General features: G+C 59.6%; 44 protein-coding genes, 1 tRNA gene and 2 pseudogenes. 39 read left to right on the top strand and 8 right to left on the bottom strand.

The features are described 5' to 3' along the window. The 5 genes and pseudogenes from GXB81_RS15170 to GXB81_RS15150 all read left to right on the top strand — a co-directional run. Window positions 1-798: pseudogene (locus GXB81_RS15170) on the top strand (DNA-3-methyladenine glycosylase); the annotation flags it as partial. A gap of 128 nt (window positions 799-926) precedes the next feature. Continuing rightward, complete coding sequence (locus GXB81_RS15165; RefSeq protein WP_167045024.1) at window positions 927-1,898, top strand: acetyl-CoA carboxylase carboxyltransferase subunit alpha; 972 nt, start codon at window positions 927-929, stop codon at window positions 1,896-1,898. Between the two features lie 68 nt (window positions 1,899-1,966). Then, on the top strand, window positions 1,967-3,493 hold the full coding sequence (gene tilS / locus GXB81_RS15160) for a tRNA lysidine(34) synthetase TilS (RefSeq protein WP_205989654.1): 1,527 nt from the start codon (window positions 1,967-1,969) through the stop codon (window positions 3,491-3,493). 432 nt (window positions 3,494-3,925) lie between these two features. Further along, entirely contained in the window at window positions 3,926-5,176 is a 1,251-nt protein-coding gene (locus GXB81_RS15155; protein ID WP_167045030.1) for an aspartate kinase, read from the top strand. Between the two features lie 178 nt (window positions 5,177-5,354). Beyond that, window positions 5,355-5,448: transfer RNA gene (locus tag GXB81_RS15150), tRNA-Ser, on the top strand. A gap of 432 nt (window positions 5,449-5,880) precedes the next feature. On the opposite strand, the gene GXB81_RS15145 is transcribed toward GXB81_RS15150, so the two are convergent. Beyond that, entirely contained in the window at window positions 5,881-6,792 is a 912-nt protein-coding gene (locus tag GXB81_RS15145; protein ID WP_205989653.1) for a LysR family transcriptional regulator, read from the bottom strand. Between the two features lie 203 nt (window positions 6,793-6,995). Here GXB81_RS15145 and GXB81_RS15140 point away from each other — a divergent pair, with 203 nt between their 5' ends. The 3 genes from GXB81_RS15140 (at window position 6,996) to GXB81_RS15130 (ending at window position 9,753) form a co-directional block, all read left to right on the top strand. Further along, window positions 6,996-8,351 (top strand): acyclic terpene utilization AtuA family protein, encoded by a 1,356-nt coding sequence (locus GXB81_RS15140; protein ID WP_205989652.1) that lies wholly within the window; start codon window positions 6,996-6,998, stop codon window positions 8,349-8,351. Window positions 8,352-8,355: 4 nt separating this feature from the next. Further along, window positions 8,356-8,676 carry a hypothetical protein gene (locus tag GXB81_RS15135; protein ID WP_205989651.1) on the top strand — a complete coding sequence of 107 codons (321 nt, stop codon included), beginning with the start codon at window positions 8,356-8,358 and terminating at the stop codon, window positions 8,674-8,676. A 189-nt stretch (window positions 8,677-8,865) separates the two neighbouring features. Further along, window positions 8,866-9,753: a LysR family transcriptional regulator gene (locus tag GXB81_RS15130; RefSeq protein WP_205989650.1), complete on the top strand. Its 888-nt coding sequence runs from the start codon at window positions 8,866-8,868 to the stop codon at window positions 9,751-9,753. A 171-nt stretch (window positions 9,754-9,924) separates the two neighbouring features. Here GXB81_RS15130 and GXB81_RS15125 read toward each other — a convergent pair whose 3' ends face one another. Beyond that, a complete protein-coding gene (locus tag GXB81_RS15125) occupies window positions 9,925-11,067 on the bottom strand; it encodes a porin (RefSeq protein ID WP_205989649.1) in 1,143 nt (380 codons plus the stop codon). Window positions 11,068-11,400: 333 nt separating this feature from the next. Beyond that, entirely contained in the window at window positions 11,401-12,642 is a 1,242-nt protein-coding gene (locus GXB81_RS15120) for an MFS transporter (RefSeq protein WP_205989648.1), read from the bottom strand. A 329-nt stretch (window positions 12,643-12,971) separates the two neighbouring features. On the opposite strand from GXB81_RS15120, the gene GXB81_RS15115 reads away from it, so the two are divergent. After that, the gene (locus GXB81_RS15115; protein WP_205989657.1) at window positions 12,972-14,420 is read left to right on the top strand and encodes a M81 family metallopeptidase; all 1,449 of its coding nucleotides are present in this window, start codon (window positions 12,972-12,974) and stop codon (window positions 14,418-14,420) included. A 214-nt stretch (window positions 14,421-14,634) separates the two neighbouring features. Here GXB81_RS15115 and GXB81_RS15110 read toward each other — a convergent pair whose 3' ends face one another. After that, window positions 14,635-15,522, bottom strand: a complete 888-nt coding sequence (locus GXB81_RS15110; protein WP_205989647.1) for a LysR substrate-binding domain-containing protein — start codon at window positions 15,520-15,522, stop codon at window positions 14,635-14,637. Between the two features lie 469 nt (window positions 15,523-15,991). On the opposite strand from GXB81_RS15110, the gene GXB81_RS15105 reads away from it, so the two are divergent. From GXB81_RS15105 to GXB81_RS15090, 4 genes are all read left to right on the top strand, one after another. Further along, on the top strand, window positions 15,992-17,296 hold the full coding sequence (locus GXB81_RS15105) for a D-amino acid dehydrogenase (RefSeq protein ID WP_205989646.1): 1,305 nt from the start codon (window positions 15,992-15,994) through the stop codon (window positions 17,294-17,296). A gap of 68 nt (window positions 17,297-17,364) precedes the next feature. After that, window positions 17,365-18,363 (top strand): threonine/serine dehydratase, encoded by a 999-nt coding sequence (locus GXB81_RS15100; RefSeq protein WP_205989645.1) that lies wholly within the window; start codon window positions 17,365-17,367, stop codon window positions 18,361-18,363. A gap of 39 nt (window positions 18,364-18,402) precedes the next feature. After that, window positions 18,403-18,876, top strand: coding sequence for a RidA family protein (locus GXB81_RS15095; protein WP_205989644.1), 474 nt, complete (start codon window positions 18,403-18,405; stop codon window positions 18,874-18,876). A gap of 111 nt (window positions 18,877-18,987) precedes the next feature. Then, window positions 18,988-19,920, top strand: coding sequence for an HTH-type transcriptional regulator ArgP (locus GXB81_RS15090; protein ID WP_205989643.1), 933 nt, complete (start codon window positions 18,988-18,990; stop codon window positions 19,918-19,920). Here the strand turns inward: GXB81_RS15090 and GXB81_RS15085 are convergent. Both GXB81_RS15085 and GXB81_RS15080 read right to left on the bottom strand, forming a co-directional pair. After that, window positions 19,826-21,196: a hypothetical protein gene (locus tag GXB81_RS15085; RefSeq protein ID WP_205989642.1), complete on the bottom strand. Its 1,371-nt coding sequence runs from the start codon at window positions 21,194-21,196 to the stop codon at window positions 19,826-19,828. The two genes, GXB81_RS15090 and GXB81_RS15085, sit on opposite strands and share 95 nt — an antisense overlap. Beyond that, on the bottom strand, window positions 21,189-22,133 hold the full coding sequence (locus GXB81_RS15080) for a fatty acid desaturase (RefSeq protein ID WP_205989641.1): 945 nt from the start codon (window positions 22,131-22,133) through the stop codon (window positions 21,189-21,191). Before GXB81_RS15080 ends, GXB81_RS15085 begins: the two co-directional genes overlap by 8 nt. Before the next feature lie 211 nt (window positions 22,134-22,344). On the opposite strand from GXB81_RS15080, the gene GXB81_RS15075 reads away from it, so the two are divergent. The 20 genes from GXB81_RS15075 to GXB81_RS14980 all read left to right on the top strand — a co-directional run bounded on the left by GXB81_RS15075 (window position 22,345) and on the right by GXB81_RS14980 (window position 41,960). Further along, window positions 22,345-22,758 carry an ACT domain-containing protein gene (locus tag GXB81_RS15075; RefSeq protein ID WP_205989640.1) on the top strand — a complete coding sequence of 138 codons (414 nt, stop codon included), beginning with the start codon at window positions 22,345-22,347 and terminating at the stop codon, window positions 22,756-22,758. An 836-nt stretch (window positions 22,759-23,594) separates the two neighbouring features. Further along, complete coding sequence (locus GXB81_RS15070) at window positions 23,595-23,834, top strand: AlpA family transcriptional regulator (protein ID WP_205989639.1); 240 nt, start codon at window positions 23,595-23,597, stop codon at window positions 23,832-23,834. Next, the gene (locus tag GXB81_RS15065; RefSeq protein WP_205989638.1) at window positions 23,824-24,111 is read left to right on the top strand and encodes a hypothetical protein; all 288 of its coding nucleotides are present in this window, start codon (window positions 23,824-23,826) and stop codon (window positions 24,109-24,111) included. The genes GXB81_RS15070 and GXB81_RS15065 overlap by 11 nt, the downstream gene beginning before the upstream one ends. A gap of 363 nt (window positions 24,112-24,474) precedes the next feature. Continuing rightward, on the top strand, window positions 24,475-25,050 hold the full coding sequence (locus GXB81_RS15060; protein ID WP_205989637.1) for a hypothetical protein: 576 nt from the start codon (window positions 24,475-24,477) through the stop codon (window positions 25,048-25,050). Continuing rightward, window positions 25,050-25,727 (top strand): lytic transglycosylase domain-containing protein, encoded by a 678-nt coding sequence (locus tag GXB81_RS15055; RefSeq protein WP_205989636.1) that lies wholly within the window; start codon window positions 25,050-25,052, stop codon window positions 25,725-25,727. Before GXB81_RS15060 ends, GXB81_RS15055 begins: the two co-directional genes overlap by 1 nt. Window positions 25,728-25,782: 55 nt before the next feature. Next, window positions 25,783-26,124, top strand: coding sequence for a TrbC/VirB2 family protein (locus GXB81_RS15050; protein ID WP_205989656.1), 342 nt, complete (start codon window positions 25,783-25,785; stop codon window positions 26,122-26,124). A 17-nt stretch (window positions 26,125-26,141) separates the two neighbouring features. Further along, complete coding sequence (locus tag GXB81_RS15045) at window positions 26,142-26,462, top strand: VirB3 family type IV secretion system protein (RefSeq protein WP_205989635.1); 321 nt, start codon at window positions 26,142-26,144, stop codon at window positions 26,460-26,462. A gap of 1 nt (window position 26,463) precedes the next feature. After that, a complete protein-coding gene (locus GXB81_RS15040) occupies window positions 26,464-28,932 on the top strand; it encodes a VirB4 family type IV secretion/conjugal transfer ATPase (RefSeq protein ID WP_205989634.1) in 2,469 nt (822 codons plus the stop codon). Next, a complete protein-coding gene (locus GXB81_RS15035) occupies window positions 28,929-30,098 on the top strand; it encodes a type IV secretion system protein (protein WP_205989633.1) in 1,170 nt (389 codons plus the stop codon). Before GXB81_RS15040 ends, GXB81_RS15035 begins: the two co-directional genes overlap by 4 nt. Before the next feature lie 13 nt (window positions 30,099-30,111). After that, window positions 30,112-30,807 carry a P-type DNA transfer protein VirB5 gene (gene virB5 / locus GXB81_RS15030; protein WP_205989632.1) on the top strand — a complete coding sequence of 232 codons (696 nt, stop codon included), beginning with the start codon at window positions 30,112-30,114 and terminating at the stop codon, window positions 30,805-30,807. A gap of 210 nt (window positions 30,808-31,017) precedes the next feature. Further along, entirely contained in the window at window positions 31,018-31,728 is a 711-nt protein-coding gene (locus GXB81_RS15025) for a type IV secretion system protein (RefSeq protein WP_205989631.1), read from the top strand. Beyond that, window positions 31,725-32,549 carry a P-type conjugative transfer protein VirB9 gene (gene virB9 / locus GXB81_RS15020; RefSeq protein ID WP_205989630.1) on the top strand — a complete coding sequence of 275 codons (825 nt, stop codon included), beginning with the start codon at window positions 31,725-31,727 and terminating at the stop codon, window positions 32,547-32,549. The genes GXB81_RS15025 and virB9 overlap by 4 nt, the downstream gene beginning before the upstream one ends. Further along, window positions 32,542-33,747 (top strand): type IV secretion system protein VirB10, encoded by a 1,206-nt coding sequence (gene virB10, locus GXB81_RS15015; protein ID WP_205989629.1) that lies wholly within the window; start codon window positions 32,542-32,544, stop codon window positions 33,745-33,747. Before virB9 ends, virB10 begins: the two co-directional genes overlap by 8 nt. Next, window positions 33,744-34,862, top strand: a complete 1,119-nt coding sequence (virB11, locus tag GXB81_RS15010) for a P-type DNA transfer ATPase VirB11 (protein WP_205989628.1) — start codon at window positions 33,744-33,746, stop codon at window positions 34,860-34,862. The genes virB10 and virB11 overlap by 4 nt, the downstream gene beginning before the upstream one ends. An 8-nt stretch (window positions 34,863-34,870) precedes the next feature. Continuing rightward, the gene (locus GXB81_RS15005) at window positions 34,871-35,245 is read left to right on the top strand and encodes a hypothetical protein (RefSeq protein ID WP_205989627.1); all 375 of its coding nucleotides are present in this window, start codon (window positions 34,871-34,873) and stop codon (window positions 35,243-35,245) included. Further along, window positions 35,242-36,960 (top strand): type IV secretory system conjugative DNA transfer family protein, encoded by a 1,719-nt coding sequence (locus tag GXB81_RS15000; RefSeq protein ID WP_205989655.1) that lies wholly within the window; start codon window positions 35,242-35,244, stop codon window positions 36,958-36,960. Before GXB81_RS15005 ends, GXB81_RS15000 begins: the two co-directional genes overlap by 4 nt. Next, window positions 36,957-38,819 (top strand): PriCT-2 domain-containing protein, encoded by a 1,863-nt coding sequence (locus GXB81_RS14995; protein WP_205989626.1) that lies wholly within the window; start codon window positions 36,957-36,959, stop codon window positions 38,817-38,819. The genes GXB81_RS15000 and GXB81_RS14995 overlap by 4 nt, the downstream gene beginning before the upstream one ends. 57 nt (window positions 38,820-38,876) lie before the next feature. Further along, entirely contained in the window at window positions 38,877-40,403 is a 1,527-nt protein-coding gene (locus tag GXB81_RS14990; protein WP_205989625.1) for an LPD7 domain-containing protein, read from the top strand. Window positions 40,404-40,411: 8 nt separating this feature from the next. After that, entirely contained in the window at window positions 40,412-40,948 is a 537-nt protein-coding gene (locus GXB81_RS14985) for a plasmid stabilization protein (RefSeq protein ID WP_205989624.1), read from the top strand. A gap of 1 nt (window position 40,949) precedes the next feature. Further along, entirely contained in the window at window positions 40,950-41,960 is a 1,011-nt protein-coding gene (locus GXB81_RS14980) for a relaxase/mobilization nuclease domain-containing protein (RefSeq protein WP_205989623.1), read from the top strand. Window positions 41,961-42,031: 71 nt separating this feature from the next. On the opposite strand, the gene GXB81_RS14975 is transcribed toward GXB81_RS14980, so the two are convergent. Further along, complete coding sequence (locus GXB81_RS14975; protein WP_205989622.1) at window positions 42,032-42,460, bottom strand: hypothetical protein; 429 nt, start codon at window positions 42,458-42,460, stop codon at window positions 42,032-42,034. 439 nt (window positions 42,461-42,899) lie between these two features. Between GXB81_RS14975 and GXB81_RS14970 the strand changes: the two genes are divergently transcribed. The 6 genes from GXB81_RS14970 to GXB81_RS14945 all read left to right on the top strand — a co-directional run bounded on the left by GXB81_RS14970 (window position 42,900) and on the right by GXB81_RS14945 (window position 50,088). Beyond that, on the top strand, window positions 42,900-43,832 hold the full coding sequence (locus GXB81_RS14970; RefSeq protein ID WP_205989621.1) for a hypothetical protein: 933 nt from the start codon (window positions 42,900-42,902) through the stop codon (window positions 43,830-43,832). Between the two features lie 226 nt (window positions 43,833-44,058). Continuing rightward, entirely contained in the window at window positions 44,059-45,744 is a 1,686-nt protein-coding gene (locus GXB81_RS14965) for a hypothetical protein (RefSeq protein WP_205989620.1), read from the top strand. After that, window positions 45,741-47,456, top strand: coding sequence for a hypothetical protein (locus GXB81_RS14960; RefSeq protein WP_205989619.1), 1,716 nt, complete (start codon window positions 45,741-45,743; stop codon window positions 47,454-47,456). The genes GXB81_RS14965 and GXB81_RS14960 overlap by 4 nt, the downstream gene beginning before the upstream one ends. Before the next feature lie 798 nt (window positions 47,457-48,254). After that, window positions 48,255-48,719: a hypothetical protein gene (locus GXB81_RS14955; protein WP_205989618.1), complete on the top strand. Its 465-nt coding sequence runs from the start codon at window positions 48,255-48,257 to the stop codon at window positions 48,717-48,719. A gap of 9 nt (window positions 48,720-48,728) precedes the next feature. After that, window positions 48,729-49,421, top strand: coding sequence for a P-loop NTPase (locus GXB81_RS14950; protein WP_205989617.1), 693 nt, complete (start codon window positions 48,729-48,731; stop codon window positions 49,419-49,421). Continuing rightward, window positions 49,414-50,088, top strand: a complete 675-nt coding sequence (locus GXB81_RS14945) for a hypothetical protein (RefSeq protein ID WP_205989616.1) — start codon at window positions 49,414-49,416, stop codon at window positions 50,086-50,088. The genes GXB81_RS14950 and GXB81_RS14945 overlap by 8 nt, the downstream gene beginning before the upstream one ends. A gap of 43 nt (window positions 50,089-50,131) precedes the next feature. Here the strand turns inward: GXB81_RS14945 and GXB81_RS14940 are convergent. Beyond that, window positions 50,132-51,069: pseudogene (locus tag GXB81_RS14940) on the bottom strand (chromosome partitioning protein ParB); the annotation flags it as partial.

The following is a 51,069-nucleotide window of genomic DNA, read 5'->3' as shown; positions in this document are numbered from 1 at the left end:
GTTCGACGGCGCGAGCCCGCATGCCTCGATGTAGCACGAGTAGCCGAGGCCGCGCCGCTTGCCGTTCTTTTCCGAGGCCTGGCGGCGCGCGGCGAAGCCCTTCACGTCCGCGAGTTCGAGCGCGCGCTCGCGAGCGAAGTCGCGGTGCCGGTGCAGATCGGCGGTCTCGCGCCCGAAGTCACGCGCCCTGCGTATTGGGACAAGGCATGCGCGGACCTCGTCAAGCGCGATCGCATTCTCAAGAAGCTGATTCCGAAGTTCGGCCCCGTGCATCTGTTGAGCCGCGGCGATCCGTTCGTCACGCTCGCGCGCTCGGTGGTCGGCCAGCAGATTTCGGTTGCGGCCGCACAGGCCGTGTGGGCGAGAGTCGAAGCCGCGTGTCCGAAGCTCGTGCCGCAGCAGTTCCTCAAGCTCGGTCCCGAAAAGCTGACCGCGTGCGGTCTGTCCAAGCGCAAGGCCGAGTACGTGCTCGATCTCGCGCAGCATTTCGTGTCGGGCGCGTTGCACGTCGGCAAATGGACCTCGATGGACGACGAAGCGGTGATCGCCGAACTCACGCAGATTCGCGGTATCGGCCGCTGGACCGCGGAGATGTTCCTGATCTTCAACCTGTCGCGTCCCGACGTGCTGCCGCTCGACGACCTCGGCCTGATCCGCGCGATCAGCGTCAACTATTTCAGCGGCGAACCGGTCACGCGCAGCGAGGCGCGCGAGGTTGCCGCGAACTGGGAGCCGTGGCGCACTGTCGCGACCTGGTATATGTGGCGTAGTCTCGATCCGTTGCCGGTCGACTACTGAGAGAACAGGAAACGAGGCCGCGTTTCAAAGACTATCGCGCAGGCGATATCGATAGTTGCGAAAAGGCTTTGACATCGGCGCGCGCGGTTAGAATACGCGCTGCCCGGCAAGTCCAAGGATTACAACCAATGAAGACCACGTTTCTGGATTTCGAACAGCCGATCGCTGAACTCGAAGCGAAGATCGAAGAATTGCGCTTCGTGCAGGACGACTCGGCCGTCGATATTTCGGAAGAGATCGAGCGGCTGTCCAAGAAGAGCCAGCAGCTCACCAAAGATCTGTACGCGAACCTCACACCGTGGCAGGTTTCGCAAATCGCCCGTCATCCGCAGCGCCCGTACACGTTCGACTACGTGAGCGAGCTGTTCACCGACTTCCATGAACTGCATGGCGACCGCAGCTTCGCGGATGACCTCTCGATCGTCGGCGGCCTTGCGCGTTTCAACGGCCACGCCTGCATGGTGATTGGTCATCAGAAGGGCCGCGACACCAAGGAGCGCGCGCTGCGCAACTTCGGCATGCCGCGTCCGGAAGGCTATCGCAAGGCCGAGCGCCTGATGCGCCTCGCCGAGAAATTCGGCCTGCCGATCTTTACGTTCATCGACACGCCGGGCGCGTATCCCGGCATCGGCGCGGAAGAGCGCGGCCAGTCCGAAGCGATCGGCCGCAATCTGTACGTGATGGCCGAACTGAAGACGCCGCTGATCGCGACGATCATCGGCGAAGGCGGCTCGGGCGGCGCGCTCGCGATCGCGGTGGCCGACAGCGTGCTGATGCTGCAGTTCTCGACCTACTCGGTGATTTCGCCGGAAGGCTGCGCGTCGATCCTGTGGAAGAGTGCCGCCAAGGCGCCGGAAGCGGCGGAAGCGCTGGGCCTGACCGCGCATCGTCTGAAGGCGCTGGGGCTGATCGACAAGATCGTCAACGAGCCGCTCGGCGGCGCGCATCGCGATCCGAAGGGCATGGCCGCGATGCTGCGCCGTGCGCTTGCCGATTCGCTGCGCCAGTTCCAGGGCATGAGCACCCACGACCTGCGCGAACGCCGTTTCGAACGGCTGATGGCGTACGGCAAATTCAAGGAAACGACGCCGGGCGCCTAAGCCCGCGCGCGTTGGCCTGCTTCTTTCGTCAACCTTTTTCGTCCACCGGCGCTTCCCGCGCTCACGACGTGACCACTACCGCCGACTCATCCGCCGAGCGCCTCGTGATCGAGGCGCTCGGCGCGGCGCTGTCCGCGCTTGATGGGCGTGAGGTGTCCCATGCAGCGGACGTATCCCATGGCCGCGCGCGCATCGCCGTCGCATTCAGCGGCGGCGTCGATTCGAGCGTGCTGCTCGATGCGGCAGTGCGCGTCGCGGGTGCGTCGCGGGTGGTCGCATTGCATGTGCATCACGGATTGAGCCCTCGCGCCGATGCATGGCTTGCGCACTGCGAGACGTTTGCGCACGAACGCGGTGTCGAATTCGAAGCACAGCGTGTCGAGGTATCGCGCACGCGGGGCGTGAGCATCGAAGCCGCCGCGCGCGATGCGCGTTATCGCGCGCTCGATGCGATGTGCGCGGCGCGTGGCATTCGCACGCTATGGCTCGCACAGCATGCCGATGACCAGGCCGAGACCGTGTTGCTGCAGTTGCTGCGCGGTGCGGGGCTGGCGGGACTGGCGGCGATGGCGCCGGAGTTTCTGCCGTCGAACGCCGTGGCGACGCGCGTGCGGCCGTTGCTGCATCTGCTGCGCGCGCAGATCGAGCGCTACGCAAGCGCGCGCGGGCTGCGCTGGATCGACGACGAATCGAATGCCGACACGCGTTATGCGCGCAATGCGTTGCGCCATGAAGTGACGCCGGCGCTCGCGGTCCACTTTCCCGGCTTTCGTGACGCGCTGGCCCGCACGGCCGCGCACGCGGCTTCGGCGCAGCGTCTGCTCGATACGCTCGCGCGCATCGACATGGAAACGGCTTCGCGCGACGAGGGACGCGCGCTTGCACAGCACGCGCTGCTCGCACTCGACGACGAGCGCGCGCTGAACCTGCTGCGCTACTGGATGCGCACGCTCGGTTTCGTCGCGGCATCGAGCGCGCGGCTTGCCGATGCGCTGCGTCAGTTGCGCGAAGCCGGCGCGAGCGAGGACGGGCATCGTCTGCGTGTCGATCATGCGGGGCATGCGTTGCGCAGCTATCGCGGGGTCGTCTACTGGGAAGCGGGCGACAGCAGCGAGCCCGCCGACGAAACCGCGCTCGTCGAGCGCGAGGTCAGCGAACTCGTGTGGCAGGGGCAGGAAGTCTGGTATTTGCCGCAGTGGCGCGGCACCTTCGTGTTCGCCTTGCTGGATGCCACCGCCGATGACGTCACCGCCAACGCCAACGCTTCGAACAACTCAGCCTCGAATAAGCACGTCGAATCCGCGGACATCGTTTCCATCGCCGTGCTTCAGCGCGCTTCGCTCAGCGCGCGGGCGCGCTGCGGCGGCGAGCGTATGCGCATGGGTTCGCCCGCGGCACCCAGCCGAACGCTGAAGAACCTGTTCCAGGAGCGCGGCATTCCGGCATGGAAGCGCGACGTGCCGCTGCTTTATGTCGGCGATGAACTGCTGTTCGTGCCGCACATCGGCGTGAATCGCGCGATCTTGGGCGAAGCTGTGTCTGCGGACGAGGCGCGCGTGCGGATCATCTGGCGCGAAGACCTGCTGATTGCCTGAGCGGTTGGACGATCGCGCGATGGGTGCACGTTGGGTTCGCGAGGGGGCTGCGATTCACGCACGCAAAAGACGAAGTGGTGAAATAGGGCGTAAATCCACGCAAAACAGGCTCCTGCAAGCCCGATTCGACGCATTTGAACGGTCCTCGTGGCTTGTCTTTTTGCGCCTAATCAGGTACTTTAGCTTGTTTGCCCGACCCGATTTCGCCGTCGCTTTTGTCGCTGTCACCGGTTTGCGAGCGTGATCCGTCGTTGCCGTCCAGTTCCGACCCGCCATTAGCGATCTCATTCCCGGGCAAATCCGCGCGTGCTGCACGCGCGCTGCATCTACGCCGCCATACACTTGCCGCCGTTCACGAGACGTCGCCCCTGTGCTTTCTGTGCGGTCGTCTCCAGCGCGCCAGCGCGGTTTCTCTTCCAGTTCAGAACGACAATGGCACTCATCGTACATAAATACGGCGGCACCTCGATGGGCTCGGTCGAGCGCATCAAGAACGTCGCCAGGCGCGTCGCGAAATGGCACAAGGCCGGCCACAAGATGGTCGTCGTGCCGTCGGCAATGTCCGGCGAAACCAACCGCTTGCTCGGCCTCGCGAAAGAAATCACGACTCAGGCGAGCCCGCGCGAACTCGACATGATCGCCGCCACGGGCGAGCAGGTCAGCTCGGGTCTGCTCGCGATCGCGCTGCAGGAAGCCGGCGTCGACGCGGTCAGCTATGCAGGCTGGCAGGTGCCGGTCAAGACCGATAGCGCGTTCACGAAGGCGCGCATCAGCGAAATCGACGGCGAGCGCGTGCTGCGCGACCTCGAAGCGGGCAAGGTGGTGGTGATCACCGGCTTCCAGGGTATCGATCCCGAAGGCAATATCACGACGCTCGGCCGCGGCGGCTCGGACACCTCGGCGGTCGCGGTGGCGGCCGCGCTGAAGGCCGACGAGTGCCTGATTTATACCGACGTCGACGGCGTGTACACGACCGACCCGCGCGTGGTCGAAGAAGCGCGCCGGCTCGATCGCGTGACGTTCGAAGAAATGCTGGAAATGGCCAGCCTGGGTTCGAAGGTGCTGCAGATCCGCTCGGTGGAATTCGCCGGCAAATATCAGGTGAAGACGCGCGTGCTGTCGAGCCTGACCGATCCGCTGATGCCGCTCGGCGACGAAATGAAGTCGGGCACCCTGATTACTTTTGAAGAAGACGAGACCATGGAAAAAGCAGTCATCTCGGGCATCGCGTTCCAGCGCGACGAAGCTCGTATCGCCGTGATGGGGGTGCCGGACAAGCCGGGCATCGCGTATCAGATTCTCGGCCCGGTGGCGGACGCGAATATCGACGTCGACATGATCATCCAGAACCAGAGCGTCGACGGCAAGACGGCGTTCACGTTCACGGTCGGCCGCGGCGACTACCAGCGCGCGATCGACATTCTCAGCAACCAGGTGAAGGCGCATGTGCAGGCCGAGCAGGTGCTGGGCGACCCGAAGGTGTCGAAGGTGTCGGTGGTCGGCGTGGGGATGCGCTCGCACGTCGGCATCGCGAGCAAGATGTTCCGCACGCTGTCGGAAGAGGGCATCAACATCCAGATGATCTCGACGTCCGAAATCAAGATTTCGGTGCTGATCGACGAAAAGTATATGGAGCTCGCGGTGCGCGCGCTGCATAAGGCGTTCGAACTGGATCAGGCGTAAATTGCGGAAATAGCGGGGCGCGGAAGCGCCCCGTTTGTTTTGTGCCGCCGATGTGAACAGATTATGTCGCTCATCTCGCTGCTGGCACAAAAAATGTTCTCCAGACATTGACCTTATCGGCACGGCCCGCTATTATCTTGGCTTCGTCGCACTGACTCCCTGTGCGACAGAAAGTTTGGGAGACGTGGCCGAGAGGTCGAAGGCACTCCCCTGCTAAGGGAGCATCTGGGCCAAAACCTGGATCGAGGGTTCGAATCCCTCCGTCTCCGCCAGAAATGGCGGTGGAACCCCGCAGAGTCAAGGCTCTGCGGGGTTTTGTTTTTCTGCGACCCACAAAACGACCATCAAATGATCGCCGGATTCCGGTGGACCTTCTCGGCATCTCCGGCGCCGACTGCGTTGGATTCGAAATTCGTTTCCATCTTCCTATACGCTATTCATCGACGCTACCCAGCCTGTCGGTCGGCGGGGATCGCACGCGTCGACGAAGTCATTGCCGAAGGTCTCCGACGCGTGCTGGAGTTCGTGTCTCCTACTGGATTCCCGAGCTCCACCAACACGCAATGAAAACATCGCGCTCAAGAGTGAAACGATGTCCGAAAATCGCATAACCAAGGAGGTTTCCTGTAACCATACGAAAGTGTAATTTGTCCTCCTTTTTACTTCATTCGCGACTTCGTATGCGGTCAATGGGCCTCACTCAGTCAATGCGAGCAATCCACGTCTTTCGTCACTAACCTTTGGTGCATCGCCTCTACAAACCGTTCAGTCAGAGGCGGTAGTGTTCTTCCGCGTTTCTTTACGATGGCAAGCGGCCTAATAAAGCCAGCATCGTCGATGTGCCTAATCACAAGACTGGGCTCTGTTCGCACCTCTCGCGAGTTCTCCGGCAAAATCGTCACACCCAGTCCCGCGCGTACCATCGCTACGGCGGTTGTCATGTAGGTAGGCTCGGATGCGACCTCCGTCACATTGCGCAACGTTCCAAGCGCCGCGTCAACCACCGCGCGAACGCCAGTACCGGGCGCCATAAGGACGAGTGGGGATTGAACGAGTTGCTTAAGATCTACGAGGCGCTTCTTCGCTAGTGGATGCGATTTGGGCAAAACGGCAACTAGCCTGTCGACCCCGGTGTACAGCGTCTCCAACGACGGGTCGAGGATTTCTCCACCCGTGAGGCCGATGTCGACTTCTTCGCTTTGCACAAGAGCGTTCACCATCCCAGCTACAACGTCCCGAATCAAGAATTCTGCACGAGGGACATCCCGCCTCGTCTCTAAAATCAACTCTGGCAGAACGCTTGCCGCAAATGTCGGAAGGCAGGCGATGCGTATGGTGCCGCTCTTGCCATCCCCAAGCGCGCGCGCGTCCCGAAGTACGTTCTCCATTTCGCGCAATGACCTGTGCAATAGCGGCAACAGTTCGCGCCCTGCAGGCGTCAGGGCGACATTGCGGCTGTTGCGGTCTAGCAGGCGCGTATAGATCGCCTCTTCGAGTCGCCGTATCTGAACTGTCAAGGCTGGCTGTGAAAGGTGCAGGCGCTTTGCGGCACGCGTGAAGTTGCCTTCCTCGACCACAGCTACAAGCGCGCGGATGTCCCGGAGGTTTACGTCCATGGATTAAATTACAATTTGTTATTGATTCAATAAAATCATTTCAATTGTGTAATTGCTTCTCTTAACTTACGCTGGTGGACATCAAAAAGCAAGGCGCAGCAGTGTTGCTTCATTGAGTTCTATCGGCCAGCGATCCCGGTTCATTTAGCCGGCGATCTTCCGGACATCTGTCATTTTCAACAACGCTTCGAGGTACTCTTGCCGTGGTAACGACTTCCTCTCACAGACGCGTGCGAATAGGCGCGGGCGCGGGCTACTCTGGTGATCGCATCGAACCCGCGGTCGAGCTTGCGACTCATGGCGCACTCGACTATCTCGTGTACGAGTGCTTGGCGGAGCGTACGATTGCCCTCGCACAGCAGGCGCGTCGGAATGACCCTGAGCTTGGCTACGACCCCCTACTTGAAGCGCGCATGAGGTCGGTACTGCCGACAGCAGTCGCCAATGGCGTGCGTATCGTTAGCAACATGGGTGCAGCAAACCCGCGCGCAGCTGCTCGCAAGACGGCTGCGATTGCACGCTCGCTCGGCATTGAGGGTTTGAGAATCGCAGCCGTCACCGGTGACGACGTTCTTGATGCGGTACTGGAATCCGGGCTGTGCTTCGAGGAAACGGGCGACGAAGTGAAGGCATACGCGGACCGGATTGTCTCCGCGAACGCCTATCTCGGCGCAGCCCCCATTGTTCGCGCTCTGGCTGCACGGGCGGACATTGTGTTGACGGGTCGCGTGGCCGACCCGTCACTCTTCGTGGCGCCGCTGATCCATGAATTCGGCTGGAGCATGGACGATTGGGATACGCTTGGACAGGCCACTGCTGTTGGCCACCTTCTTGAGTGCGCCGGCCAAGTGACGGGTGGCTATTTTGCTGATCCGGGCTACAAAGACGTCAGCGGTCTCGCAACTCTTGGCTTTCCCATTGGGGAAGTCAGCGACGACGGTACGGTTGTCATTACGAAGATACCTCAGTCCGGCGGCTGTGTTACCGAGGCAACGTGCAAGGAGCAACTGCTCTACGAGATCCATGATCCAAGCCGATATTTCCAGCCCGACGTTGTCGCTGATTTCTCGCAAATCAACATCACGAAGGAAGCCCACGACCGCGTACGTATTTCGGGCGGACGCGGATCCCCTGCCACAGATACTCTGAAGGTCTCTGTTGCGTATGTTGACGGCTATATAGGCGAGGGGCAGATCTCCTACGGTGGCCCCGGTGCGGTAGCGCGTGCACGCCTTGCGCTCGAGATCGTTCGCGAGCGTCTTGCGCTCACGGGTGTTTCCACTAGCGAGTTGCGCTTTGATCTCATCGGCATCAACGCTCTATATGGCGAATCAATAAGTAGTTCGTATAACGAGCCTTTCGAGGTGCGAGTACGCGTTGCCGGACGAGTGTCGAACGCTAGAGATGCAGCGCGCATTGGCAACGAAGTCGAGACGCTCTACACCAATGGTCCCGCTGGCGGCGGCGGGGTGAGCAAGGCAACACGCGAAGTAATTGCTGTGCAGTCCGTGTTGTTGCCCCGTGAATATCTGTCTCCTACTTTTGAATTTGTGGAGTAATTCAGTGAAGCTTCGTGAACTTGCCCATGGCCGCACAGGCGATAAAGGAAACACGTTGAATGTGTCAGTCATCTGTTATGACTCGACGCACTACGCTCATCTTCGCGATCAGTTAACGCCCGAGCGCGTAAAAGCACATCTCGGGGACGTTGTGAAAGGTGATGTCCAGCGCTATGAATTGCCGCTTCTCGGTGCATTAAATTTTGTCCTTCGTCATGCACTAGGGGGCGGCGTCACGCGCTCGCTCGCGCTCGATGCACACGGGAAATCCATGAGTTCTGCGTTGCTCAATATCGAGATCGATGATCCCTGCATCGGTCGCTGAAGTGCAAGGTTAAAGTACTCGACGCTCTGCCGAAGAGTTCGGGAGACCTCGTTCCCGACGATTTCTCTCGTTCGTATAGAACCCTTCTTTTCGTCTGATAGCGACGCGGTATGAACGAGTCGGCATTCTCCACTCCCAAGGAGCCAGAAGCTTGCCTGCGAGCTAATCATCTTCGTTGTTGGTATCAATATGCGTCTCCGCCATATCGAGATCTTTCATGCAATCATGCAGGCCGGTTCGCTTTCCGGAGCGGCTGACCTTCTGAGCATTTCACAACCCGCAGCTAGCAAAATACTTGCGCAGGCCGAGCATAGTCTTGGCATAGCTCTCTTCAAGCGTTTGCCGGGCGGTCTCAAGCCGACTCCCGAAGCGATCCTGCTCTTCCAAGAAACGAAGAGCCTGTACTCGAGCCTTGAAAGGGTAAGGAATCTTGCTCGCAATCTCTTGTCTCATCCGGGGGGGCTATTGCGTATAGGCTGTATCCCCAGCCTTGGCTTAGGCCCTGTTCCGCAGGCCGTCGCCGACTTTGCACGCCTCTGTCCGGGCGTTTCTATCAGTCTGCGCACGGAGAACAACGAAACTCTTTCGGCGCTGCTCCTAGCTCAGGAGATCGACGTCGCGGTCGCTTTTGAGCCAACTGCAAGGGCGGGAATTGCCATCGAGGAGCTCGGCAAGGCGCGAGCCGTATTCGTAGGACCTATAGGCGCGGGTTACGAAAACCGTCAGGAACCAGTCCATCTCGTCGACTTGGACTTTAGCAAGTGGATAGGTTTGGATTCTACTGATCCACTGGGATTAAAAATAAACTCCACGCTCGCGAGTCTGGACATGCGCAATTGCGCACCCATGATTGAAGTCAAGACCTACTACGTTGCGAAGGCGCTCGTGGATAGCGGAATGGGCTTCACAATAATTGACGAATTTACCGCCAAGGCTGCCGGGGGAAGTAGCCCCGTGGTCCAACTCCAGCCGGAGATGTCGATCGGCGTGTATGTTATGACTTCGTCGAGCAATCCTGGAACGCAAGCCCTTAAGGTACTAACGCAGCAACTCGCAAAGCGGATGCAAAATCCATAGATCAGTGAATCGCAAGTGACGAGCTGCATCATCTCTCGCTCCATCAAACAGAGCTTCGTAACGCTTTCTCTGTAGCGCTCAGGCCGTTGGAATAGCGCCAACGGTAGTTGCGTGAGCGGCCACCTGGCCGGCACTTGTTCGAAGTGAACTGCAGCGCCGGCCTTTGTTTCGTTAGAACTTGTGCCTGATGCCAACCACGAACCCAGTCTGGTCATAGCCCGGAGCAGCGGTTCCGTATCCGGTGACCCCGAGGTTGGAACCATTCTTGTTGCGCGCGAAGGCCGCGTTTGCATACAGGTCGGTCCGCTTCGAGAGGAAATAGTCGGCGGACAAAACGGCCATCCATGGATCGGCATTGGTCGCATGCACGTCTTGGTAGTAGGCCGCTCCGGTCAGCGCGAATGCCGGTGTGACAAAATATTGAGCGCCGGCCCAGAACACGCTGGCAGTTGTAACATCCGAACCGTTTTTCACCGCGATCGGATTGGTCGGCAGGAAAGCATTGTTGGTCCAGAGATAACGATATCCAGCGAAACCCTTCACCGGCCCGAACGTGTACGTCGCGGCCGCTGAGGCACGCTTTTCTGTGTCCGTATTCGTGGCCACTGTATTGCTGTTGCGCTGCTCGTACAGAACGCTCGCTGCGAGTGGCCCAGAGGCGTAGGTGAGTGAGCCGCTGAAGAGGCGCCCGGTTAGCTCCGCGCCTGGAACTTCGCTGCCATAGCCGGTATCGTAACGCGTGCTGTACATTGCCGCGGCGGTGATCGGGCCGAACTTGCCGACATACTTGATCGAATCATCGGCCCGTCCTGCAAAGGCGGAATCGACTGCCAACGAGGAGTAACGCGTTGCTGCACCAAACGGATCGAAGGAGATCGCCTGGTCAAAGAGCAGCGTGTTCTGCCGGCCGAACGTCAACTGGTGGTTCTTATAGGCCAACCCGACCCATGCTTGACGTCCCCAAAGCCGTGCAGTCGTCGTCGGATTGGTGCCTAGGCCTTTCGTGGATTGCGCAGTAGTGCCATCATTCACATTGAAGCCGTCCTCGAGATCGAAGATCGCTTTGGCACCTCCACCGAGATCCTCGACGCCTTTCAAGCCCCACCGGGAACCCGAAAAATTCCCGGAGGCAAGTGCAGTCTGCGAGCCTCCTGTCGTGGTGTTGTTCACGTAGGCAATACCAACGTCGACGATGCCGTAAAGCGTAACGCTGCTTTCAGCGTTTGCCGACGCCGGCGCGCCACACAGACCGATCGCAGCGGCAGCACCCAACACGTATAAAGGCTTACCCAGTGCATTTTTATTTTGATTCATGTGTGTTTTTTCTCCAAACGGTTTAACTACATAAATATATGGACTACTAATTTTTTTGAAAAAATGGAGCGCTAACCGATATCTCCAGCGGTAGGTAACACGTGATTGAGTTTGCTTTGAGCTAGTGCGTGCTTCCCTTGGAGCACAGGAACGTTCCGAAATCACCGGGTCTTATCACGAGAGAGACTATCGCGAGCCCGGCCCGCCATGGCCGCGCTTCGCATACCAATCGCAGCAGCAAATGGTTTGCTCCTGGCTGGAAAATTGCGAAGCGCGACATCGGGGTTTTCCATCAACAGATTTGCTGCACCCTGAACCGCTTTTTCCTGCGCGTCAGTGCGCTTTCCGCACAAGCTCTTCGGAGACGGAAAATGAACTGTTGTCGTTTGGCACCTTGAACATCAGCGATGCAACGATGGAGAGCACACCTACCGCAATAAGTAGATAGAACGCGGAGAAAAAAGCGCCGCCAGAGGCAGTGATAAGTGCACCCATTGTCACTGGAAAGATGGAGTTAGCCATTTGGCCACCAAAGTTCATCAGGCCAGACGTACTGCCGATGAGATGCTCTGGAACGCGGCGCAAAGGAGTGGCAAAAACCGTTGCATAAACCAGGTTGAAGGACAGCGAAAAAAGCGTCCAGTACGTGATCAGCAACCAGACTTGCGTGGTCGTAATCATCAATACCAGAAAGACCGTGCTGAGCGCGGAGCCAACGACGAGACAGCCTTTTTCAAAGCGCCGGTCAAGCTTGTCAAGGAGAAAGCCAACGGCGTTTGCACCGATGAAGGCAAGAAGGTTCGGGACGACCAGGGCAAATCCGGCTTGCTTCAGGCTGATGTGATAGTTCGTCATCAGGTACGTAGGCATCCACGATTGAACACCGACATGAAGCGCGCTGGTGAAAAACCAGACTGCTGTAAGCTTCCACGCCAGCGGCGACCGAAGAACGGAGCGCCAGATAATACGAGGGCGATCGGCATTGGCTTCCTTTTGTGCGCCAATGCCGCTGCGCAAGCTAACCCAGAGAATGACCGCGACAGCGACGCCAACGACTGAAAGAATCTCGAAAGCACCGCGCCAGCCGAGCTTGTTCACAGAGGTCGCGATGATCGCCGAACCGGCTGCGCTGCCCAAGAACGTCGTCGAAACAAGAAAGGACTTTGCACGCGCACGCTGCTTTTTGGGAAAAACTTCCGCTACCGTTACGGAACTCGCAGGGGAAAAACTACCTTCACCGATGCCGAACATGAACCGGATAACCAGCAGAGATGCGAAGGACCATGCGAGGCTCGTGGCACCCGTAAAGATCGACCACATCACGATACAGACGACCACGACGATTCTCGAACCGTACCGGTCAGAAAGCCACCCGCCCGCAAGTTGCATGATCGCGTAGCTAAAGTAGAATGCGCTCAGAAGCATTCCCGCCTCGCGGGCCGACAATGCGAACTCATGCGAAATTGGCACGAGCGCTACGCTCATGAGAATGCGGTCAGCGTAGCCGACCACCCACGCGAGAAACAGGCCCGCTATCACTGCGGTCTTCTGTGCCCGACTAAACCGATCTCCCATCACTGTCTCCGAAACTTATTGGGTAGCAGACGACACGCCCTTCGCACATCTGCATACATACAATGTGCTCAATCCAAATTAACGCGTCTAATGAAAATATGATGTCGGGCATAGCTGGAAGTTATGCGGGTGGGTCGTTAGGCGTATTCGGATGTCGCAGGCAGCAAACCTCATACATTCTGGTGCGCTTCGGCATAACTAGAGGTTAAGGCGCCGTTCGTTTTTTCATTTGTCTCGGTTTCGTCCGGGGAGCACACTTGATCGACGCGGGCGCGATAGCGCCCATTTATTATGGATTGCCGCACTTGCAGTGCGAAAAAGGGGGAATGATGCGAGTCTTCTGCGCCGGGATTGGGACTGAAACCAACACTTTCTCACCGTTGCCGACCGGCCTCGATGAGTTCCGGGCAGGCGGCTACTATCCCGCAGGGCAGCATCCCGAACAAATGACCCGGTATGCCGCGCCTCTGATTATCGCGAGGGAGCGCGCTCGCGAGGAAGGTTGGACGTTGCTCGAGGGAATGTTCACGGGAGCTCAGCCCGGCGGCCTAACGACTCGCGTGGCATATGAGAGTTTGCGTGACGAGTTGCTTTCTGACCTGAAAAGGGTCTTGCCGGTCGACATTGTGCTGCTGGGGCTTCATGGGGCAATGGTCGCTGATGGCTATGACGACTGCGAAGGCGACCTCATCGCGCGCGTTCGCCAACTCGTTGGACCAAGCGCAGTCATTGGCGCCGAGCTCGACCCGCACGCCCATCTGAGCAGCGAAATGGTTGACAACGCCACCTTGCTCATTGCGTACAAAGAATACCCTCACACGGATATCAAAGAACGGGCAGTCGAACTCGTGGACCTTTGTGTCAAGGCGTTTGCTGGCGAGATTCAGCCCGTTGCGGCGGTAGTCGACACGAAGATGGTCGTGCCCATCCACACGTCGAGAGATCCGGGCCGCAGCTTCGTGGACAAACTAAGCGCGATGGAAGGCAAAGACGGTGTGCTTTCGCTCTCCGCTATCCAAGGATTCGCGACCGGCGACGTGCCTTCGATGGGCACGAAGGTCCTCGTGTACACGGACAGCGACAAGGCCGCTGCACAAACACTGGCAAAAAATTTGGCGGACGAGTTGATTTCGCTGCGCGACAAGCTGCGTGTCAACTATCTTTCCGTCGACGACGCGCTGGACATCGCATTGGCCGAGGGGCCTACGCCAGCCATTCTTGCCGACCGAGCGGACAATCCGGGCAGTGGGGCGGCGGGAGACTCTACCTTCATTCTCAAACGGTTGCTTGAGCGAAAAATTTCCAACGCTGCTCTTGGTCCGCTCTGGGACCCTATCGCCGTGCAGATGGCCTTCAGCGCGGGAGTCGGCGCGCGCATGTCCCTGCGGATTGGCGGGAAGATTAGCCCGATGTCCGGTGATCCGGTCGATGCCGCTTGTTTGGTGAAAGTGCTGAAGCGGGACCACGTTATGACGGGGCAGACAGGCGAACCCCTGCTTGTTGGCGATTCTGCGTTGATTGATATCGAAGGCGTCGAGTGCGTGCTTATTTCCGTCCGGACCCAAGCAATCAACGTAGATGTTTTCACGGGCCTTGGCTGTGACATTGCCAGCAAGAAGGTCGTTGTCGTGAAGTCGGCACAGCATTTCTATGCTTCGTTCTCCACTATCTCGACCCGGGTACTTTATGTCGGCGCCCCCGGCTCAGCGACTCCACGCTACGACCAGTTGACTTACCGGAAAGCCGTCCTTCCGAAGTGGCCCATCACTCTCGATTGACGCCGCCGCACAATCGGTGAGGGGGGGCGCGCTCCTTTGCCTGCGTCAGATAGCTGTGTACTGAGTTAACATGGTCTGGCTTCGTGATTCTTTTGTACACACTAGGGGCGACAGCAACGCGAAGTGAATGAGGCGATGCAAATACGACGTCGCGTTGCCTTATTCACAATGATCGGCAGCTTGCGAACGACTGCACTATCGGTGATGTCGATCGTTACGTCTTCACCATGCGTTCGGCGAGCTGCTGGACGAACACCTTCAAGGCATGCGTGCCAGCGGTGCTTGCCGGCGTCATTGTGCTTACGCCGATTGAGAAAGCGGGTTCGATGTCGCTGATTGAGCTACGGCCGCCCATCCCCCTCGCGGTGTACTCATCAATGATAGTAAAACCCACGCCACACTCGACAAGCGCCCGAGCTAGATAGTAGGTCTTCACCACGATGACGGGTGAGATGTCGCGCTTGTCGAGACTAGCTAGCGTTGCATTTATTCTAGCTCCAAGAGGGTCTGTCGCATCTAGACCAATCCAATTCGAAAAATCCAGATCTTCGAGATGGACGCATTTGGTACGGTCGTTGGCGCTGCCATCGTCCAATCCGACGCACACGGCGGTTGCTCTACCTAGTTCCTCGATTGCGATGCCAGCTTTTGGGGGTGGTTCGAAGGCTATGCCAACGTCAATCTCCTGAGCCAGCAGTAAGGCTGACAGGGTTTCACTGTTCTCGGTGCGGATGTTTATCGAAACATCTGGGCAAAGCCGCGTAAAAGCGGCTACCGCCTGAGGAATAAGGCTCAGACCGAGGCTGTGGATGCAGCCGATTCTCAGAACCCCTCCCGGATGTGAAGAAAGGTTTCTGGCGAGAGTCTTAACGCGCTCGAGGCTCAGATATAAGGTCTTCGTCTCCTGGAACAGCAGCAGTGCTTCAGGTGTGGGCTTCAGACCCCCTGGCAGGCGTTTGAAGAGCGCAACGCCGAGGCTATGCTCGGCTTGCGCGAGCATTTTGCTTGCTGCTGGCTGGGAGATGCTCAGGAGATCGGCGGCACCTGAAAGGGAGCCGGCTTGCATTACTGCGTGAAAAACTTCGATGTGACGCAGACGCATATGTCAATGCTACCAGTGAAGAAGGTCGGCTCTTGGGTTGACGTCTCCCTCAACCGCTGGTGCCTGACCGACGACGGGTCGGTTTAACCGTAAAAGACGTAAATAAGTTTACCCTATAGATTGGCTATCAGTCTGCTGCAGTGACGGCGAGAGTGCCCATGTCAGCACTCACATCCGAAGTTAATGTGTTTTTTTGCGTAGCATAACTACTGGTTATACGGGGCCACCGGACGGTGCTCTGGGTTCGCGGTAGCCTGTAGAGACTTACCCCTATCTAGCTACATTATGGGATGGGGCGAAACGCCAAAGGAGCGACTTTTAGGCGACGCTTAACTCACGGTTATGCCGAGCGTTGATTTGTCAATTGCGACGCGCAGCTCGTCATCCCATACTGCTCTTGCGCCGGAATTGTTGGGCGCCCGACGTGTCCCGGCGGGTAGTCCGGGACAAACTTTCGAGCAAGAGACAAATGCACGTATGCGTCCTCGGTGGTGGTGTGGTCGGCGTTACCACTGCCTATTTCCTCGCCCGGGAAGGTTTCAAGGTCACCGTGGTGGAGCAGCGCTCTGAGACCGGTGTAGGGGCTAGCTTCGCCAATGGAGGTCAGTTAAGTTACAGCTACGTCGCTCCGTTGGCCGGACCCTCCGTTCTGAGTCATTTACCTGCTTGGCTTCTAAGTCGAAGTGCGCCGTTGCGATTTCACCCCAGTCTCGATTTCGCTCAGTGGGCCTGGTGTGCCGAATTCCTTCGAAACTGTACGCGAGCTCGCAGTCGCCAGACCACTATCGAGTTGCTGCAGCTAGGCGCGTACAGCCGGGAGACGATGCACCAATTGATGACGGATGTGCAAATCGATTTCGCCTTTCGCAAGAGTGGCAAGTTGGTCGTATATCGGGATGCGGACGAATTCGACGGTGCGCGCAGGCTGATGGAGTTCCAGGCCAGCTTTGGTACTGAGCAAACCGCGCTTGACGCCACAGCGTGCGTGAGCGCAGAACCAGCACTCGCTTCGATTGGAGACAAGCTTGTTGGTGGCATCTACACGCCGTCCGAGGAGACTGGTGACTGTTTTCTCTTTACCCGAGAACTGGGTCGAACGGCGGCGGAGGAGTTGGGCGTACGTTTCTTGTACGAAACTTCTCTTCGCGGCTTGCGTCAGGAAAACGGCAAAATCGTTGCAGCGCTCACGTCCAACGGTGACATCGTCGCGGACGAATATGTCGTGGCGCTGGGCAACGGCAGCCGCGAACTTTTGAGGCCGCTGGGTATCCGGCTGCCGATGCTTCCACTAAAGGGCTACAGCCTGACAGTTCCGGTCGGTGAAGGTAATGTTGCTCCTGACATTAGTGTAACTGACCTGCATCACAAGATTGTCTATGCGCGACTTGGTCAACAACTCCGGATTGCTGGGATGGTCGACATGACCCCGGAAGGGTCTCGTGAGGACGCTACACGCATCCAACTTCTGAAGTCGCAAGCGGAAAGCACAATGCCCGAGGCCGGCGATTACAGTGCTGCCCAGATTTGGACCGGGGCGCGACCGACGACCCCTGATAGCAAGCCTTTCTTGGGGCCGACGCATCTTTCCAATCTGTGGCTCAACACCGGGCAAGGGTCACTTGGATTCACGCTTGCGGCGGCGTCTTCGAAACTTGTCGTGGATACACTGTGCCGCCGCGCCCCCGCACTTGACCTAGCTCCTTACCAACTGCATGGACGTAACGTCATGCGTGATCATCCAACGACCTTCAGCGCTGTAAGATCTGGCGAATAGGTTGTTGTTGCAATCGCTTGGCTAAATCAATTGATGTTCCCGTAGTCACCACTCCACTCAGAAATACTATGACCGATTCTGCTGCTCGCGACCTTTCCGTTGCAGACATTCAAGCTGCTCACGCTCGAATTCAGCAGTATGTCGTTCGTACGCCATTGCTAGAGAGTGAAGCGTTGAACTGTTTGGCAGGTGCTCGGGTACTTGTCAAAGCGGAAAATCTTCAGAAAACGGGTTCATTCAAATATCGCGGAGCATGCAACCGCGTGCTTCAGATGACCGATGAGCAGCGGCCACTCGGTATCGTTGCCTTTTCCTCGGGCAATCACGCACTGGCAATTTCGGCCGTATGCGCTCGGTTGGGCATGAAAGCTACCATCGTCATGCCGTCGGACGCACCGCGTGCCAAAATCGACGGTGTGCGAAATTACGGCGCAACAGTGCGGCTGTTCGATCGCAGAGCCGACGACCGCGAAGCTATTGCGCGTGATATTGCAGAACGCACAGGTGCCGTTACGGTTCCGCCTTATGACGACCCTCGCATCATGGCCGGGCAAGGGACCATTGGACTGGAAATCGTTCAGCAGCTGCAGGAAATTGGTGCAACGGCGGAAATTGTCCTCGCAGCGGCAGGCGGTGGAGGCCTGATTGCAGGCGTCGCAACAGCGATTCACGCACAATGCGCGCAAGCAAGAATCTACGCTGTCGAACCGGCAGGGTTCGACGACACCGCGCGTTCGTTGGCAGAAGGCAAGCAAGTTTCAAATGCCCCCGGGGCACAGTCGATTTGCGATTCCTTGCAAACTATATCGCCGGGTGAACTGACGTTCCCAATCAACAAGCGGCTTCTCTCTGGAAGTTTGGTCGTTGACGACAATGAGGTGCGTCGTGCGATGCGCGTAGCCTTTGACACGCTGAAGCTTGTTGTTGAACCCGGCGGTGTAACTCCCCTCGCGGCGGTGCTCAGTGGCAAGGCAGATGTATCCGGAAAGACCGTTGTACTGGTGGCGAGCGGAGGAAACGTGGACGCAGATGTGTTTCGAATCGCGTTGGCTCAAGCAGTGAGCTGAGGTTCGCTAATTGAAAGAACCCGACAGGAGGCATCTCAAATGAATGGCAAGAAATCAACGGAAGCACGTTTGGCAGAATTGGGCTTGTCGCTACCGCCTGCAAGTGTTCCTCGAGGCAGTTATTTACCTGCAGTGCGTTCGGGGAACGTTATCCAGGTTGCCGGTCAAGGACCGCGCTGGGATAGCGAACTTCGATACGCCGGGAAAGTTGGAACCGATCTGAGCATCGAGGACGGTCAGCGAGCTGCGCAGTTGTGTGCATTGAATATCCTGAGTCATCTTTCCCGGATGCTCGACGGCGATCTGAGCCGCATTGTGCGGATTATTCGTATGGCCGGAATTATTCAGTGCGAGTCAACGTTTACCGAGCATGCGAAGGTAATGAACGGCGCCTCGGACCTGATGTATTCGGTACTAGGGGAGCCAGGTTTGCACGCGCGGATTGCAACAGGCTCAAACTCTTTGCCCTCTGGTATGGCTGTCGAAATTGAGGCAACCGTTGAAGTTTATTGATATTCAGTCTGGACGACTGACGAGAGCACTACCGTAAATGAAAGTGCGTAAAAGTTGAGGGGAGATTTCGTCAGGAATCCGTGGCTCGGCATTGACGAGTGAAAGAGCAGCATGATTATCGATCGTCAGCAACTTGAAGCATTTGCAGCCGTAGTAGAGATGCGACACTTCGGAGAGGCCGCTGCGGCTTTAAACGTTACGCGGGGTGCCGTGTCGCAGCGTCTTAAAGCGCTGGAGGAGGCGCTTGGGTCACCTCTATTGGTACGCGATGGCAATATCCCAACGCCTGCGGGCGAGGTGCTACTTCGACATATCCGAAAGCTCAAGGTGCTCGAAGCCGATACCTTACAGCGCATCAAGCCATTGGCTGCACCGTGGCCTCGAATAGCCATCGCTGTCAATGCTGATTCGTTGGCAACGTGGTTCGAACCCGTCGCTTGGGAAATCGCCAAAGCAAAAGTTGCGCTGGAGCTTATGGTTGATGACCAGGATTACACGCTTCCGCTATTAGCGCGTGGCGAAGCGATGGGATGTGTTTCGACATCAAATGATCCTCCCACGGGATTTCTCGCCGAGTCTATCGGCGTAATGGAATATGAATGTGTTGCAAATGCAGATTTTGCTCGAGAATTTTTCCCGCAAGGTCTGGGCTTGCACAGCGTACTGGCAGCACCCGCGGTGTTGTTTAACCGGAAGGACGGGTTGCATGCGCTGTTTCTTGAGCGATTGCTGGACTTCAAGGTAAAGGGCTACGCGGCATACTACTTTCCATCTCCCACAGCTCTACTGAATGCGATCGAGAACGGGGTAGGGTACGGACTCGTTCCGTGCTTGCAGGCGCAATCGTTGATCGATGCTGGGACGCTGGTACGCCTGGCGCCCCATCACAAGGTTGCTGTCGAGCTTTTTTGGCACCATTGGGAGACTGCCCCTGAGAATGCGGAGGCCATTAGCGATCTTGTGATCCGTCACGCGCGCCGTACGCTAATTCAGCTCCTCGATCCTCTTCCGCCGGAAACTGACGATGTTGCCTCAGGTGAGTGACTGGCTTGGAATCAAGGGGTTGTGATGAACCGGGATGAGCGGGCTCTGAGCGCTGTAGCCCGTGCCGTAGCACTTCCAGCAATGCGCAGGGCCATGCAAGTACAAGTGTCAGCGACTCATGCAGGGTAACAGTGTTTGTCCATCGGACTAGGTAACACGTCATTGCGATACCGAATCCGGTGAGCATCGACCGCTTTGCGGCGTGGTACGTGATGTGACAGTTTAGGAGCGTTAGCCCGAGCAGCGGACCGACTGCGGCGAGGTAGATGATGTTCAGCATGACCATCATGTCGATAATGCTTTGCCCGCTGGTAGCAACCAATGTCGCGGCGAGAACAGGCAGTAATCGCTCGACGGCGGCTCGACGACACGCACCGGGCCATAAGGTGGAGGTCGCGTCGGACATAGCGAGGAGAATCGAGCATGCTGCGCCGAGGGCCGCTATCAGGAGCACAAATGCGACGGCCAGCAGCGTGATACCGCTGGTATGTCCGAGCGTGTGGGCGAGTTCTATTGGCACCGCTTGAGCCGGGTCTGGCAGCACGTTCAATTGCCACAATCCGCGATTGGCAATGACCGTTGACGCGGGAAGAAACCCTATAACAAAGACGACAGCAGCGGCAAGCAGGCAGCCACTGCGCGCGTCCGACGGCGTGCGAGCCCTGAGCAGAAATTGTTGATAGTCCGCACCACAGATGACTAGTGCGACGACGGAAAGAAGTGTCAAGCTGACATGGCCGATTGGCCTGAGGTGAACTGACTGCGCGAAATTCTCTGGAGCATGGAGCCATACGGTCAGATGATGTTCCCTGATTAGAGCGTAGACCAGTATTGCGTTGCATCCTCCCAGGCAGATCGCAAATAAGGACGAAAGGGAGGAGAGTCGAACGAACGATAATCCGAACACAAGACAGTCGACCGCGACGATCGATGTTGTACGTGAAACGCCGGATAATTCCAGCAAGGCCGATGCACCACGAATCTGGGCGCCCAATACGCCCGTCATCCAGATCAAGGAAAGGGCGGCAACTTGTCGGCCGATTGCTGGGCCGTATGTCGTATCGAAATATCCCCAGATGGATTGCCCGGTTTTCCAGAGGCGGGGTGCTGCAATGGCCAGAGTCAGAAGTCCGATTGCCGTGGCGACAGCGTATAGACAAGCAGCCATACCTTGCCGAAGTGCGAGTTCCCCCGTCCCCAACAGGAAGCCGATTCCGCAACTGGTTGATGCGAGCAAACTCGCGATCTGCCAGGTGGATAGTTTCCGATCATCCATGATGCGCTCCCCAACCAAATACGCTTGATTGAGGCCCGACCAGATACGCTTTGCATATCTTGGCCTGATCGGTGAATTCGTTGAGCCTCATCAACTGCTTATGCAGGCTGGGTAACTGGTGGTAAGGGACCGTCGGAAAAAGATGATGAGTCAGGTGGTAACCATTGTGATGTGGGTGGAGCAGCGTTGACAGTGGGCCGTGATCGGGAATCTCCCGCGTAAAGCCGAAGATGCTTCCGGGTTCGAGCCCGTAATGATCGGTCATCTCCCGGAAGGTGGTGATCGCGTGAAAGATGGTGATGCGGGAGCCGAACCAGAGGATGAGGAACACAATCGAGAACTGCGGATTGATTGCTGCCAGCGTTAGTGATGTGATCATCCACCATGCCAGAATCCCGAGTCGTTGCCGCCCTGTCAGCTTTCCGTTCGAGAAATGGCCGACAAGCGAACCACGAAAGATGGAGAATCTCATGAGGCAGCGAACGTAGACGTCATGCCACTGATCTCCGTCGCGCGTGAGCGACGGCAACAGATCCGGATCTCGTTGAGGATCACCCAACCATGCATGATGGCGCGCATGTAGGGCTCGGTAAACCGGCAGGCTGTTCAGCAGTGGCGGTGCGAGGAGTAGATGGGCAAGATAGTCGTTGGTGTGGCGGTGTGTGCTCAGGTTGCCATGACTGGCCTCGTGGAGCAGGTTGCCTATGGCACGCTGTCGGTTTCCTATTACGACGAGCGCAATGGGCGAGGTCATCCAACCGATGCGATGCGTGGCCCAGACCGAGGCAAAGACCATTAACCAATCAAATGCGATGTCGCGAATGAAGCGCCAAGTTTGTGGTTTCGGTCCTCGCCAGATGGGATTGCAAGCCAACATGGCCTGCTTGATTGCAATTCGATCGGCATGGATCGACGAAAGGGTGTCGCCGTGGTTCATTGCAGCCTCCATCAGGCTGAGTGAACTCCCCGTGGTTCAGGTTGCTGGATGTGCTTGCTTATCCGGATACGCGTCTACAGCATAGTGAACGAACTGGGTCGCGAGTGAGGTGGTTAGGAAGGCTATTGGCCGTTGATTTTTTTTGCTACTGCTCGATCCGGCTGTATGTGGTGTAAGGTGTTGTAATGCGTCACTGCCAACGGAGGATATATTGAGCGAGAAAGACCTTGCCGGGTTGTGCGCGACGATCGAGCCGGAGATGATGGGGCCGGTTTACGTCTACTGTTCGTTTGCTGACTTCATGTTGCCGGACGGGCTGCCGGCGCTGTGCACGTTTCGTGAGGTCGAAGGGTTGACTGCGGTGATTGACCTGCGGGACGCTGAGCGCTGCGCGCTACCGTATACATTCAAAGCGCGCCTCATCACCCTCAAGGTACATTCGAGTCTTGATGCAGTCGGCTTCCTGGCCGTCGTATCAGCGCACCTGACCAAAGCTCGCATTCCATGTAATGCGATTGCCGGCTACTACCACGACCACATTCTTGTTCCTGTCGATCGTGCAGACGAGGCGCTTGCCGTTCTTGTCGAAATACGCCACTCAAGCGTTTCCCTGCTCCTCGAATAGCGTCTCGTATTCGTTTTGACGCAGTAAGTTTTATTGACGGTCGGGTAGTTAACGTACAGGAGTGGATATCTAACTTGTCTCGAATGACTCTCCCTTCTAGATTGTCGTTGTAGAAACATACATAAGATCAATCGAGAAGCGGGGAATCGTTACTCTCTCGACGGGATGTTCAGAGGGGAAGAGAGGTCATATGTGCCAGTCCGATGACGGTCATCCAGATGCGGCCGATAGCGAGGTCGCATGCGGGTCAGCCGACTTCTGGCAGACTCGTTTCAAAGATGCTGAAGTAGCTGCATCTCGTTTGTCGGCCCGTTTGCGAGGACGCGATCAGCGTATCTTGTTGCTCGAACGGGCTTTAGCTCGCACGGTAGCCCTCCATCATGTACTCGAAGATAGTCTGGAGCAGCGTTTGGACCAGTGTTCCGGTCAGCCTGAACCTGCGAAGACGGGGCACATACCGCCAGACCGACCTGACAGGAGCGTAATTGTTCGATTACCGCACATGACTCGCGCGCTTACCCAACTCTTTGATGTCATGTGGGAGTATTGGGCGCAGTGGGACCCTGAGCGCCCTCCCAAGTCCTCTACCGTTGCACGTGCAATTGATGCGAAGCTGGGGCTCAAGGCACAGGCAACCGGTGAAGCATCACGCAGCGCGCAGACGTTTGCGGCTGCTCTGCGCCCCGACGCCGTCAACGAGACAGATCGACGTCACCACTGAATTCCGACCCCGACGGACCGTTCCGACGACATGACGGAATTGTCCGTCCGTGCTTCCTGTTGCTTGAATAGGATCTGTGCCGGACAGATCCGGGCAAAGCCAGGAGGGGGAAATCATGTCGGACTCAATACGCGTGACAGGCGCGATCCTGCGTCGCAAACAGGTTGAGCAGGTCGTCGGCCTGTCTCGCTCCACCATCTATCAGCGCATCAAGGATGGGACGTTTCCGAGGCCGGTATCGCTGGGCGGGAGAATGGTCGGTTGGCGGGCTGCGGATATTGAGCAGTTCCTGATCGATCCGGCCGGATATCACGTGGCGTCCAGTTCATCCGACGGGGAGCACGATGATGATTGATGCATCCCGTGCGTCCCTGGAATCGCGCCTCGACAACTGGGCCAATGCGCCACGTGGCACCTACGATCCGATCGATGCCGCGAAGATCGAGGCGGCATGGCGATGCCTCGACCCTCGCCGCAAGGAACTGCTCCGCATGGTGTTTCTGTGGCATGCGGATCGTGAAGTGGTTTGCCGTCGACTCAGAATTCCGCGCTATCCGCGCAGTCGTTACGAGCTGGAACTCGCCTCGGCCAGGCAGGCGCTTGTTCGTCTGCTGGAGATGGAGCGGACGTAAAAAAATTTCCGGAATTCTCTGGATTGTCCAGGAAGCTAACGGACGATGGAGCGGAAATATCCACAATTTTGACGCTTGCATCACCACGAGATCGCGCCTAGAGTGCAGTCAACAATCTGTTCCGGTCGATGCGCAAACGCACGACCGAGTACGCGTTAGCGGCCCCGATGTACCGACGTATGTGCGTTGGCGCGGTGGTTGATGCGGCAAGCCTGCGAATCTTGTGGTCGCAGGTTTTTTGCTTTCTGGAACGGATCCCCTTGAACCCGCGGCGTGCCTCCCCGGCCCCGCGGGTTTCTTTTTCCGCGCACATCCGTTCTGGTACCTCGGTGTCTGATGGATCGGATCGACGGAAGGTGGATCATGAAGATGGCTCGTATCGTTCTCTGGTGCCGAGAGCCGCGCGTGATGCGCAGTATTGCGAGGCGCTGGTTGATTGCACTGGCATTGCTCGCTGGCACCTCGGTTTTCGCACCGGGTGTTGCCTATGCGGACGACTGGGGCTGCCAGGTCATCCTCTGCCTGTCCAACCCTGGTGGTCCCGAGCAGTATGGTGAGTGCGTGCCGCTAATCGAGAAACTGTGGCGTGCGCTGCGTCACGGCGAGCCGTTTCCAACCTGTGATTTCGACACCGGCGCCGCGCGGGGTACGTCCGCGTCCAACACGTTCGCGAGCGCTGGCTACTGTCGCGAGGACCTGCTGGTCTGGGGTGCTCCGGAGCAGGGCGAACTGTTGTGCCGGGCATCCGGTGCAATCAACGTCGAGATCGACAGCCAACTCTATGCGCGGGTCTGGTGGGACGTCGGCGGACAGGGGCCAACGATCACTGAATTCTATGGCACCGGCAGTACACAGGTTCCATATGACCCGACGCAGTCCGCGGCGCTTTTCCTGCAGCGTACGGAACAGCAGTGGGATCGCTCCGACGGGGGGAACTGATGATGCCCCTCGACTTCATGGCGCTTGCGCAGCAATGCGCGCCGCAGATCGCCCAGGACACGATGGCCGCGATCGTGCGGACCGAGTCCGGATTCAATCCCTATGCGATTGGCGTCGTGCATGGCCGACTGCTGCGACAACCATCGAGTGCTGTCGAAGCGATCGCAACGATGCGCGCGCTGGAGGCGGGTGGCTGGAATTTCAGCGTCGGGCTCGCACAGGTTAATCGCGCGAACTGGCCCGCCTATGGCCTGACCACGGAGAACGCATTCGAGCCGTGCCGCAACCTGGCGGCGGGCGCCGCGATTCTCCAGGGCTGCTTCGTGACGGCTCGGAACAGACAGTTCCATGCGCAGTCCGATTCTCAGACCGATGTGCAGACTGCGCTGCGCGCGGGCCTGTCCTGCTATGCAAGCGGCGACTTCTCGACTGGCTACCGGACAGGCTACGTACAGCGCGTCGTGGACAACGCGGTGAGTCAGTCGTCACCGGTGCCGACTGTGCCGGCGATCACACCTATCCCGGTCGTGCGGATTGATTCTGCGACGCCGGCTCGTTCACCTCGCTCCGTATCTGTCATTCGGCCGCCATTACGACGCGACCGTCGTGGGATGACTGCTCCATCACCAGTCACGGATCAGCAACGCGAACAGGACAGCAGTGCCGTGGTGTTTTAACCCACCGTTTTGACCGGGACAGGACAGGTTGAAATTTGTCGGAAGGGAGTCGGTCATGTATTTAGGATATCGAAATAAATATCAGGTCTTCCGTGTATGGATAGCACGACAGTTGTCTGACTGGAGAGCAGCGCGGGTAACGGCTACCGGTGCATCGGCTCTGATGTTCACGGCTCCGGCGTGGGCGCAACTGTCCCAGGTCAATACGCTGCTGAACATGATCCAGACGACGCTGCTCGGCGTCGGCGGCGTGATTTGCTCGATATCCATTATCTGGACCGGCTTCCGCATGATGTTCCAGCACGCGCGGTTCGGCGACGTCGCGAACGTGTTCATCGGCGGGCTCTTCGTCGGCTGCGCGACCGTCATCGCCGGCATGCTGATTCCGACGAGCTGATCCGGGAGCGCCGAACCATGCACTCGCTCAAAGATCCCGTTTTCAAAGGCTGCACCCGTCCCGCGATGCTCTGGGGCGTGCCGCTCGTGCCGTTCCTGATGGTCGGCGGCAGCATGCTGATCCCGGCCATCTGGGCTCTGCTCGCGAGCCCACCGCTGGGTGTCGCGATCCTGTTCCTGATGATCCCCGTGTTTGTCGTGATGCGCGTGATCACGCGTCACGACGACCAGCGGCTCGCGCAGGTCGCGCTGCGCGTTCGCATGGCGCTGCGCCAGGGCAATCGCCGCTTCTGGGGCGTGCATGCCTACGTGCCGGTCCGCCTGAAGAGGAGGGCGTGACATGCCGGCCGAACCACAACTCGTGTCCGTCGCGAATCGGGAAGTGCCGCTCGCCGGCTATATCCCGTACTCGACACATGTGAGCGACCACATCATCAAGACGCGTGAAGGCGACTACCTGCAAATCTGGAAGATCGCGGGCATCGCGTTCGAGGCAGCCGATCCGGCCGATATCCTCGCGCGGCACGACGGGTTCAACCAGTTCGTCCGTGGGCTTGCAGGAGGCCACGTGGCGCTGTGGTCGCATCGTCTGCGTCGGCGTGTATCGGATCACTTCTCCACGCAGCACCGCAACCGCTTCTGCGAAGAACTGGCCACGCGCTACTACGCGAGCTTTGCCGGCTACCGGATGATGGCCAATGAGTTGTATCTGACGGTGGTCTACCGGCCGAACCGCACCCGGCTCGGTCGCGTCTTCAGTCGCGCCGCGCGCCGCACGCGTGACGACATCCGGCGCGACCAGCTCGACGCGCTGAAAGTCATGGCGGAACTGGCTGCCCAGGTCGAATCGAGCCTCAGGCCGTACGATCCGGTCGCGCTCGGCGTCTATACGCGACAAAGTCCCTTTACGCCGCGCCCGCGCCGCTATTCGTCGGCGCTGGAACTGCTCGGCTATCTGGTGAACGGCGTCTGGGAGCGCGAACCCGTACCGTCCGGCCCGATCCGCGAGGCGCTGCCGACCTCGCGTCTCTTCGTCGGTGCCGAGAAAATCGAGATCCGTATGCCGGCGGCGACCCGCTTCGCGGCGATGCTCGACCTGAAGGATTACCCGGAAGACACCGAGCCGGGCATGCTCAATGGTCTGCTGTACGGCGACTTCGAGTACATCGAGACGCAGAGCTTCACGATTCTCGACAAACCCACGGCGAAGGAGGCGCTGGAGCGGCAACGCAACCAGCTTATCGCAGGTGAGGACGTCGCCGTGTCCCAGGTTGAGGAGATCGACCGGGCACTCGATGACCTGATTAATGGCGATTTCGTCCTCGGTGAATATCACTATTCGCTGGCCGTGCTCGGCGACACACTGGACGAGGTATCCCGAAGCGTTGCAAAGGCGCGCACGCAACTGGCCGATGCCGGCTTCCAGACGGCGCTGATCGATCTTGTGGCCGATTCAGCCTGGTTTGCCCAGCTACCGGCCAACTGGCGTTACCGGCCGCGCGAGGCGAAGCTCACGTCGCGCAACTTCTGCGGCCTGTCGAGCCTGCACAACTTTGCAAGCGGCAAGCGCGACGGCAATCCATGGGGCGAGGCGATCACGATCGTCAAGACGCCCAGCGGCCAGCCGCTCTATCTGAACTTCCACGCGACACCCGACAAGCAGGACTCGCTCGACGAGAAGGCGCTCGCCAATGCCCAGATCATCGGCCGGGCTGGCGCAGGCAAGACAGTGCTCGAACTGTTTCTGCTGGCGATGGCAACGAAGTATGGCATCACGGCAGTGCTGTTCGACAAGGACCGCGGCACGGAGATCGCGATCCGCGCGATGGGCGGAACCTATACCGTGTTCCGTCGCGGCGAGCCGACGGGATTGAACCCGTTCCAGATGACGCCGGGTGAGCCTGTGATCGACTTCTGGGAGCGCCTTGTGCGCAAGCTTGTCGATATCGGCGAGTTGCTGTCCGCGAAGGACGAACTCGACATCTCGCGAGCCGTGCGCGAGGTCGCGCGTATGGACAAGTCTCTGCGTCGCCTGTCAATGGTGCGGCAGCTCCTGCCGAACGTGGGCGAGAACAGTCTGCATGCACGGCTCGCAAAATGGTGTGCGGGCGGACGCCTGGGCTGGGTGCTCGATAACCCGACCGATCACATCGATCTGGCGCGCGCCAACCTGTTTGGCTTCGACGACACCGAACTGCTCGACGACGCGGAGGTGTCGACACCCGTCACGATGTACCTGCTGCATCGAACGGAAAACCTGATCGACGGTCGGCGCTTCATCTACGTGATGACCGAATTCTGGAAGCGCCTGGACGATCCTGTTTTCACGGACTTCGCGAAGAACAAACAGAAGACGATCCGCAAGCAGAACGGGCTCGGAATTTTCGATACCCAGTCACCGGCCGATGTGCTGCGCAGTGAGATCGCAAGTGCGCTGATTGAGCAGAGCGCGACATTCTTCTTCCTGCCGAATCCGCGTGCCGACTACGACGATTACGTGCACGGCTTCAAGCTGACCGAGGCCGAATTCAATATCGTGCGCAACCTCGGCGAGAACAGCCGCCTGTTCCTCGTCAAGCAGGGACATCGCTCGGCCATCGGTCGGCTCGATCTTGCTGGACTCGGCGATGTGCTCGACGTGCTGTCCGGCACGACCGATAACGTGGAACTGCTCGACACGATCCGCGCCCAGGTCGGCGACGCGCCACAGGAATGGTTGCCCGTCTTTCATGAGCAGCTTGCGAGGCGTCGCGCAGCCCAGATCAGTGCGCATCCGTCTCCATTGCCCGGGCCGGGAGGTGCGCGATGAGTGGCCTCTTTACCGCCGTGGGCGGCACGCTCGAGAACGGCATGTCGACCTACGTCACGAACGTGTCGTCGGCGCTGTCCGGTGCGCTCGTGCCTGTCGTGACCACAGCCGTTACGATCTGGGTGCTGGCCTATGGTCTCGCGGTGGTGCGCGGCGAAGCCCACGAGGCGGTACCGGCCTTTGCTTGGCGAGGACTGAAAGTCACGATCACGCTGGCGTTCGCGCTGAGCACCGGGATCTACCAGCAACAGGTCGTGACCGCCGTCGACGGTACGACATCGGGGCTTGCCCAGACAATCCAGAACGCAGCGAACACCACGGGTGGTGGCAATCCGGGATGTGGTTCCGCCAATGGTAGCAGCGTGACGGGGCCAGGCACTGCGACCAGCATCTACCAGATGCTCGACTGCTACGACCAGCAGATCGATCTCGTGATGGATGCCTACTTCGACAAGGCGACGCACGAGGGAATCAGTCCGAGCGGCCTGGCCGCCGCCATCGGTGATTTCCTGTGCGGACTGATTGCCGCGCTCGGTGGCTCGATCTTCCTGATCGTCCTGGCCTTTGAGGTCGTGATGGCGCGCATGCTGCTCGATCTTGTGCTTGGGCTCGGCCCGATTTTCATTGCCTGCGCGGCGTTCGCGCCGACCGCGCGGTTTTTCGAGGCGTGGACCGCGAAGGTCGTCAATTACGCGTTGCTGCAGATCCTCGTTGCAGCCTTCCTCGGCATGGCGCTCACGGCGTTCTCGGCCGATCTCACTTCGCTCCATGCCACGGGCAGTTCACCCGGCGCTGATGCGTCGACCCTGGTGCAAGCCATTTCCTCCTCCCTTGAGGATGCCGCCGCGGCGGCCGCTGCGATCGGCCTGTTTGCGACCGGCGTGTTTCTCGCGATGGTCGGCTGGCAGTTGCCGTCTGTGGCGGCGGGCCTGTCGGGTGGCGCAACCCTGTCGGGCTTCGGGGCATTTGTGGCGGGCCTGGCGTCGCGACGTCTCGCGATCGCAATCGGAAGGGCTTTCAGCGGCAATGGCCGGGGGCCACATCCTGGCGGAGAGATTCGCGACCGCACGGGCTCAGGAGGTGGTTCAGGCGGCGCGTCGCCGCGTGGCTCGATGCCCGCCTACCAGCGTGTGGCACGCGCGAATCTGGGCCAGCAGGGCAGTTGAGGAGGTGGTGATCATGAACGGACGAAGCAGATGGATGGGTGTCGCATTCGTGTGGGCCGCATGGTGCGGCGGTGCTCAGGCGCAGGGTATCCCGGTCTATGACGCGCAGAACGTCCTGCAGGCCATTGCCAGCGTGGGGCAGCTCAAGCAGGAAGTGCAGCAGGAGATGCAGATCTACCAGTCGACGGTCGGCACGCGTGGCTTCGGCTCGCTGTTGGGCAATCCGGTCGTCGCCAGTTCGTTGCCGTCGAACTGGCAGAGCGTCTATACGGCGATCCAGAACGGCGGCTATGCGGGCCTGACCGGCAGCGCGCAGACGTTGCGCTCGGCCAGCGAGATCTACAACTGCGAGGACCAGACCGGGATCGACCAGCAGGTGTGCCAGCGTGCGCTCAACAAGCCCTATCAGGATAAAGCGTTTGGGCTGCAGGCCTACCAGACCGAACTGCAGGAGTTGAACCAGATCCAGAGCCTCGCGCAGCAGATCGATGTAACCCAGGACCCGAAGGGTGTCGCGGAATTGCAGGCGCGTATCCAGACCGAAACCACGACGGTCGGCAACGAGATGACGAAGCTGCAACTCTTCCGGATGTTGTCCGACTCCGAGGACAAGCTTGTGACCGAGCAGCAGAGCGAACTGGTGCTGAGCCGGGCAGGCAGGACCAACCGGCTGCAGGACCAGATGGTCCCGGCGTCGTTCGGAAACTGAGGGGATCGTCATGTCCATGCTGATTTCCCTGACGTTGGCCGCGTGTATCGCGTGGAGCCTGGCTGGCTGCAGCAGCGGGCCGCCGAAGCCCGTGTTGCCGGACGGTTTGCATCGTGTGCCGGTCAACCGCGTGCCGCCTGTACCTGATGTGCCAGCGGTGGTACCGGCTGTTCCAGATCAGCCCGCTTCTCCGGACGCTGGAGACCGGTCATGAGTGCGTCGCACGATTACGGCCGCGTACTCGACATCGAGGCGTCGTTGACCCACCTGCAGGAGCGCTCCGAGAGGCGCGCGTGGCACGTCGCGTACGCGGCGATTGGCGTTGCCGTACTCAGTACCGCTGCGCTCGCGGTGATGGTGCCGTTCTATCGCGTGGTGCCCTTGCCCATCGAGGTCGATCGTCTGACGGGCGAATCCCAGGTGATCGACGTGCTCGACGCCCGTCACGTGCATACGAAGGAGATCCAGGACAAGCACTGGGTCGAGACCTACGTGCGCGCCCGCGAGCGTTACGACTGGGGGCTGTTGCAGATGGACTACGACAGTGTGCTCGCGATGAGCGATGACGTGGTTGCCCGCGATTATCGCGGCATCTACAGCGGTCCCGATGCGCTGGACCGGCAGTTGAAATCCGGAATCGAGCGGCGCATCCGGATTCTCTCGATCACGTTGCCGCCTGACGAACCCGGTCATGCGGTTGTGCATATCGAGCGCACGTCGTTCAGGAACGGCGAGGCCAATGCCGAACCCACGCAACGTTTCGTGATCACGCTGGCCTACACCTACCGGCCGCCCGTATTTACGCGTGAGAGCGTGGCGATTGCCAATCCGTTCGGCTTCAAGGTCATGGCCTACAGTCGCGACCCCGAATATACGCCGCCGGCTGCTGCTTCGGCCTCGAATGCCGGAGGCACGCCATGAGAACACCTGCTTTAGCCGTGGTGCTTGCTGCTGTGCTGTTCTCGGGCACGGCCTACGCGCTCGACCTGCCTCGATGGAACGACGACTCGCGCGTTCGTCAGGTGATCTATTGCGCGGACGAGGTGGTGCGTATCGAGGCGCAGCGCGGCTTTGCCGCGCACATTGCGCTCGATCCGCATGAGCACATCGAGGTCGTCGCACCCGGTGATCGCGATGGCTGGCAGGTCGTCGCGAACAGGGGCGATCACGACGTGTACCTGAAGCCGCAGCTTGCTGCGCACGACTCGAATCTCGAAATCCGCACCGACCGACGCAGCTACAGCTTCGATCTGGTGGTGCTCCCGCTCAGGTCGAAGTTCGGCAACGACCGTGTGATGTATCGCGTGACGTTCGTTTATCCAGACGAACTGGCGAAGCAGGCGCATGAGGACTCGAACGCCGGGTTGGTCGCGAAGCGTCTGGCGCAGCCGCCAGCCGTGCGTAACGCCCGGTATTCGATGCAGGTCATGCGGAATTCCGACGACATCGCGCCGACCGCTGCATGGGACGACGGGCGCTTTACGTATCTGCGCATTCCGAACAACCGGCGTATGCCCGCGATTTTCCGGGTAGCGGATGACGGAACGGAGAGTGTGGTCGACAAACATATCGAGGGCGACACGATCGTCGTGCACGAAGTCGCGAAGCGTTTCGTGCTGCGGCTCGCGGGCGAGGTCGTTGGAATCTGGAATGACGCTTATGACATGGACGGTGTGCCGCCCCATGACGGCACGACGGTCAATGGAGTGAGGCGTGTTCTGCGGAGTCACGACGATGAATGACGATACTCCGCGCAACGTGATCGAGCCTGACGATCCTTCTGGCTCGCGGTCTGGACCTCAACGTAACGATGGTGATCCGGGGCCGGTTGCGGATCGTGGCATGCCGGCGCTCGGGCAATACCGGGGTGCCCGCCCACGTGCCTGGTGGTTGACGCCGATCGCTATCGTGCTGGTTGTCGGTGCCGGTGCAGTCTGGACCGTGCACGGTTTCCTCGCGCGCCACGATGCCGAAGCAAAGGCAAGGCGCGACACGTTAGCCGATACGTCGTCCCAGGGGCGCGTATTCAAGGATTTGCCTGCATCGTCGGTTGGTCGCGCGGCCTCAACACCGTTGCCTGCGAGTGCCGCCACAGTTCGTCCCTTGTCAGCCTCGGATACGGCTGCTGCATCCGCTCACACCGCGCGTGCCCTGACATCTCGCAGCTATTACGATGCACCGCTGCTGGCGACGGGCAGCGGACAGGAGTCCGTGGGTGGGATGGCGAGCGCGGCTTCATCGGTTGCAGTGGGCCGTGGTGCAGGGTCTTCAGCGCATGGAGTCGGGCAGGCGGGCGGCGCGTTTGTCCAGGCGCTCACGCCAACCGTCACACCGCGCGTGCAGGCCGGAACACTGGGCGACCGGAGCCTCGTGCTGGCGCAGGGCGCCAAGATCGACTGTGCGGGCGATACGGCCTTCGATTCAACCGAAGCGGGCATCTCGACGTGCACGGTGACGAAGAACGTGTATTCCGACGACGGCCATGTTCTGCTGATCGAACGCGGCTCGGAGATCAGCAGCCAGTACCGCTCGAATCTGTCACCAGGCCAGAAGCGTGTATTCGTGCTGTCGGCCCGGGTCAGGACCCCTCACGGCGTCACGGTCGAGATCGATTCTCCCGTAGCCGATGCACTCGGCCGCATGGGTATCGATGGCTACGTGGACAACCACTGGAGCCAGCGCATCGGCGCGGCGATGCTGCTCGGCATCACCCAGGACGCGATCGGCTATCTGTCGACGCGCGGTGGCAATACCAGCGGGTCGGTGGTGTATGAGAACACGCAGCAGCAGGGCAACGACATGGCCACGCGTGTGCTCGACAGCACGATCAATATTCCGCCGACGCTGACGCAGAACCAGGGCGCGGAGTTCACGATCGTCGTCGCGCGCGATCTGGATTTCGGATCGGTCTATGCCCTGCAGCCGGAGGGCGCGCGATGATGCCTCACGCCCAACAGCCGGATGCGTCCCGTGACCCGGTGCTGGCCCGGGTACCGGATGATGCGTCGGTCCGCGAACTGATGCGACCGCTCGCACCATTGCTCGACGATCCCGACGTGACGGAACTGGTGATCAACCATCCGCAGCGTGTGCTGACGGAGAACCAGTTCGGCTGGCATGGTCACGATTGCCAGGATCTCGATTTCGACCGGCTTATGTCGTTCGCCGTGGCAGTCGCTACGCTGACGAACCAGGAAATCTCGGCCCAGCATCCGGTTCTGTCGGCATTGCTGCCGGGGGATGCGCGCATCCAGATCGTGGTGCCGCCTGTCGTACCGCCGCGAACAGTCTCGGTCACGATTCGCCGTCCGTCCGCGCGCGAGAAGTCCCTTGATGCGTACCGTGACGAAGGGCTGTTCGACGACACGGTATGGCACCGACCGGATGGACTCGATTCAGTGTTTCCCACGTTGCGAGCAGATGATCGCAAGCTCGTCCGGTGTCTGGAAGAGCGTGACTGGGGCACCTTCTTCGAGACTGCCGTTATGGGCAGGCTCAATATCGCAGTCGTCGGCAATACCGGTTCCGGCAAGACCAGTTTCATGAAGACCCTGTGCCGCTCGATACCGGCGACCGAGCGGATCGTGACGATCGAGGATGTTCGCGAACTGTTCATCCGGCACATCGAAAATTGCGTGCACCTGCTGTACAGCAAGGGCGGCCACGGTCAGGCACGCGTGATGCCTGCTGATCTGATCGCGAGCTCGATGCGTATGCGTCCGGATCGCGTATTGCTCGCCGAGCTGCGTGGCGCGGAAGCCTATGACTTCCTCAAGCTCCTGACGACCGGGCACGCGGGTTCGATCACGAGCTACCACGCGCCGAATGCGGCGGTTGCAATCGAACGCTTTGCGTTGATGGCGAAGGAGCACCCGGAGGCTGCGGCCTGGGACGATGCCGCGCTCAAACGTCTGCTGTTCCTGACCATCGATGTCGTCGCGCACATGGAAGCGCGGCCGGTATTCAATGCCGCGGGCGAGCAGACTGGCAGGCGTTGGGGCATGACCGAAATCTGGTTCGATCCGGTGCGCAAGGCGCGCACCGCGTTCGTATAGGGGCGGCCATGAATCATCCATCTTTCCCTCTGCTTCAGCATACCCGGACGGCTGTGATCACGCTCGCTGTGCTGGTTTGCCTGTCCGGCGGGATCGCGGCATCGCTTTGGCTTGCGTCGTTCTTCCTGTATGCAAGCCTGCGGATCAATCCGCTGCATGCGGGACTGTGGGGCTGGCTCGACACGGCGCTGGCCTGGCGACACGGGATGATGCCGAACGTCGGTCGCAAGCTTGTGGGTGCGGCGCTCTTTGGCGTGCTTCTGTCCTTCGGCGGCCCCGTGTTGGGTCTGCATGCATTGTGGGAGCGGTCGGGGCGGCGCCGTCTTTACGGCAGTGCGCGCTTTGCCAGCGAGTCGGAAATCCGTCAGGCGGGGCTCCTATGACGATGCGCGCACACATCGATACCTCACCTTCGATTGTCGTTGGCATATGGCGCGGGCGCTACCTGCGCTTTGCCGGTCAGCAATTCGTGCTGCTCGCAGCGCCTGCACGCTCGGGCAAGGGCGTGGGCATTGTGATTCCGAACCTGCTGAGTTTCCCCGACTCGGTGGTGGTGCTTGATATCAAGCAGGAGAATTACGCGGCCACGGCCGGCTTCCGGCGTGCATATGGACAGGAGGTCTACCTGTTCAATCCGTTTGCTGAAGATGCCCGCACGCATCGCTATAACCCATTGTCGGCGATCTCGGATGGCCTGTTCCGGGTGGGTGACATCCTCGCAATCGGCTACGCGCTTTATCCGCCTGGCGGCCACGACGATTTCTGGAAGGACCAGGCGCGAAACCTGTTCCTCGGCATCGTGCTGCTGCTGTGCGAATGGCGTGATGCGCGCCGGGCCGGTAAGGGGGCATCAGTTCCTGACTACCCGGTCACGATGGGCGAAGTACTGCGGCAATCGTCGGGCAACGGCATGCCGGTCAAAGTATGGCTCCAGCGTGCGCTGGTCCAGCACCGCGATTTGCTTTCCGGGCAATGCGTCGATGCACTGAACCGTTTTCTGTCGAACGACGACAAGGTGCTGGCGAGTGTGCTGGCAACCTTCAACGCGCCGCTCACGATCTGGGCCAATCCGGTTGTCGACGCGGCGACGAGCGCGAACGATTTCGATCCGCGCGATCTGCGGCGGCGACGCATGTCGGTCTATATCGGCGTGACGCCCGATCACCTGGCGGAAGCGGCGCTGATCGTGAACCTGCTTTTTTCGCAGGTCATCAACCTGAATACGAAGCAGTTGCCCGAGGCTGATCCCACGCTCCGGTTCCAGTGTCTGCTTCTGCTCGACGAGATGACGGCGATCGGCAAGATCCATATTCTTGCACGCGCCGTTGCCTACATGTCGGGCTACAACCTGCGCCTGCTGTCGATCGTCCAGTCGATCGCGCAGCTCGAATCGGTCTACGGGCGGGCCGATGCCCGCACCTTCATCACGAACCACGCGATGCAGATCCTCTATGCGCCGCGTGAGCAGAAGGACGCGAACGACTACTCGGAAATGCTCGGCACGTTCACCGATCAGTCGCGCAGCGTCAGTCGCCCGAATGCGTTTTTCGGGGGCCGGGGTGGCTCAAGCGAAAGTGTGTCGGAGCAGCGACGGCCGCTGTTGCTGCCGCAGGAACTGAAAGAACTGGGGCGTGACAAGGAAATCATCGTGCTCGAAAACATCAAGCCGATCCTGGCCGACAGGATCTGCTACTGGCGCGATCCCGAATTTGCCTCGCGTGTGGTGGCCGCACCGTCGGTACCGGCCATGAACCTCGCCCATTTCAGCGCAGTGGTCGAGCGGCGGCTGCGCGATCTGCATCCTGACGAGATTGATCCGGACGGTGCCGGTCTGATCCATCTGCCGCCCGAATACCTTGAAGTGCTGCAGGCATGGGAGCCGTGCGATCTGCCGCCGAACCTGGCTGATATCAGCGAAGAAGAGGCCGTGGCCTATGTCGAGCGCCATTTCATGCTGCTTGGGGTACCGGCTCGCAAGGTTGTGCAGGCGAGACGCCATTTGAGCGTATCCGATCTCGACGTGGCGGAACTCGATTTTGTTGAGCCAGCGCGGCGTTCAGCCGCGAGTAGCCCGCGAGCCATGGGAGCACTGCAATGACGACACCCTACGTGGATGAGACAGACCGTGCGCGTGCCGCGCTTGCCGTGATTCCAGCCGACGACTACGAGACCTGGGTCGATATGGCGTTCGCACTCAAGCACGGATTTGGCGATGAGGGTTTTGAACTATGGGATGCATGGAGTCGTACGGCTGCCAACTATAACGAGCGCGCGGCCCGGACCACATGGCGCTCGGCCAACGCAACGGGCGGCAAGACGCTTGCCACGCTGTTCTGGCATGCGCGCCAGCATGGATTCGACCTGAAGCGAACACGTTATCCGGACCGTATGACTGCCGTACTTGCGCCGTCTGCCGAGGTGCTGGCGCAGCGAGCGCGCGAGGATGCGCAGCGGCAGGCACGCCATGCGGCCGTTGCCCGCGAGGCCGCGTCGATCTGGAAATGGGCGAGACCGGTCGGGCCCGAACACCCCTATCTCGTGCGTAAGCACCTTGAGCCGATGGACACGCTACGCGAACTGGACGCGCTGGAGTTGCATGCGCTGCTCGGCTATACGCCAGCCAGCGAGGAAGAACCGCTGACAGGACGCGTGCTGATCGTGCCAGTCTGGAACGGACCGATCTCGACCCTGGAACTGATCGACGAACACGGGAGGAAATCGTCACTGGCCGGCGGGGTGAAGAAGGGTGGTTACTGGATGACGGGGCCGATTCTCGTTCCTGCCGATGCCCCCTCCGCAATCCTGATTGCCGAGGGCATGGCGACGGCACTGTCTGCTTCACGTGCGACGGACTGGTTCGCTGTGGCTGCGCTTTCGAGCGGGAATCTGGGGCTCGTTGCGCGAAGCCTGCGTGAACGCTATCCCGATGCGGCTCTGATCGTTCTGGGTGAACTGGGCAGCGGTGAGGCACAGGCCCGGAGCGCGGCGGAAGACGCAAACGCGTATCTGGCCTGGCCGCGGTTTGTGGCAGACGCGTGCATCGACGACAAGGTACCGAATGATTTCAGCGACATGGCTGTGTTGTCGGGTTTCGATGCCGTTGGCGAGCACCTGTGCGGCGTGGTTCGTTCTGTCTCGGTGGCGAATGGCGGGACGAAGCCGGATGTTTCCACCGCATCCGGCATGACCGTAGTTGAGGTGGGCGAACGTGAGGAGGACGGAACAATGGGCAACGTCAAGGGAAAGTTGCTGGCCGACGACGAAGGTACGCCGCGTCGTCGCCCGTCGAAGCGCAGTGCGCCGATACAGACCGTACAGGAAGTGCCGGCAACGGATAGTGAGTCAGGTACAGCACAGCCATCGGTTGATCCTCGTCCCGCTGCGTCGCAGGCGGCGGCGTCTCCGGTTGCCGATCCACCGCGGTTCGCTTCAACGCGTCCGCCAGTCGGCGAGGCGCTGTTTGCCGTGGGCGACGTTCCGAACGAGGTTCGGGCGCTGGCGGAGCACCGGTTTGGCTCGCCGCTCAGGATGGGGACGCCGCGCGAGAACGGCGGTCCGTATCGCGGTGAGGTGTTCAACACGGAACACTATCTGATCCAGGAGGTCGCGACGCGTAGCGTCGTGTTTCACTGCAAGGACCAGATGACCTTTGTGTCCGAGCGTCTGAAATGGATGGATGAAAACGCACGGCTGAACGGTTCCGAGTTGCAGGTCGGTTATGACGGCGGGCAGCCGAAGGTCTATCCGTGGGACCGTGCTCGCGAGCTACTGGAGCGTGCGGTCGGTTCGCTCAAGAAGTCTGCACGCGAGCTGAATTTCAGCCCCAATCTGGAGGGGATGCTGGATCAGTTGCAGGCGAGATCGTGGGCACGTATCCGGGAGGCGCGGGCGGCGGCGCTGGAGAAGTCCCGGGAACAGGATGCATCCCGCGAAGCAGGCTCGGCGCCGGACCGATAGGGCACGGCAGTGTAGTGCCCATGTGCAAAACCTGTCTTGAGGATGCGAGGTGGCGATATGGCTCAGACAACTTCTGCTCACGAGACCGATCCGGTCATCAACGTGATCGAACAGGATGTGCCGGGTAATAGCGGTGGCCCGGCTCCGTCGTCGAACCGTCAGGGCGTGCTGGACCTGGCCGCGATGGATGCTGTATCTGCGCGGCGTCGGCGAGAGTTCGATGCTGCCCGCGCAAGATTACGTGATCAGGCAATCCGTGACGATGAAGCGACATCGCGACAGGCCGATACCCGATCACCGACAGGGGCACCGGCCGAAATGGATCGAGGCCGTGCGCCGATCGATCGGCCTCCCGAGCGTGTACGAAAGCGCTACCTGCGCGCGGGCAATCAGTATTTCCTGAAGGATGCCCCGTATGAGCTTGCGTTCGAGGATCTGGGGCCGTACCTCGTCACCGGGCACAACCGGCCGGACGTGGTCGAGTCGATGATCGACATGGTGCATGCGAAATCGTGGCGGCGCATTCGCGTGTCGGGCCACGAGGCATTTCGTAGTGAGGCGTGGTTGCAGGGCACGTTGCTCGGCATCGAGGTCAGTGGCTACGAGCCGAAGGCTGCCGACCTGGCTCGTCTGTCGGATGCCCGCCAGGCACAGCAGAGCAATCGTATCGAAGTTGCAGCAGAAATCGGGGTGACGGCTGCTGCGGGTGTGCAGGGTCGCGCCGATGATTGGGGCGTGGCTTCCTCCATGCCTCAGGACAACGCAGGTGCTACCCTTAACGGAGCCACGCCATCCGTGTCAGTGCATAAGCCGGCACCAGAGCCGCCGGTCCAGGAGACGAACCGGCATGCCTCGAACGACGAAACCGATACCCCTCGGCGGTATGTTGGCGAACTGCGTGAGCACGGTGGCGCCCCGTACCAGCACAATCCGGCGCGCAGCGATTCGTACTACGTCGTGTTTCGTGATGAGGCAGGAGTCGATCAGGTGGTGTGGGGTGTGGATCTCGAGCGCGCAGTCAGCGAAGCGAATGCGCAGATTGGGCAGCAGGTCACGCTCGAAAATCTCGGCAAGCGTTTCGTTATCGTGCGGGTACCGATCCTGGATGACGAAGGAAAGGTAATCGGCGAAGAGGAGAAAGACGTTTATCGCAACACCTGGCAGGTGGAGGTCGCGCAGCAGGACCGGACGGCTTCCGCTTTACCTCCGCAATCTGCCAGTACGGCAGCCGGTGAGGATCGTTCCGTTGATTCGCATGCTGAGCCCGCTCCAATGCAGGAATTGCAGCGTCGTCGTGACGCGCGATATCCGGAAAGCGAACGGGCATTGCATCTGGCTGTGCTGATGGCCGCCATGCGTGAGCAGGGTTTCAGCGAGCGTTCCGTTGCCCGCGTGCAGCAGCGTGCCGAACGTATGCTGGTTGCATTCCAGAGTGAGGGCATTCCGGTCCCGACACCGAAGGTATTCGATCCGAATGCACCGTCGGGGCGGGACCGTCGCAGGCATTCAGCTCCGGAACGTACGCCTGCCCGCGAGATCGACCTCACGCCAGCTGAACCATCATCTCTATCACCATCCCGATGAGGTGAATCGTGGTGGTGCGCGAGCGTTTGTGTGTCGAACTCGGGGCCGTCAGATTGCGATGGGACGACTGGTGCGCGCGCCGTGGTTTGACGGCGGGGGAAGGCGTTCGCCAGTTGATCGCAATTGCCATTCGCGATCGCGCGGATGAGGACTCTGCCGTGATCGTTCCGGGTCTGTCCAGGCCGGTTGTCGGGGAGCCTCGCAGCCGCGTCGAAATCCGGCTGACCGTTGCGGAACTGGACGCCGTTGAGCAGCGTGCAGCCGCGTTGGGCCTGAGTGGTAATCGGTGGATCGTGTCGCTGGTCCGTGCGCAACTGACGCGGGAACCCCAACTGGGTGAGCACGAGATGCGTGCGTTGTCACTGTCCAGTCAGCAGCTTGCAGGAATCAGCCGCGTGCTGGGCCAGCTTGCGCGTGCTGGCGGGACAGAGCTCGCCCGTCGGGATTTGACGTCCGATTGGGCGGATATGAGAAAACACATTGACGTTCATCTGCGCGCGATGGCCGCCGTCATTCGCGCAAACCTTGATCGATGGAGTCGCTGACATGCCTTACCCGAAAATCTACATCGATGCGATGCTGGTGAACTGGGGCGACAGGTTGTTTCAGGAGCCGTTGCGGCATGCGCGTGCCTCGAGGCTATCGCGTGTGGACATTCGTGACGAGGCTGCCCGCATGCGCGCGCGGCTTGCACGCACGCTCAGGCGGATTCCTGAGGTCATGGTCAAGATCACGAACAAGGCGGCCAGTGCGCAGGGGATCGGTGCGGTGCGTCGGCACTTGCGCTATATCTCCCGTAACGGCAGGGTCGAGTTGGAGGACCAGAACGGCGACCGTATCGCAGGCAAGGATGCACTGCGCGATCTCATGAAGACCTGGGAACTCGGTGGGTGGGGAATTCCAGAGACCAGCACGCGGCGCGAGGTTTTCAACATCCTGCTTTCGATGCCGCCGGGAACGGACCGGCAGGCGGTGCGAAATTCGGCGCGGGACTTCGCCGCGCTTGAGTTTGGCGATGGCCGCGCGTATGTCTTCGCGGCGCATGATGATGAAGCTCATCCCCATGTGCATCTCAGCGTTCAGGCGCGCGGTCCGGATGGTCGGCGTCTGAATCCACGCCACGAGGATCTTCGGCGCTGGCGCGAGCATTTTGCGGAGAAGCTGCGTGAGCACGGTGTCGAGGCGAATGCGACGCCCAGGCGTGCGCGCGGCGTGACGCAGCGGTATCCGAAGCCGGCCATCGTTCATATGATCGCGCGTGGTGAGATGCCGCGGTACTGGAGACCGCTGCCGACTGACGCGCAACGCGATGCAGGCTGGATCGTCCATGGAGGCGTATTTGCCGCCTGGCGAGAAATGGCCTACGCGATGGCGAGATCGCGTGCGCGTGAGGATCGCGTGATGGCGGTCGAGATGGCGTATTTCGTTGGATCCATGCCGGTGCAACGAGACCGACCGCTGGTACGCGAGCAGGATGTCCGGCGCGAGCAACCGGATCGTTCAGCACCAGATATCAGAGATCGCCTGGACGACCCGAGGCCGGATGTGGAGCGTTGATGCCCGGAGGTAAGCGTATGTGTGTGGTTGCAGTTGGGCTGAGGGCTGCAGTCTCGATCCGCACAGTTCATTCATCGATCGATAAACCACACGGGTCCCGCCTTGAATGTCGCGAAAAGTAGAAAGAGCAGGGTGATCGCGAGAAGCGGGATACCGTACAGAGCTATCGGGAAAAACAGTACGAGTTGGAGCGTCGATCCGCCCACACCGTAGGGCAGGTTCGTGTCCCTGACGTTCTCGTAGATCAGCCAGACGACTGCCGCAAGACCCATTGCCATGAGGACCACACCACCCGACGTCGGTTCATGATGCAGGAATGCGGTGCCCCACGCGACGTATCCCCACCAGAGGAGATTGATGCCGATGGCCGCAAGCCAGAATCCTCGCGCGCTGAAAAAGCTGTAGCCGAATCGACACCGGCAGCGGTGGCCGAAGAGCTGGATGCCCTTGGCAATTCCGGCAACAGCGCCAAGAATAATCGCAAGTTTCAGAAGCTCCATGGAAAATGCTCCCAGAAATGGAACTCGATTACATTGTTTGTACGGTCGATCAGGAAGGGTTGGCAGAAAGAGAGAGAATATAAATATCTACTTTTTCATAATAGAAGGCCATGCCGTAAACGCAATCGATCCCTATCGGAGCGGAGCAATCACCTGAATGGTGAACTATCGTTTCGGAAGAACGTTGCTTCATTGTCGTATCCGAACAGCAACCATCTAGAGCCGGTTCCGCTGACCAGATTTCGCCCAGTAACCTACCGCGCGCCTGATACTTTGGGTTCACCTGTACTGGCTGGGCTGGCCTACGAAGCGGGCAGGCTGGTCCTGTTCTTGTCCCACCTGCGATACTGATGCGTGGTCTGTCCCGAAACGGACGGGCCGTTCCGATTACGGGTGCTTCTTCACTGCATAGTTGGCGCGACGCCACTGACCGAGAATCATGACCATCGCTGAGCAAGAAAAATTCCGGCTGCATGTGCCGTTTGAGATGAATGGGGGCAACTTGGCCAAGTCGCGCGGGGCGGCGCTCATGCTGCTCGGCCATGGCGCGAAGCTGCACGCGATGCCAGCCCTCGGGGAAAAACCTGAGTCGCCGAGGGAGTGGATTCACTGGCTTATGTTCGATCCGATGACGGAGGCGGACGCGCAGGCTCTGGTTGCGTGTCTGCGCGCCCGGATTCCGGCGCTCTCGGTGTTTGCGGGTGCCGCAGGCAATGTGGTGCTTACACTTCCCGCATCGGGTATTCAGAAAGCGTCGACGTCTGGTAGCGGGCGCGCGTTCTATAACGGACCTGAGATTACCTTGGTGGCCGCGGATCAGGAGCCCCAGCCGATTTGGGCTGGCGCGTACGGCTTCGCCAGCTACACCGACGACCTGCTTACGGCCCTAAACAGCTGTCCGGACGTAACCGATGATTGCCTGCTGGCTGCCCTGGAACTTTGGGCGACGGCTAGTCACGAGAATCTGCCGCGAACGAAGTTCCTGACGTACATGACGATTCTCGATTCCCTGTCGCTACAGGCGAAACGCGAGGAAGCGGTGGTGCGGTGGATCGACATGAAAATCCAAGAAGCAAAGACCTTGGGCGATCCCAGCATCGTCGGCGCGCTAGGGAACCTCAAGCGCGTATCCCACAAGGCTGCGCTTAAGGCGTTGGTTGCCCGTGCGGCCGATCTGGAGGGGCTGTCCGCGGCAGACACGAACGTGAAGACCAGGCTTGTGAGTGAGTTGTACGACGCGCGGTCGGAACTCTCTCATCAGGGGGGCGCCGCTCAGTTCGACCCTGCAAACGCGCGCGACCTGGCCGCGTATGTCTTGCGCGCAGCGATCACGGCGCCATCGATCTTGGAGGCCGAGCCTCCAGGGCCGTGACAGGGCCACGGTGATACTGCTTCGTCAGCGATCAACCGCACCCGACTGATGTATGAGCGTTCGATGTGTCGAGGTGCGGCGCAGGTGGCAGATTTCCTAACGAGATTCGGTCGTACAATTTCCAGGCAGCGCAAGTGTACGGAAATGAGCGGACAGCACAGACACGTGCTGCTCGATGCTCCAGAGGCCGCAATGGGGGAAAACTTTGGGATCTGAAGGAAGCGATGTGGGACTCGCTGTCTGTTCGCTGCAGACCGGTCACTGGAACGATTTCGTGACGCATATGCAAAATGCATATTGCGCCAACGGAGATCAAGTTTGGGAGGTTCTCGCAGAGTTCTATCCCACAAAGCTCAACGTGTTTCATGAGCTATCGAAATTATCAGCGGAATCTGTTACTGGCGCGTGCGAATGGCTTCTTCCCGCCGTGGGCAAGCTTCAGGGCATATCGCTTACAGATGCGATTTCCCTGCTTCGCTTCGCTGATCGCCTACCGCTGAGTTACCGCCATGCGCCGGCCGAGCAACTGGCGCCTCATGTCGCTGCGTGTCCTGCGCTAGGAATCGAACTGGGCGAGTTTCTGCGCGTCACCCCGGAGGCTCACGATATCTCGGGGCGCGTCTGGGCGGGCGCCTTCGCGTCTGGTGCATCAGGAGAAGCCACGTCATATGTGGTGAGGTTGATAACTGGCGTTCCGAGAGACTCGGAACTTCTCGCATCACTTCTCGCATTTCTGCCGTTGGATGGCGAGGACGCCTTGGCAGTATTGACGTCTGTCGAGCCCACGCTCGCCAACACAATAGTGCGAGCCATCCCTGAACTCGGGCAGGACGCCTGGGCGGCCCTGTGCCTGATCGCCGATAGTTCCCCGACAGCACAAAAGGAGTTGCAGAGCGCGTTGGACGGGAGGATTCCCGACGCGATTCACGCAATCTCGAACACGTTATTTCTCAGGAAGACCCCGGATGTGGGTGTTACCGGAGCTCCTCTCGTGGATTTGGTCCGCCGCCTCCTGCAGGCTGGCCTTGAGGTTGAGCAGTGCAGAGGACATGTAGACGTTGCAGTAAGTCGTCTTTTCATCCGACCTGCTCTTCGGTCGACGGCCAGTCAATGCGTGAAGGAGTTGTACGCGACCGAGAGTGATGCTGTTTCTGCATTCGGACAAATCTTCGGAGCTCTTGAGAATCACCCTCCCGAGTTCGTGCAGATTCTTACTGACTGGCTATTGCAACCGGATGCGAACTTCGACTCGATCAGGTCGCTTCTGTCCAAGTGTGCACTCAAACGTTCTCTGGTCCGTCTGGATGATCTTGTCTTCGCTGCAGCGACACGGGATCGACAGGTAAAAGCTATCCGACGATTGTTGGCGCTAACGCATCATGGTCCGACGCTCTGTCTGTTCAGCTTGTGCATTGCGGAGATGAATGCTCTCGGTCCGGAGCGATTCGAATTGGTGGGCCAGATGCTTGACATGACTTTTGCGGAATACCCAGGGGTAACTGCAGCGTTCTTGAAGAAGATGACTTCGGAGCTTCCTCGCCACGCGCCCGAAACTGTCGTCTTTCGGACTGTGTATGCAAATGTTCTTCGCTGGCGAAGGGTGCTGGAACGCCTTCCCCAGAGAAAGGAGCTTCGTCCCAGCGTTGGCGAACTCCAGGCATTGCGAGCAAGAAAGCTGCGAATGAACCGAGAGATCATGAGACAAGCAGCAGAACGCTCGATTTTTAGAGATGTCTTCATGAACATGCATTTGGCTCAAGGAAGAAAGTTCGCGACTCACATCTCGTCTGGTCCCCCCCAGATCGTCGAGTTGAAGGAGTCGAGCCACTCGGTTGAATTGCCGTCCAGTGAGCTTGCTGATCCGATGCGAGGAAGACTCGAGCGAAGCAATCTCCTGCGGAGTGCGCGATGACAGGTAGTCTGAGACTTCTCCTTGAAGACTTTCTTGGGTTGATGCGTGAGGAAGGAGAACTCGACACCTTTCTGCCATTGCTGATGTCCGCAATGGGGCACGAGGTGGTGTACCGGGCGCAGAAGGGGACTCGGCAGTACGGCGTCGATATTGTCTCTGTCGGAACGGATGGCACCGGAGCGTCAACACTCTTTCTCTGGCTGGTGAAGTGCGGTGACATTGGGCGACAGGAATGGAATTCTGGCCCGCAATCGATCCGCCAGTCGATCGATGACGTTGGTGATGTGTATCTCCGAAGTCACATTGCTCCCGAGCACAGGAAGCTGAGAAAAAAACTGCTTGTGGTGACAAATGGTGATTTCGGTTCGAATTTGAACGAGACCATCGCGGCATATCTCGAAACTTGGTGTCGGGCGAAGAAAGTGGATGCCGAGCAGGTCAACGGATCGAAGCTAGCGGCATGGACCGAGAAGTACCTGTTGGATGAGTACGTTCTGCCCAGCGAGAGCAGGGCAAAATTTCGCAGAATGCTTGCCAACGTTGATCATCCGGATTTGGCAATCTCTGTTGGAAGAAATTTCATCGACAAAATGCTTGGAGATGCCACGGTACCGGCAAGATCCCGAGCGGCCGTAATGAAGCGTCTTCTCACGGGTCTTCGTGGTATCCGGACGGCGCTTCAGGTTCTATTTGTCTGGTCTGTTCATGAGGATAACTTGACTGTGGTGTATACGCTAAGCCAATACGCGATTCTGGCTACATGGTCCAGACTGTACAGGGAACTGGAGTCGGGCAATGCGAAGGTGGCTATCGAGTTCACCGCGTTGCTTGTCTGGCTTGCCGACGTTGCCGAAAATTATCACCAGCGAATGGACGCATACTACGTCGTTCAGGACGCGTTTGCGAATGCCCTACCGGAGAATCTGCTTGTCTCCCGAGCTGTCTTTGATGAACTGGGCAAGCTGGCTCAGCAGGGATGTTTCTTTGCGTTTAAGGCAAAAGTGATTGGCGACGTGAATTTGGAACTCGCGGCACTGCGATACGCTGACCGGGTCAAAGCACTCTTGCAAAGTCATTCCTGCAGCGCATTGCCGGCATTTGATTACCAGTCTGTGAATGTGCACGCGGCACTGTTGCTTCTCGTTGCCGTTGGTGAGTGCGATATCGCGCAGGCATGGGTGATCAAAATGTGCCAACGGCTGTTTGACGCAACGGTTGCACGCCGGTTTATGCCGATGTCATCCGCCTCATTCGAGGACGCTCTGGAGGTCCGCAGCGGCGATCACGAAATAGTAGAGGAGTTTTGCAGCACGTCGATTCTGCTACCCATCCTGTTCGCTTGGACAGCAGCGCTGGGAATGAAAGAGGCGTATGCGTTCCTCCGCTCGAAGGTAGTACCGCGTCTTGGTGGAACGACACCGAATATATGGAGTTCAGAGCAGGGATTCGATGACGCCGTCGGATGCGGACAGATGCTACATGAGCACGGGATTGGAGAGGCATTGATGGATTTTCCTGAGGAACCCGATGCGTTTTTGAGAACCATGTCCGAGGGACTTGCCGGTGTCGATGGGATCGAAAATTCCTCCTGGTATCGGCTGCGCGCTCCATACATTCCGCTACTCGCCGCTTTGCATTGGCGTTCGCAGCTCCCCCGTGAAATGCTGTTCAGGCAGGCTGTAGCGTTCGCTGGACATCCGCTAGCGAACTGAGGACGATTGGGACACTCCGCTAGAGGCACAACTACGCTATGGGCCCTACATGCTGCTGATTGGGGAATCGGGCGGGTGTCTTGGCGCTCTGACTGATCTGACGTCTTCCCGCGACACTGCATCTTTCACGGCGCCTAAAACCGGCGGTAGCCTATCCTGCGATCCCTTGTTTTTATATCTTTTCTGATGTCCTTGTGTAAACGCTTTCGGTGAGGTCAGCCGAATAGGTCTGCGCCGTAGGGTCCAGGTGTTTGCGAGCGATGCCACATAGTCTGCGAGATAAATGGATCGAGTCTGCACGCGGTACGGAACGATTCTGTGCGATAGCTCAGTCGTGGCGGACGGCTGACTGTCGCGAGTCTGCGAGGCTGGCCGATTCCGTTCGTCAATTTCATGTCCTGAGTCCGTGAGATGGGAGCTATTCCATCGGACCTTTATTTTTCTGGAGTCGGTGCCGTCGCTCTAGCGAGGTGCGGACGACCACTTGTTAGTCTGCTGGATGCGAAAGATATTCCGTGAGGGCATCACGCACATCCGGTTGGCCTGGATGTGCGATTTCTGATACGACCCGTGTCGGTGTGGCCGCAGTGACTGTCTGCTTCGGTTCGTTGCCTCTCTGCAGAGCATCCATTCCGGATCGTTGCTCATGCACGATAGCCCAAAAATATTTCTTCTATTCCGGCTCGATCTGCCGGATTCCGTACTGTTCCGATGAAGCTGCTTCGCTCAGGAATGGGGTATTGACGGGTCGTTTCCACGTGAGCAGGATGACATGGCGGGAGTGATCTGGAGTGAGTCATGCCGGTTGCGAAGAGCTATACGCGGGCACAGTGGGATGAACTGATCCATTCTCTCGAGTCACTTCCAGTCAAGCCGGAGGCCGAGCAGCGCATTCCGATTACCGATGCAATGAAAGAGATGCGGGCGTTGATCGGTGCCGTCAGAAAGAAGGGTTATACGCTGGAAGACATCGTTGAACATGCGAAGGGAAAGGGCGTCGAGTTCAGCGTAGGTTCAGTCAGGTACGCGTTATATCCCCCTAAAAGGAACCGACCGCCACGGCAGGCAGCCAGCAACGTCAGGCACAGCAATGCCGGGCCATTACGTCGCTCAGTAAAAATCAGTCAGGACGACGCGCCACGCGCAGACAACACCCGCGCGAATCCGAAGCAGGATGGGGAAAGGGCCGGCCACAGGCCGGGAACCATGGTGATGCGGGATGCGTTCTCATTCGAGATTGAGCCCGACACCGAGAACCTATAGAGGATTCAGATGGACACGACGACTTACCCTATCTATCTGGTTGGCGGCAGCAAGGGCGGTGTAGGAAAGAGCTTTGTCGCGCTTGCCCTGGCCGACTATCTGCAACGGCGTGAAATCCACGCCGCGCTCGTCGAAACCGATACGTCCAATCCGGATGTGATGAAAGCGGTCCAGGACAGGATGCGTTGTATTGCCTATAGCCTGGACGATGCAAACGGATGGATTGGCCTGGTCAATTTCTGCGACGAGAATCGCGACGCAGTCATCGTGGTCAATACGGCCGCGCGCAGTCAGACGGGAGTCGCGCAGTTCGGCGCGACGCTGGCTGGAACGTTACGTGAGTTGCAGCGCGAACTGGTTGTGTTGTGGGTGATCAACCGGCAGCGCGACAGTCTCGAACTGCTGAATGCCTTCAGGCGGACATTTCCTGACGCGATCACGCACGTTGTGCGCAATGGATATTTTGGTGCACCGGAGCAGTTCTCGCTCTATCAGGTATCCCAGCTCCGTAAAGCCATCGAAGCGCGGGGCCATTCGCTGGATTTTCCCGATCTGGCGGATCGTGTCGCCGACGAGCTTCGCAGTCAGCGTCTGTCGATCAGTGAAGCGGCGGAAACGATGCATATTGGCGAGCGGGCGGAACTGCTGCGCTGGCGGGCATTATGTGATGCCATGTTCGAGAAGGTGACGGCGAATGCGTAACAGGTGGGCGAAGCCGCCGGATGCGCTCGCCCGTCTGTTTCTCGATGTCACGGGTGAATTGCCTGACGATGCCAGTCTCCTGCGTCTGCGGCGGATTTCTGGTGCGCTGAAGCTGCGGGACAACGATGCGTTATGGTCAGTACTCGCGGCACTCGAATACTACACACGACTTTACGAAGCGATGCCGGACTGTATCCGCAAAGCCGGGGGCGACAGTTTCGGGGCCGTACGCCGGGAGGCCGGGGAGGCGACCGATGCCCTGATGCACCGGCACCGTGACGCGCTGGCGCGCTGCAAGGCGACGATCCAGTTGGCTGAGGACATGATCCGGGAACACGAGGCGAGGTATCAGGCCGCGCTGGCGACACTCAACGAAGCGTCGCTCGTCGCGCTTGCGGACCGGATGGCAAATCGGGTCGCGGGAATTGCCGGGAACCGGCTTGTCGGTACGGCGGCGGTGGCAGCGCGGGAGCAGCGCAGGCGCATGGACGACGCGGTGGGCCTGTTTGAGCAGGCGGTAGCGGAGGCTGCGAAACGTGCGCAGGCGGGCTTTGAAGTGACCGAGCGGCGCCTGACTCGCACGCTGGTCCGCCTGCTGGTGGTGGCGGCCAGTCTGTGCGTGATGCTGATCGCTGCTGCATTCTGGGTAGGCGAACATGCCCGATGAACGGTACTCCCTACCCGCGCGAACGCGGGCAGGGAGCGGGGCGTTATGCCGTGTGCTGTACGGTTTCGACATTCTCCACGCTGGCGGCGGTCGGAAAGGGCCACGCCGGGCGGCTTCTGTTCGCTGTTGCAGGCTCGCTTGCAGCGTCAGTTTCCTGAGCGCTGTTTTCTTTTGTGCTGGCTGCGGGCGGGTTTTCCACTTCGCCTTCGTCGTCCTCGTCCGGGCCACTCACAACACTGTAGGCGCGTATGACCGGCAACTCCCGATCGGTGAGCACTTCCGGGAGCCATGCTGATTTTGCGAGTCGCAGTTCCGCCGAGGCGGCGGCATCGCCCTTTTTCATCCTGCTGAGATCAAGGGCAATCTTTGGGGAAACGGCCTGCATGGCAATTTCCACGATACGTGCCTTGCTGACGTGATCAAAATACGAGGCGCGCGTCGGCGTCCAGTAACGCGTCATGTCGAGTTGCAGCGCATTGCTCAGGGCATTGATGGCGTGCGGGCCTTCCGTGCCGGTCACACCGTCGAGCAGGGTGCCAGTGCAGAAGGCGAGCAGGTCGGGCAGCGTCGTACCGGGGGCCTGGTCGGTCAGCCATGGCAGCAGGTCGGCCAGTCGCGCGGGCAGGGCCGCGAGCCACTGCTGGCGCTGCGTGTCGATGATGCTCCACGCCGTGCTCGCGGACAGGTCGTCAGCGGCCTTGAGCAGTGCATCGTGGTTGCTGGTGGCGTTGAGTTCCAGATAGTCTTCGCTGGCGTGCCCGTATCGCTCGGGGAAAGCCACCGGTACGAGCCGGTACAGCAGCGCGGCGAGGGCAACAGATGGCTGTGCGATCAGTTCCGCATGGAGGGCCGCGGTGCGATGGGCGCTCAGGCGCTGGCAGAGCTTCGCGCTGTGAACCGGTTTGGGCTTCCGGCTTGCCTCGGCGAGCGTGGAAACGGCCTGTCCGACCGTGATATCGCCGTTATCGCGATCTGCATTAC

This window comes from Paraburkholderia sp. Ac-20336, assembly GCF_017105025.1.
Classification (GTDB): Bacteria; Pseudomonadota; Gammaproteobacteria; order Burkholderiales; family Burkholderiaceae; genus Paraburkholderia.
Note: the sequence above shows the minus strand (reverse complement) of the source record. Positions and strands in the feature narration are given on the sequence as shown.

Bases quoted from the DNA above. Each gene is read 5' to 3' on its own strand.
- GXB81_RS15100 (WP_205989645.1), top strand. From the start codon at position 17,365: ATGACCGATTCTGCTGCTCGCGACCTTTCCGTTGCAGACATTCAAGCT.
- GXB81_RS15025 (WP_205989631.1), top strand. From the start codon at position 31,018: ATGAGTGCGTCGCACGATTACGGCCGCGTACTCGACATCGAGGCGTCG.
- virB5 (WP_205989632.1), top strand. From the start codon at position 30,112: ATGAACGGACGAAGCAGATGGATGGGTGTCGCATTCGTGTGGGCCGCA.
- GXB81_RS15070 (WP_205989639.1), top strand. From the start codon at position 23,595: ATGTCGGACTCAATACGCGTGACAGGCGCGATCCTGCGTCGCAAACAG.
- GXB81_RS15155 (WP_167045030.1), top strand. From the start codon at position 3,926: ATGGCACTCATCGTACATAAATACGGCGGCACCTCGATGGGCTCGGTC.
- virB10 (WP_205989629.1), top strand. From the start codon at position 32,542: ATGAATGACGATACTCCGCGCAACGTGATCGAGCCTGACGATCCTTCT.
- GXB81_RS14950 (WP_205989617.1), top strand. From the start codon at position 48,729: ATGGACACGACGACTTACCCTATCTATCTGGTTGGCGGCAGCAAGGGC.
- GXB81_RS15125 (WP_205989649.1), bottom strand. From the start codon at position 11,067: ATGAATCAAAATAAAAATGCACTGGGTAAGCCTTTATACGTGTTGGGT.
- GXB81_RS15145 (WP_205989653.1), bottom strand. From the start codon at position 6,792: ATGGACGTAAACCTCCGGGACATCCGCGCGCTTGTAGCTGTGGTCGAG.
- GXB81_RS15035 (WP_205989633.1), top strand. From the start codon at position 28,929: ATGAGTGGCCTCTTTACCGCCGTGGGCGGCACGCTCGAGAACGGCATG.
- virB9 (WP_205989630.1), top strand. From the start codon at position 31,725: ATGAGAACACCTGCTTTAGCCGTGGTGCTTGCTGCTGTGCTGTTCTCG.
- GXB81_RS15040 (WP_205989634.1), top strand. From the start codon at position 26,464: ATGCCGGCCGAACCACAACTCGTGTCCGTCGCGAATCGGGAAGTGCCG.
- GXB81_RS15080 (WP_205989641.1), bottom strand. From the start codon at position 22,133: ATGAACCACGGCGACACCCTTTCGTCGATCCATGCCGATCGAATTGCA.
- GXB81_RS15115 (WP_205989657.1), top strand. From the start codon at position 12,972: ATGCGAGTCTTCTGCGCCGGGATTGGGACTGAAACCAACACTTTCTCA.
- GXB81_RS15050 (WP_205989656.1), top strand. From the start codon at position 25,783: ATGTATTTAGGATATCGAAATAAATATCAGGTCTTCCGTGTATGGATA.
- GXB81_RS15060 (WP_205989637.1), top strand. From the start codon at position 24,475: ATGAAGATGGCTCGTATCGTTCTCTGGTGCCGAGAGCCGCGCGTGATG.
- GXB81_RS15120 (WP_205989648.1), bottom strand. From the start codon at position 12,642: ATGGGAGATCGGTTTAGTCGGGCACAGAAGACCGCAGTGATAGCGGGC.
- GXB81_RS14970 (WP_205989621.1), top strand. From the start codon at position 42,900: ATGACCATCGCTGAGCAAGAAAAATTCCGGCTGCATGTGCCGTTTGAG.
- GXB81_RS15130 (WP_205989650.1), top strand. From the start codon at position 8,866: ATGCGTCTCCGCCATATCGAGATCTTTCATGCAATCATGCAGGCCGGT.
- virB11 (WP_205989628.1), top strand. From the start codon at position 33,744: ATGATGCCTCACGCCCAACAGCCGGATGCGTCCCGTGACCCGGTGCTG.
- GXB81_RS15085 (WP_205989642.1), bottom strand. From the start codon at position 21,196: ATGGATGATCGGAAACTATCCACCTGGCAGATCGCGAGTTTGCTCGCA.
- GXB81_RS15000 (WP_205989655.1), top strand. From the start codon at position 35,242: ATGACGATGCGCGCACACATCGATACCTCACCTTCGATTGTCGTTGGC.
- GXB81_RS14990 (WP_205989625.1), top strand. From the start codon at position 38,877: ATGGCTCAGACAACTTCTGCTCACGAGACCGATCCGGTCATCAACGTG.
- GXB81_RS15005 (WP_205989627.1), top strand. From the start codon at position 34,871: ATGAATCATCCATCTTTCCCTCTGCTTCAGCATACCCGGACGGCTGTG.
- GXB81_RS15045 (WP_205989635.1), top strand. From the start codon at position 26,142: ATGCACTCGCTCAAAGATCCCGTTTTCAAAGGCTGCACCCGTCCCGCG.
- GXB81_RS14955 (WP_205989618.1), top strand. From the start codon at position 48,255: ATGCCGGTTGCGAAGAGCTATACGCGGGCACAGTGGGATGAACTGATC.
- GXB81_RS15055 (WP_205989636.1), top strand. From the start codon at position 25,050: ATGATGCCCCTCGACTTCATGGCGCTTGCGCAGCAATGCGCGCCGCAG.
- GXB81_RS14960 (WP_205989619.1), top strand. From the start codon at position 45,741: ATGACAGGTAGTCTGAGACTTCTCCTTGAAGACTTTCTTGGGTTGATG.
- GXB81_RS14995 (WP_205989626.1), top strand. From the start codon at position 36,957: ATGACGACACCCTACGTGGATGAGACAGACCGTGCGCGTGCCGCGCTT.
- GXB81_RS15095 (WP_205989644.1), top strand. From the start codon at position 18,403: ATGAATGGCAAGAAATCAACGGAAGCACGTTTGGCAGAATTGGGCTTG.
- GXB81_RS15065 (WP_205989638.1), top strand. From the start codon at position 23,824: ATGATGATTGATGCATCCCGTGCGTCCCTGGAATCGCGCCTCGACAAC.
- GXB81_RS15090 (WP_205989643.1), top strand. From the start codon at position 18,988: ATGATTATCGATCGTCAGCAACTTGAAGCATTTGCAGCCGTAGTAGAG.
- GXB81_RS14975 (WP_205989622.1), bottom strand. From the start codon at position 42,460: ATGGAGCTTCTGAAACTTGCGATTATTCTTGGCGCTGTTGCCGGAATT.
- GXB81_RS14980 (WP_205989623.1), top strand. From the start codon at position 40,950: ATGCCTTACCCGAAAATCTACATCGATGCGATGCTGGTGAACTGGGGC.
- GXB81_RS14945 (WP_205989616.1), top strand. From the start codon at position 49,414: ATGCGTAACAGGTGGGCGAAGCCGCCGGATGCGCTCGCCCGTCTGTTT.
- GXB81_RS15165 (WP_167045024.1), top strand. From the start codon at position 927: ATGAAGACCACGTTTCTGGATTTCGAACAGCCGATCGCTGAACTCGAA.
- GXB81_RS15105 (WP_205989646.1), top strand. From the start codon at position 15,992: ATGCACGTATGCGTCCTCGGTGGTGGTGTGGTCGGCGTTACCACTGCC.
- GXB81_RS15110 (WP_205989647.1), bottom strand. From the start codon at position 15,522: ATGCGTCTGCGTCACATCGAAGTTTTTCACGCAGTAATGCAAGCCGGC.